Genomic DNA, 57671 nt, shown 5'->3' on the forward strand with positions numbered 1-57671 from the left:
GCCATGTGGGACCCGACCATGCGCTAACCCTTGACGGTCCAACACCGTTGCTACAAGCGCATGTGAGGGTCTCCTTGATTGGACAGCATCAGGCGTGATCCGTAGCTGGGGCGGCGGTCCGGCCCCCTCTCCCTTGATGGGAGAGGGTTGGGGTGAGGGTGCTCCGGAACCGCCACTCCCGCCGGTCGGAGGCCGATCCACTCGCGCAATGCGCTACTAATCCCACGAGGCCTCCATCCGCCGTGCGATACTGGGGTGTGGGATTGACGCCTCGCTGCCTGCGGCTGCTCATGCACGACCATGAGTCCCACCATCGGTCACCGCGGCGTTCCCGAGTTGGTATGTCCGCACCCGTTCTTTCGTGAAAGTCACGCTCGTCTACGGATTTCTCGGCGCCGGCAAGACCACGTTGCTGCGCCGGTTGATCCCGCGTCTTCAGCCCCTGGGCCGCATCGCCGTGCTCGTGAACGAGTTCGGCCGGGAGGGCATTGATCAGCACGTGCTGCGGTCGGCCGACGTGAGGGTCCGCGAGCTCACCGGCGGCTGCATCTGTTGCGAGGTCCGCGGCGACCTGCTCGCGGCGCTGGTCCAGATCGGCCGAGAGGTGGCACCGGAGCGGCTGGTCGTCGAGCCCACCGGCCTCGCTGCGCCCTACATGCTGGGCCAAGTGTTCACCCAGGCCGAGGTGCGCGAGATCGCGCAGGTCGACTCGGTGGTCACGGTCGTCGACGCCGCCCGACATGAAGTCGCGCACCAGGCCTTTGGCGATTTCTATGTGGACCAGATGCGCGTGGCCGACGTGCTCGCCATAAACAAGGCCGACATCGCGACGCCGGAGCAGATCGAGACCGCGCGCGATGCCGTCCGCCAGCTCAATCCCGACGCCGCCCTGGCCGTCACCAGCTATGCGGAAATCGACACCGATCTGGTCCTCGCCGCCATCGCCGCGCCCCGCCCCGCCCCTGCCGCGGCCAACGGCGCCCACGGCCACGGAGAGCAACCCGAGCTTTCCACGCTGGGGCTCGAGCGCGCCACGCTCCAACCCGGACCGCTCGCGCGCGACCACCTGGACCGCTGGCTTGCCGCTCTCGCCCGCGGCGATTTCGGCGACGTGGTTCGGGCCAAGGGCATCGTGCGCGTGGACAACGCCACGCTGCTCGTCGACGTTGTAATGGGGGGCGTGGAAGTCCGGGCGTTCAGGCCGACGCCGGCACGCTTTGAAATCATCGGCCGCAATCTCGATCCTCGATCCATGGAGAAGTTTCTCGCCAATGGCAACACGAACATCCCGAGCCCGTCGCTCGCGCAGTAGCAAGACCGCCAGTCCAACGCCCGCCGACGGCGAGGCCGTCGCGGCCGAGGCGAACGCCGCCGAATCCGCCGACAAGGCGAACGGCAAGCTGCCCTCGCATCTCACGCACCATCGCCGCATCGCCCGCAACCTCAACGGTCTGCTCGAAAACTACGGCGAGTTGCGGCGCCAGGTCGTCCAGATCGAGCGCACCTACAAGCGCGGCGACAAAGACCTCGACGCCCGCATCTTTCAGCTCACCACGCGGCTCGACGCGCTCGAGAAGAAGCTGAACGACTTCGATCAAGAGATGATCGGCGTCACCTTTGAATCGAACTTGAAGATCCGCGGCAACACCGACGCCATCGAAGCCCTCTGGGACGCGCTGGAGGCGGGCGGGGGACCCAAGGCAGTCGCCAAGCGTCGGCGCGAGGCCGCGGAGCGTGAAGAGGCGCGTCAGGAAGGCATCGAGAAGCAGCTCCAGGAAATGCTCGACAAGGATCGCCAAACCAAGACGACGCCGCGACGACGAAAGGTCACCAAAGCCTCATGAAACGACTCTCCCCCATCCCTGAAGACTTCGCGCCCGACCCCGATTCCGCAGGCAACCCGGAGGACGACCTGCGCTCGCTGATGGACGAGCTCAAGGACGCCGTGTCGGCGCCGCGCGCCGCCGAGCGCGATCTGGCCGCCGCGGCCAAGGCCCTGTCCCGGGCCGCCGGCGCCCTGCACACGTCGAATGGCGCATCGGACTATGGCCCCAAGCTGCGCCTGGGCGTCTTTTTGGACACGGCCAACCTGACCGATCGAGGTACGGACGATCCCATTCGCGTGGACTTCGCCAAACTCTTGGCCCACGTCACCGAAGGCCGTCGAACCGTTCACGCCCGCGCCTATTGCCCCATCTACGCCGACTTCAACGGCCGGCTGGAGCACCAGCGCTCGGTCGCGCCCGTCTGGGACATGGGCTACGACATCGTCACCAAGCCCATCAAAGTGTTTGCCGACGGCACGCGCAAGGCCGACCTCGACCTGGTCCTGGTCGTGGACGTGATCCGGCGTCTGCCGACCATGGACGTCGTGGCACTCATGTCCGGCGACGGCGACTACGTGCCGATGGTGGAATACCTGCGCGAGCACGGCGTGCGCGTCGAGGTCTATTCGTTCGCCGATGCCATTGCGGAAGAGTTGCGCCTGGCCGCCAATGCCTGGCACGACATCAGCGCCCTGACCTCGGTGCACGTGGGCGCCCCGGCCCCCAAACGAAGCCGCAGCCGCGCCGGCGCGGCGGCCTCCAGCGCCTGACCGGTCATGGCACGCCCACCGGCCCCGATATGAGCGGCCGCCGCCGGCGCCGACGCCGGTCGCGCCGCGCGTCGTCGGGGACGTCGCGCCGACCGTGGCGGCGGGTGCGCCGCTGGTTCACGGTGGCCCGCATCTGGGCCGTCATCTCGGTGATCGCCGTGATCCTGCTGGTGGCCTCGCTCATCATTACGCCGGGGCTCACCGCTGGGGGCTAGCGCACCGTCGCCCCCAGATGAGGCTTCGCCTCGGCGGGGACGCCGGGCGCGCGCCGCCCGCTCGCGCGGATGGACCATCCTCCGCATCGGCGGCACCGCCATCACGCTCGACCCAAGCTGGCTCATCATCTTCGTCATCATCGCCTGGATGACCTCGGAGTCCGTGATCCCCCTGCGGCTCTTCGAGTCCGCCGCTCAAGCGGGCCTGGCGCCGCCGCCGCCGGGTTCGCAGGCGAGCTACTGGGCCGGCGGGCTGCTGGCCAGCTTCGTCTTCTTCGGCTCGATCGTGGCCCACGAGGCGGCCCACGCCCTCATGGCCGTGCGCCGCGGCATCGCCGTGCCGCGGATCAGGCTCTTCGTGTTCGGCGGCGTGGCCGAGATCTCCCAGGAGCCGCGCGCCGCCGGCCAGGAGTTTGCCATCGCCATCGTCGGCCCGCTCACCAGCGCCGCCATCGGCGGCGTGTTTCTGGCCCTGGCCCAGGCGCTGCCGCCGGCCACCGTGCCGCGCGTGACGGCGCAGTGGCTCGGCGAGATCAACCTCTTTCTGGCCGCCTTCAACCTGCTGCCGGGCTTCCCGCTCGACGGCGGACGCGTGCTGCGCGCCATCGTCTGGGGCATCACGCAGAACGTGCACACGGCCACGCGCGTCGCCAGCCTTGCCGGCGCCGGCTTCGGCATCCTCCTCATCCTGTTCGGCGTCGTGCAGTTCATCGCATTCCGCGGCCTCGGCGTGCAGGCGCTGTGGGCCGTGTTCATCGGCTGGTTCCTGTGGTCGGCCGCGCGCTCGGCGCTGCGCGAGGGCGACGTCCGACGGCGACTGAGCTCGATGGTGGTGCGCGACGTGACGCGGGCCTTCACCCAAGCGCCGTTCCCCCGCGACGCCGTTGCCGCCGAGGTCGAGTCAAGCATCAGCGCCGAGAACGCTCCTCCGGTCTGGCCCGTGGCCGACGCCGCCGGCGACGTCTATGCCATGGTCGCCACGCGCGACATCGCCGCCGTGCCGCCGTTCCTGCGGGAGACCACGCGCGTGGGCGATATCGCGCGGGAGATCGACCCGGAAGACGTGCTGGAGCCGGACACGTCGCTCGACGGCGTGCTCCAGGACGCCCAACGTCGCCATCGCGGCTACTACGTGGTCAGCGCCGGCGGCCGGGTCGCCGGATGGGTGTACGTCGGGGATTTACTCCGCGCCGGACGGCAGCGGCGCTCCCGCTCCAGCGGTGCCCAGTAGTCGGAGCGGGCTCGCGCTTTCCCACGACCGATCACTCGGCTGATAATGATTGGTGCCTGAAGAGTCGCGTGAGTATGCACTGATTCCCGCATCGACAGAATCCGTCACTCGATCACACGGGCGTCGTGTCGCTTAGCCGCCCGCCGGCGGGCTGGAGCACGTCTCGCCGTGGGCAAAAGAAGGGAATCGCCGCGCTCCGCGGCTGGAAGCTCTTTCGCTTCGGCGGCACCGAAGTCTATATGGACGCGAGCTGGCCGATCTTCTTTGTGGTGAGCTTCGTGGTGACCGCGTTCTTCACCCTGCCATGGGGCTGGGGAGGGGCCTTTGAACGCTGGACCGGTGGCTACGCCGACCTGAGCCATTGGGGCGCCGGGTTGCTGGCCGCCGCCCTCATCCTTGCCTGCATCCTCGCGCACGAATTGGCCCATCTGTGGATGGCCAAGGGGCTGTCCATGGCGTCGCCAAAGACCCGGCTCTATGTGTTTGGCGACGTCGTCGAGCCCATGTGCGATCCACGGGAAGCCGGGGACGATGTCACCGTCGCCATTGCCGGACCCATCGCCAGCGCCGTGCTTGGCGGGGTGTGTCTATGGCTTGCCTCGGCGCTTCCGTATGACTCATTGCCGCAAGCGGTGCTGCAAGTGGCGGGGCAGTTCAATCTGTTTCTGGCCGTGTTCAGCCTCCTGCCCGGATACCCGCTCGACGGCGGACGGATACTCCGCGAAATCATCGAAGGGGCCACGGGCGATAGCTACCGGGCCACCCGCATCGCCAGCCGCGCCGGCATGGTCTTGAGCGTGCCCATCGGCATCTTGGGCTTCCTCAGTTTCTCGACACTTCCTGGGATTTGGGCGTTGGCCGTCGCCTGGTTCCTCTGGACGTCCGCAAGCGCGTCGAATCGGGACGCGTCGCACCGGCAGAGCCTCGGCACCGCCCAGGTGCGTGTGGTCGCGCGCCCCTTCACCCAAGCGCCCTTCGCCCACGACGCGTCCGTCGAAGAGGTGTGGCAGGCCATCCTCGGCGATCGGGCCCGGCCGCCGTGCTGGCCGGTCGCCGACGTCTCAGGCGAAATCACGGCCTGGGTCACGAGGCGCGACCTCTCCACGGTGCCGTCGAATCGGCGGAGCGATACGCGCGTCGCCGAGATCGCGCACAACATCGAGCCCGCGGACGTGCTGGAACCGCAAATGCTGCTCGACGCCGTGCTCACCAAGGTGCGGCGGGAGCGTCGCGGCTTCTATGTCGTCAAGCAGGACGGCCGCATCGCCGGCTGGGTATACGCCGACGATCTCGTTCAAGGCAAGCGCCCTGGCGGTACCGCCTAGTCCGTCGGCAGCCGGCGCCGCCCCGTCCACTATCATCTAGGCAGATTTGAATCCGCATTGGGAGTAGGGCGTGGCCGCAGCGAACAAATCCGCCGTCTTGATCGATCTGGCCTCGTTGCAGGCCCTCGCGGCGAACGGCGGCGGGACGATCGACTTCCAGCAGTTGCGCGACCGGCTCACCGGAGACGCCACCCTGGTGCGCGCCACGGCCTACGGCACCGAGCACGAGGGCCAACCCAGCCCGCACCTGGACCTCGCCAGCCTGTCCCGGTCCGGCTACAAGCTCGTGACCAAGCGGCTGCGACGCCGCGACGACGGCACGCTCTACGCCAGCGTGCACGTCGAGATGACCGTCGACGCGCTGGACCTCACGCCCTATATCGACCGCCTCACGCTGGTCACCACCGACCCGGACTTCGTGCCCCTCATCGAGGCGGTGCAGCGCCGGGGGGTGCGGGTGCAGGTCGTCGCCAGTGGAGCGGGGCGCAGCCAGCCACTGGCCGCCGCCGCCGACGAGACGCTGGAGTTGGACGACCTGCTGTCCGACGTCGTGCGCCGCGAACGCCCGCGCCGGGATCGCCGGCGTCCCACGCCACCGCGCGCCGCCCCCGGCGAGACGGCGCGGGCGCGGGTGCCCGATCGACCCGATGAGGAACCCCGGCCGCGTCGCGCCGCGCCGCGGCCGCCCGAGCCTCCGGCCGATGCGGAACCCAAGCCCGCGGCCTCTGCGGAGCCCGAGCCCGCCGCGTCGCAGCCGGCAGCGGCTCCTCCCAAACGACGAGAACGGCTGACCGCCCTGCCCGGGGAGCGGTTGAGCGGACGCGCCGGGCCTAAACCCGACGCCCCGGATTAGTCCCGCGGCGCCGTGCGCGTAGGCATCGCAGCCACCATGTGGGGCGATGCGCCGTTTCGCACCGTCGCAGAGGAAGCCCGCGACGCCGGGTATGCCGGGCTCGAAGGCGGCGCCAGCGACCTGGTTGGCGATGCACCGCTCGCTCGCCGCATCGTCTCGGACGACGGCCTGCCGCTCGTCGGCGGACGCTTTGCGGCCAATTGGTTCGCTCCCGAGTACCACGATGTCGAGCTGGACCAGCTCAGGCGCGTGGCCGAGTTCCTGGCCGACCTCGACGCGTCCTACGTCGTCGCGGCGGCCCACGCGGTGCCCGAGCGCTGGACGGCCGCGGGCCACGGCGATCCCGCCGAGGAACTGCAGCCGGACCAGTGGGGCCACTTCGCCGAGTGCCTCGCCCGCGCCGCCGACATCTGCGCCCAGGAATTCGAGCTCCAGGTCGTCTTTCGCAACCAGCTCGGCTCGCACGTGGAAACCACCGCGGAGCTCGATCGCCTGCTGTCCCTCACCGATCCCACATCGCTGATGCTCGCCATCGACGTCGGCTACCTGTTCTATCTGGGCTCCGACCCGCGCGCCTTCATCCGCGACCGCATCGAGCGGGTAGCCTACGTCATCCTCAAGGACGTGGACGCCGACCTCCGCGACCGCCATCTGGCGCAGGGCGGCACCCTGCCCGCCTTCGTGCGCCAGGGCGGCTTCCCGGAGCTCGGCGGCGGCCACGTCGACCTGGAAGGCATCCTGGAGATTCTCGGGACCAGCGACTATGACGGATGGCTCGTCGTGGATCAGGACCTCACGCTGCGCGATCCCGCCGCCAGCGCCCAAATCAGCCGGGAGTGTCTCGTGCATCTGGGGCTCGATCTCGAATCATGACGCGCGTCCTTGACCGCCGCTCGGTCGTGCGCGGCGCCGCCGGCCTGATGGGCGCCGCCCTGCTGTCGGCGTGCGGCACGGAGCCGGTCCGACGCACGGCCCCAAGCCCGCTGCCGCTGGCCAATGTCGAGCCCTGGGGCGCCAACGTCTTCTTGGATGAAGAGAACGAAGCCTGGAAACGCCGCCACAGCCTGGAGTTGCTGCGCCACGCCGGCGTCCGCTGGGTTTTTCAGCGCATCGGTTGGGACGCGGTCGAAACCGACCGGGGTCGGTTTGTCAATCCGCAACGGCGCGAGAGTAGTTGGGACCGGTTCGACGACATCGCCGACCGGGCCCTGGAGCAGGGCATCTCGGTCGTGGCCCGCATCGAGCGCTCACCGCAGTGGGCGCGCCCCGGTCGCGACAGCCCCACCGCACCGCCCGAGGACCTCGCCGACTTCGCCACGTTTCTGCGCGCCCTCGCCGAGCACTATCAAGACCGCATCCAGCACTACCAGATTTGGCACGAGCCCAACCTGGCCGTCAACTGGGGCGGCGCGGCGCCGGATCCCGCTGGCTACGCCGAGCTGCTGCGCGTGGCCCACGACGCCCTGAAGTCGGTCGACGACCGCCTCGTCGTCGTCGCCGGACAGCTGGCCCCCACGCTCGAAAACAACCCGCGCGCCACCAGCGATCTTGCCTATCTGCGGCAGACCTACGACCACGGCGCCGCGGAGACGCTGGACATCCAGGCGGCGGCGGCCTTCGGCATGGAGTACTCCCCAAGAACGCCGCCGGACCCGCGCGTGCTCAACTTCCGCCGCGTCGAGTTGCTCCGCAATCTCATGGTGGAGTACGGCCGCAGCGACGCCCCCGTCTGGCTCAGCGCCTACGGCTGGAACGCCGCGCCGCCCGACCTCGAGGCCTCGCAACCCGCCTGGCGACGCGTCGAGGAGGCGCAGCAGGCCGCTTGGACCGTCGACGGCGTGCGCTACGGCCTGCGTCAATGGCCCTGGATCGGCGTCTTCGGCATCTGGTTCTTCCGCCAGTCCTTCGCCGCCCTTGGGCCCGACGACGCCTCCTACTACTTCCGCATGGTCGACCCGGATTTCACGCCGCGCCCGGTCTACCGCGCCGTCCAAGAAGCGGCCACCGGCCGAACGGACCTCTAAGAAACCTCTGTATGAACGCCTTCCCCCTTTCAGGGGGAAGGTTGGGATGGGGGTCAGCATCTGAAACTTCAGTTGGGACCAACCGGCGTCTCCCTCGCACGCATGACGCGCCCGGCATCGTCGCCGGCCGGCTTCGACCGCGTCGTGCTGGCCGCCTCCCGCCAGGTTGGCGCCTCCTCGGCCGCGGCCTTTCGCATCGCCTTCGGGCTCCTCGTCCTCTTCGCCGTCGGCCGCTTCGCCGCCCACGGCTGGATCGCCGAGCTCTATATCGAGCCCGAGCGTCACTTCAAATACCTTGGCTTTGAGTGGGTGCAGCCCTGGCCGGCCTGGGGCATGTATCTCCACTTCGCGCTGCTTGGCGTGGCCAGCCTGGGCGTGGCGCTCGGCTACCGTTACCGCCTCTCCATCGCCGCCTTCTTCGTCCTCTTCACCTACGTCGAGCTCATCGACAAGACGACCTATCTCAACCACTACTACTGGGTCAGCCTGGTCAGCTTCCTGATGATCTTCATGCCCCTGCACCGAACGGCATCGCTCGACGCCTGTCGGAGGCCCGCTTGGCGCCGGGACACGATCCCCGTGTGGGTGCTCTGGACCCTCCGCGCGCAGTTGGGCGTTGTGTACCTGTTTTCCGGCATCGCCAAGCTGAATTCCGACTGGCTGCTGCATGCGCAGCCGCTGCGGATCTGGCTCTACAACAGCGGCGACCTGCTGATCGTCGGCCCGCTGCTCCAGGAAGCCTGGGTGGCCTATGCCATGAGCTGGGCCGGGGCCGCATTCGATCTCACGATCGTGGGCTGGCTGCTGTGGCGCCGCAGCCGCCCCTTTGCCTACCTCGTGGTCATCGCGTTTCACCTGGCAACCTGGGTGCTCTTTCCCATCGGCATCTTCCCCTGGGTCATGATCCTGGGGACCCTCATCTTCTTCTCACCCGACTGGCCCCGCCGGCTGCTCGCCAGGCTGCGCCGGCGCCCTGCGCCCAAAGGGGCCTTCACGCTGCGGTCCGCCGCGCCCCCCGGCCGGACGGCCCGCGCGGCTGCCGTCGCCCTTGGCCTGTTTGCCCTGGCGCAAGTCATCGTGCCCCTGCGCCACTGGGCCTATCCCGGCGAGGTCCGCTTCAACGAGGAGGGTTACCGCTTCGCCTGGCGCGTGATGCTGACGGAGAAGACCGGCCACGCCCAGTTCCGAGTCACCGATCCCGTCACCGGAGGGGAGTGGCTGGCGTATCCCGAGGACTACCTCACGCCCCTCCAGGCCGAGCGCATGTCCTACCAGCCGGACATGATCCTGGAGACCGCGCACTTCATCGCCGACGACTACAAGCGGCAGGGCCGCGATGTCGAGGTTCGCGCCGACGTGTTTGTGACGTTCAACGGCCGTCCCGCCGTGCGCTTCATCGACCCCGACATCGATCTGGCCCGGCTAATGCCGGGCCTGGCGCCCAAGCCGTGGATCCTGCCCGCGCCGGACAGCGCCTCGATGCCGCCCTTGACGTAGTGACAACCATCGCAAGTCCTGTAGGGGCGCCCCTGGTGGGCGCCCTCCGCGGTCTCGGGTGCTATCGCATGCTGTCGCCGTCGGTGTCGCTGAATCCGACCGCGACTCCCAGCAGGCTCACTACCTCGGTGTTGAGTGTGCGGCGAAGCTCCATCACCCGGTCATAGACCGCCCGCACCTGCGCCGGCCGGTCCACCACGGCGTCGCGCAGGGGTCCTTCCACGGCGTCCACCGCCATCAACGCGTCCTCAAACTGGCTGCGCATGCGCTCGTCTGCCGCGGTCGACAGCGGAGTGACCAGGTGTGACACCCCGAGCCCATCGTTGTCGGCGTCTCCCAGGTACACATCGCGCATGCCCAGCACCGTCGCGCGCAGATCGGCCAGGCCATTGCCGCCGGCCCCGCCGGGGATGGCCGCAAGGTCGGGACCGTCGCCCCGCAGCCCCAACGCAGCCGCCAACTGCAGGTCCGTCAGCGTGCGGATGAGGAAGACCTGCGTCCGCACCACTTCGGCGACCGCCGCGCTCTCGAGCATCGAGCTCGATGACCGTCCGGTGAGAAAGTCCCGGTAAGCGGGGCCGCCGTTCCGCGACACCGTCCACTCCTCGACGATGGCGCCGGTTTCAGACGCAATCACCCCGCCGAGCGCGCGCAAGTACTCACAGCGCGCGGACGCGGAATCGGACAGCCGGGACACCGCGTCCGGGTCGAACACGATGTATTCGATCGCCCCAAATCCCCGCTGTGTCGACGCAAGGGTGTTCCGCACCGCGTCCTCGGTCGTCGCGGGGTTCTCCGCCAACATCCGCTCGATTCGCGCGGGATCGATTGGCGACCAGTCGATCAGCCCGCCGGAGCGTCGGTCGGCAACCGGACCGAACGCCATTGCCGCCGACCGCAGCCACGCTCCGCGCGCGTCCCGCCACGCCTGGTACGCAGATCGCAGCGTGCTATCCGAGGGCGCCGCGCACAGCGCCTCAAGCGCCGTCTCGAGGTCGGTGGCCGCCGCGCCGGCCGCCTGGTACGTCGGCACAATTACCTGGTCCGTGAGACTGATGAGCACCTCGGAGTCGTCGGGAGCGCCCTCGCCGCATCCGACCAACAGGACCATCAAGCCCGCCGCAACCAGTCCCGCCAGCAGCCGCACCACTACAACGACCTCAAGAACTGCAGCAACGCCTCGCGCTCGGCCGCCGTCAGCGCCATGAACCGATCGCGGGCGGCTTGCCCTTCGCCGCCGTGCCAGAGAATCGCCTCCTCGAGGCTCCGCGCCCGTCCGTCATGCAGGAACATGGTGTGGCCGTTGACGACGTTCACCAGGCCAATGCCCCACAGCGGTGGCGTGCGCCATTCGCGGCCAGTGGCCACGCCGTCGGGCCGCCCGTCCGCCAGCCCCTCGCCCATGTCGTGGAGCAGCAAGTCCGTGAAGGGAAAGATGGTCTGGTTGCGCAGCGGCTCGACGGGGTGGTCGTTCCCGGTGACGTGCCTGGGCGTGTGGCACGCGGCGCAGCCGGTCTGGACGAAGAGCTCCGCGCCCTGTCGCACGCGGGGATCGTCAACGTTGCGCATCGCCGGCACGGCCAGCGTTTGCACGTAGAACGCAACCTGAGCGAGTCGCTCGTCCGGAATCTCGGGCGCGCCGCCGTTCGGCGCCGCCGCGCACGCGTCCTGCGCCGCCGGACAGTTTTCCTCCGGGAACAGGGTCGACGTGATCCCAACGTCACCCAGGAACGCGCCGGCGGCTTGCTGCTCTACCGTGGGCTGGTTGGCCTTCCACCCGAAGCGCCCCAGCACATCCTCCCCGCGCCGGATGTCCCGCACCATGTTCGGACGCCCGGAAATACCGTCGCCGTCAGCGTCGTCGGGATCCGCCACGTCCAGAATGCGCTGCGCCGGAATGGCCTCCAGCAAGCCCATGCCGATGACGGCCGAGGCGATGCGGGGCGAGATCATGATCGCCGGATCGTGCGGACCAAAGGCAAGGTCCAGGATGACGTAGGTCGGCTTGCGCAGCGTGAACGGCGTGCCGTCCGGGTAGACGCCGCCGATGATTTCATAGCGGATGCCGATCCGCCCCTCCGGCGCGACGCCGATGACGCCACGGTCCTGCAACTGCCCGCCGTAGACCGGGTCGTCAATCGGCCCGTTCGGCCCGGCAATACTGAGCCGCAGCAGCAACCCGCGCTCGGGATCTTCGTCATGATCCGGCGGCTTGGCCCGGCCATCGCGGGCGTGACACGACGAGCACGACAGCGCGTTGAACGTCGGGCCCAGGCCGTCTCGCGCTTCGGTCGACGCCGGGGCCGTGACCCAGTTTTGCGTGAAAAAGCTGTCGCCCACCTCGAAGATGCGCCGCTCCTCGTTGGCCAGGTTGCGCGCGGAGAGCTCGAACGCGTTGCTGCCGGCGCTGAACGCCGTCGTCGCCCCGCCCAACCGCTCGTCGAAAACCAAATCGAGGTCAATGCCCGGTCGGTCGGGTCCGCACGAGGCGAGCAACGCGCCCATGAACACGACGGCCGCCAGCCGCCCGAAGGCGCGGCGCGCTCCGACCAGTACCATTGGCCCGGGGTCACCGCACCCAGGCCGCACGCGGCGGCGCCGCCCGCGCCGTCCTACCCCGCATGCGACCTGCCGCGAGTGGCGGATGCGGTGACCTTGGCTGTGAAGTGCCGTTCCACCCGGCCGGTCGCCAGCATGGCGCCGACGAACAGAAGCCAGACGAAAAAGCCGGTTCCCACAATGGGGTGCATGATCGTCGCGGCATCGATCCAGATGAATTGCATGGCCAGGCCGATGACGGCCGAGACGGGCGCGATGCGCCGGAGCTGCCCGCCAACTCTCCACTGATACCGGGCGGCGATGAGCAGGGCCAATCCGGCCGCCACGAAGCCGATCTTTCCAGCGATCCAGTGGATGCCGTCAAGCGCCTCCGCAGCCGTGCCGCCCGTGTCCGGGGCCGCGGTCGCCCCGACCGCTAGGGCGATCGCGCTGGCGCCCGAAACGCCCAAGCCGACCCCGGCGGTGGCGAGGAGATACGGAACCAGCGGCGTGCCCAGACGCTGGCGAATGATCCACGTCCGCGGTAGAAACCACGCCCCGGCAACGAGCGCAATCCCCGCCACGACGCGTCCGGCGCCGCCCAAGCCATAGGCGCCGCGCTGATCGGCGATGGCCGCCAGCGTCTCGGCCAGGGTGTCGTGGTCCGCGGCCGCCGACACGCGTCCGATCACCGAGACGGCCAGGGCCAGCGCGGCCAGAACGAGCAGCCGGCCCGCATAGCGCGCAGCCGCGGCCGGCGCCGAACCGGCCGCGGCCGGCAAGGGCACGCGGCCCGCGACCTCAGGCACCGGGCCGCCCCGTTGCAGCCGCGGTGCCAGGCCACGGACCACGGCCCTCCACTAGCTCACGCTGATGGTGATGCCGAGCGCCTGCGCCGCGCCGACGATCGTGTCCGTCTGCTCTTCCAGAGCGACGATGGCGTCGAGCACGGCCTTCCGCCCGTCGTCCGCGTCGGACACGCCCTCGAGCAGGTGCTGATCAAACGGCGCCTCGATCGCCTTCGTCAGGTTCACGCTCCGCTCGATCTGCGCCGCCAGCTGCTCGGCAATCTCCGCGTCCTGGGCCTCGATCAGGTCCATGATCCCGGGGCCGGCCACCTGGCCGAAGTTGCCCAGAAACACCATCTGAATCCCCAGGGCGTTGCCCACGATGTCGGCGGTGGTGTTGTCGGAGAAGCAGGAGTGCTCGTCCTCCTGGGACCGCGCCTCGTAGGCCACGGTCATGCGCTCGCCGGCCAGTTCGCCGCGGCTCAGCTCACCGATGCCGGTGATGATTCGACGCAGAGCCTCGTCCGTGTCGACCGAGGTGAACTCGGCGCGGTAGTTGTCACCGCGACCGGGCGCCCACGCGTCCACCATGTCCTGCAGATGCTGCAGCAGCAGGTCCGACGCAACCGCCAGATACGTGGCGCGGCGGTCGGCGTTCGCGGCCGTGGTGAAGTCTTCGATGGACCGTTCGCCCGGTCCGGCCACGCTCAGGTCCTGGCCCCACAGCAAGAACTCGATGGCGTGCCAGCCCGTCGACACATTCGCCTCGCCGCCCTCTTCGTTCAGCGACACCAGCAGATCGGCGTTGATGACCGGAAAGGTCTCTGCGTCATTGATGATGCCGGCGCTCGGATTGTCGACGACGTAGTCGATGTACGCCTCATCCAGCGGCCAGGCGTTGATCAGCCCTTCGGGACCATCCTCCGGATGGTCGATGGGACCATCGTAGAAGCGGAACGCTTCGGTCGGCCCATAGTCGTCGCGGGCGATCAGCCACATGCGCTTGGCGGCTTCGAGATGCGCCGCCGTGGGCTCTGCCAGGAATCGGTCAATGGCCCGGTCCATGGCCTGCGCTGAGCTCAGGCTCTGCGCATACAGGTGGTGGACGCCGTTGGCGTAGTTCGTCACCACGTCCTGCTTCAGCTCGGTGGTGGGTCCGCTTTCGCCGCAGGCTGCCAGCAGCCCGGCCATGAGACTCGCCACCACGACCAGAACGATTCTTCGCACTGCCCCTCTCCCATTCGCGCCGCGCCCGCTAACTGGGTTAGCACCGACGCCTAAAGTTCTTAGTCTCCACTAAGAGACGGCCGTAGGATAGGCGAACGCCCGGAGTTGTCAAGGCGGTGCCCACGGTCGCGGGCCGCAATCTCCATCGCCTCGATCCACGTCGGCGCGTTGCCGCCCACGCCCCCGCCCGCGAGACAATTCGGACCCCGCTCGCGCAGGGACAGCCCTCATGGACGCCCAACTGCTGGACTCGCCTTCATCGAATGGGCGGTCGCGCGTTTCGTAGGGCGCGCACACCGGGCCGGCGCTGGCATGCTGGGGGCGCTACCCGCACGAGACGACGCTTGCCTCACCGCTGGTCTTCCCCGCGCCTGAACCTGCCCGGGCTCGGTCATCGACTCCGAGGCCGCCGAACGTCCAGGATCACGAGGGTCGTCGTTGCCATCGTCGGCCTCGCGCTGCTCGGCGGGGTCACAGCCGCTCTCCTGGGCTGGGCCTCCCTCACCGAGCGCGGCGTGACCTTCGGTCTCGCCGATCTGCCCGAGCTGCGTCATGCGGACGCGCCCGCCATCGGCGCCAACACCTTCCTGCATCGCGAAGCGGACCCCGCCAAGGTCGAGCGCGAGCTGGAGCTCCTGGCCAGCGCGGGCATCGGCCTCATCCGCCAGGAGATTCTGTGGGTCGAAATCGAGCCTCACGCCAAGGGTGTCTACATCGACAACCACGGCGAAGATTCCTGGGCCAAATACGACCGCATCGTCGATCTGGCGCAGGGCTTCGGCATCGAGGTGCTCGCCCGACTCGACCGCCCCCCGCCGTGGGCCACGCCCGGCTTCAACCCGCAGGAAAACACGTCGATCCAGATGCCGCCCGCGGATTTCACCGACTTCGCCGACTTTGCCGCGGCGGTTGCCGCGCGCTACCGAGGCAAAGTCAAGTACTTCCAGATCTGGAACGAGCCCAACCTCTTCGGCGAGTGGGGCGGCCGGCCGCCGGACCCCGCCGCCTACCTCGACATGCTGCGCGAGGTCGGCGCCGCCGTGCGGGCCGCCAACCCCGACGCCGTCATCGTGCTGGCCGGGCTGGCGCCCACAATCGAAACCGGCCCCGACAACCTCAGCGACCTGCTGTTCCTGGAGCGGCTCTATCAGCTGGGCGCTAGGGGCGCGTTCGACATCGCCTCCAGCATGTCCTATGGGCTGTTCACCGGCCCGCGCGATCCCCGCATCGACGCGTCCCGGACGAACCTTCCTCGCGCCGTGCTCTGGCGCGAGATCATGGAATCCCACGGCGACGCCGGCACGCCGATCTGGGCTTCGGAGTATGGCTGGATGTCGCTGCCCCCCGGCTGGCAGGGCGACCAGGGTATTTGGGGCAATCACCCGGCAGCAGACCAGGCGGCCTGGACCGTGGACGGCATCCGGCGAGCACGTGAGCAATGGCCCTGGCTGCCCACCATCATGATCTGGGCCGCGCGCTGGCCGCACGACACCCACCCGGACGACCCCACGCCGTTCTTCGGGCTGCTCACAAGGGACTTGCAGCCGCGCGACCACATGCTGGCTCTGGAACGGGCCTACGCCGACGCCCCAAGCGCCGGCATCGGCCTGCACCAGGAAACCCACGCCGCCTTCACCTTCGACGGACCATGGCCGCGGGTGCCCAGCGACTGGGCGTCGCTCGGATTCCATCGCCAGACCGGGCAGCCCGACGCACGGCTGGAGCTGCGATTCGAGGGCGACTCGGTCGGCCTGCTCACTCGGCGCGGCCCCGACATGGGACAGGTGCGCGTGCGCATCGACGGCCACAGCGCCCTGGCCGACGCCCTGCCGCGCAACGCGGCCGGCGAGGCGATCCTGAATCTCTATGCCCCCGAGGTGGAGCGTCTGGCGCGCATTCCCATCGCGCGCGGGCTGTCCCAAGGCCCGCACGTGCTCGAATTGACGGTGATGGCCGAGCGCGACCCGCGATCGTCGGGGGGACTGGTGATCGCCGACGGCGCGCTGGTAGGCAACTCGCGGCCGCTCTGGCCCTACGCCGCCGTCGCCGCCACCTGGGCGCTGGCGCTGGCCGTGCTCGTCTGGGCCGCTGGCGGCCGCGCCGTTCGGGCTGCGGCGCGGATTCCGCGAGTCGAACTCCTGGACCGGCGTCTGCCGCTCGGACTGCACGCCGGCGAGGTGGCCGCCGCCGCCCTGGCCGTGGTGTTCGCCCTGCTGCCCGACGGCACGCCGGCGTCCGCCTGGACCCTGGTTCGGCTGGTGCTGGCGGCGGCGCTGGGCGCGCTGGCGCTGGCGCGCCCGCGTCACATAGCCATCGCGGCCGTCGCCGCCATCCCCTTCGTCGGCGTGATCGCGCGCACCGGCATCTACGACCGTCCGGTCGGCGAGACGCTCATCGTCATTCTGGTCATCGCCTGGGTGGCGCGCGCGCTGGCGCAGCGCCGCTGGCCGCTGCAACGCAGCGAAGACGCGGACGGACCAGAGCAAGCCGCGTCATCGCCGAGTCCGACTCCCTTTCCCCTTGAGGGAGAGGGCCGGCGGGAGGGGTTCATGCTCCGGCTATTCCGGCGTCCGGCCCCCTCTCCCCTTGCGGGAGAGGGCGGGGGTGAGGGGTTCCCCCTTCCGTCACTCCCGCGCAGGCGGGAATCCACCGTCGTTTACCGCTGGCTAGCGAGCCAGAGTGGGTGGCTCTGGCTCGCGCTCGCCGTCATCGCCGCCGGCGTCGCGGCCACGTTGGCGGCGGACTTCCCGCGGGTCGCCTGGCGCGACCTGCGCACCGTCATCGTCGAACCCGCGCTGCTGTTCCTGGTCCTGCTCAGCGTGATGCGCGACCGCGCCGACGCGCAGCGGCTCGGCGTGGCGCTGGTGCTCGGGGCGGTGGTGTCGGCAGTCGTGGCGCTGGCGCTGATCCCCGCAGGCGCCGTCGTCACCGATGCTGGACCGCCGCGGCTGCGCGGCTTGTTCGGTTCGCCCAACAACCTGGCGCTCATCCTGGAGCGGGCACTGCCCCTGACCGTTGGACTGGCACTCGCCGTCGCCTACCGCCGGCGCCTGCGCGTCACCGCTTGGGCCGCCGCGGCGGTGCTGGTGGCGGTGCTGGTGCTCACCTTCAGCCGCGGCGCCTGGATCGGCGCGCTGGCCGGACTCGCCGTGGCGCTGATACCCATCTGGCGGCGCCAGGGCAGAGGCGAGGGCGAACCAGGACCCAGTCTTTCCGGCGGAAGCCGGAATCCAGTCCGCGTCCTCCGTCGCATGCGTACCGCAACGCCTCTGCTCGTGGCGGGTCTCATGGCTGCCGGCCTGCTGGCCGCAATTGTCACCACCGGCGGCGACAACCTCGCCCGACTCCTGCGTCCCTCGGACGCCGCCACCGCCGCGCGCCCGCTGCTCTGGGACTCCGCCTGGCGCATGATCGCCGACAACCCCGTCCTCGGCGTCGGCCCGGACAACTTCCTCTACCACTACCCGGACTACATCCGGCCCGAAGCCTGGGCCGAGCCCAACATCTCGCACGCGCACAACATCGCCCTCGACACCTGGCTCACGCTGGGTATTCCCGGTCTCGTGGTCCTGGTCGGCGTGCTAGCCGCCTACGCCCGCACCTGGCGCGCCGCGCTGCGGCGCGCCGGCGGCAGCCGGGCGCTCGTCTACGGCCTCGGCGGCGCCATGCTGGCGACCCTCGTCCACGGCATCGTGGACAGCAGCCTCTATCTCCCCGAGCTCGCCGCTACCTTTTGGGTCATCGTCGCGGCCACCGTCATCCTGGCCGCATCCCCGTTCGTCATTCCGGCGAAGGCCGGAATCCAGTCCGGTCGATTCTAGGAGCGCCGGTCGATACCGATGCCCCGTTCTTGATACGCGCAGGGGCGGGTTTGAAACCTGCCGCTACTGGCAGGAAGCTAAAGGACGCGCAGCCGCTCAAAGGCGCGACTGAGCGAACCTCCGTACGTAGACAACCAGGCAGGCGGGTCGTCAGCAACCACGCTTAGCCAAAATGTATCCGTGCCACCCGCGCCAGTGTGCTGCGGCGTGTGGCCGATCACATGGTTGTAGAGGACGGCTTTAGGAATCACCCAGCACTGCGCGTCAAACGGTGCGATTCCTAGGCACACGAGAATGTCGTAGTCCTGGTCGCGAATCTGCTGGAATTTAAACTGCCCGCTTGCCCAAAGCGTCGAAAACTTGATCTCTATCCTCCGGCCCTGGATCACTCGATCCGCTTCGCTGTCGCCGCTGGGGCCAACGCTCAAATCTTTTGCAGCGCACCAGCCAGCCACAAGTTGCTCACCGATCTTGCCGACTTGGCGGGAAGGGCGAGCCTTGATCCACCCAAACGGACTTCGAGACCACTCGAGGTTTTCCTTTTCGTAATCGCCCCGAAGCATCTCGGATATACCAGCCAGCATCCTCACTTCGGGGTCAGTTATTTCGTTCTTCATTTCGCGGTTTACTCCAAGAGAGATGCCTGCCGCGGCCCGGTGCGATAGGGCGCATCGTCGAACTCCACGAACTCGACATCGGCGTAGTCCGCGAAGCGTCGCGCCATCACGGCCAGCGCCTCCGGATTGTTGTCGATCAGCACGAACCGTCGCCCCAGCGCGTGGGCCGCCTCGCCCACCGTGCCGCTCCCGGCGAAGAAGTCCATCACCGTGCCACCGGGCGGGCATGAGGCCTGAATGATGCGCCGCGCGATGCCCACCGGCTTCTGCGTCGGGTAGCCGGTGCGCTCCTTGCCATTCGTGGGCACGATGGTGTGCCACCAGGTGTCCGTGGGCAGCTTGCCCCGCGCCGCCTTTTCCGGACCGACCAGACCCGGCGCCATGTAGGGAATCCGCTCCACCTCGTCCGTGTCGAAGTAGTAGCGCTCCGGCTCCTTGGCGTAGGCCAGGATGTTGTCGTGCTTCGGGGGCCATTTCTTCTTGGTGCGGCCGCCGTAGTCGTAGGCCCAGATGATCTCGTTGAGAAAACCCTCGCGCCCGAAGATCCCGTCCAGCAGCACCTTGGCGTAGTGCACCTCGCGGTAGTCGAGATGCAGATACAGCGACCCGGTTGCCGCCAGCACGCGATGCGCCTCGAGCATCCGCGGCTCCAGAAACCCGAGATAGTCGTCGTAGGCGTCGTCGAAAGCCCGCGTGGCGAGCTGCTCGGTGCGGTAGCGCTTGCCCTGGAAGCCCGTTCGGTCGCCGTCGGGGTCGCGCACCGTTCGCAGCTGCGTGCGCGACTGGGCGCGGCCCGTATTGAACGGCGGATCGACGTAGATCAGGTCGATGCCGCCCGACGGCATGTCCCGCAGGAGCGGCAGGTTGTCGCCGAAGTACACGCGGTTCATTGCCAGGCGCGCCGGACATCGGGGGCCGGCCCCCTCGCCCTTGATCGGCAAGCGCTTGCCGTCGCCCACGACTGCTCCGGTCCCCTCTCCCTTGATGGAAGAGGGCTAGGGTGAGGGTGACGCCCCCAATCGCTGCACGCCACAAGGCTCCCCTCGGCTCGCACCATCACTTGCCGATGCAAAACTTGGCGAAGATGGTATCCAACAAGTCTTCGGTGGCCGATTCGCCGGTGACCTCGCCCAGCGCCTGCACCGCGCCGCGCAGGCCGATGGCGATGAAGTCCGCGGGCAACCCGCCGGCGACCGCCTCGCGCGCGCCGGCCAGCTCGTCCCGCGCACGCTCCAGCGCCTGCTTGTGGCGCAGGCTGGCCACGGTTCCAAGGTCGGAATTGGGCGTGCCGTCGCCGATGAGCGTGCGCAACGCCGTGCGCACCCCGGCCACGTCGCCGTTGATCGCGCTCGTGCGGCACACCGGCGCGTCGATGAGGTCACCGGCATCCTCGATGGCGAAGGCGGGAGTCAGATCGCTCTTGTTGACGATCGCGATGGCCTGCTTCCCCGCCGCCGCCACCTGCCGCGCGGCGTCACGGTCGGCATCCACGAGCGCGCGGGACCCGTCCAGCACCAGCGCCGCCACGTCCGCCGCGGCCAGCGCCGCCCCGCTGCGGTCCACGCCGATGCGCTCCACCGGATCCTCCGTCGGTCGCAGCCCCGCCGTGTCGCTGAGCCGCACCGGGATTCCGTCCAGGTTGAAGGACTCCTCGACGACGTCGCGCGTGGTGCCAGGGATCTCGGTGACGATGGCGCGTTCGGTGGCGAGCAACGCATTCATGAGCGACGACTTGCCCACATTCGGGCTGCCGACCAGCACCACGCGGAATCCGTGCCGCTGCAGCATCCCGCGATCCGCTCCCGCCAGGATCGCCCCCAGCGTCCCATCGATCCGCTCCAGCGTGCGCCGCAGGTCGTCGCGCGGGACCGCCGGCACGTCCTCTTCCGCAAAGTCGATCTCGGCCTCCAGCCGCGCCATCAGGTCCAGGCAGGCCCGCCGCAACTCCTGCACGGAGCTGGAAAGGCGACCGCCGAGCTGATCCGCCGCGGCGGCCAGGGCCTCGGCCGTTGGCGCCGCCACCAGGTCGGCCACGGCCTCCGCCTGCGCCAGGTCGAGGCGACCGTTCAGAAACGCCCGCAGGGTGAACTCGCCCGGCTCGGCGGGACGCGCCCCGACCCGGAGCACGGCGTCGAGCACGCGGGTCGTGACCAGCACCCCACCGTGGCCCTGCAACTCGACCACATCCTCGCCGGTATAAGAGTTCGGCCCCGGCATGAAGAGCAGCAAGCCGTCGTCAATCACCGCGTGCGGCGGGGCCGGATCGACTACGTCCACGCGATGCGCATAGCGCGGGCGCGGACGCTCGATGCCTTCGCGACGCCGCACGACCCGCTCGGCCACCCCGCAAGCCTCGGATCCGCTGACGCGCACGATGCCGATTCCGCCCGGCCCCGGCGCCGTGGCAATGGCCGCAATCGTGTCCGTCAGCCCGCGCGTCATCGACGCCCCGTCGATGGGTTCCGTTCCCCTCTCCCTTGACGGGAGAGGGCTAGGGAGAGGGTCATGTCCGCCCCAACACCCGCTGCGGATTCCCCCTCATCCTCTCCTTCTCCCACCAGGGGAGAAGGGGCCGGACCCTCGCGCATGCGCCTTCCGTGAGCCGTGCCCAGCCCCGCCTCACGCCCGCGCGGCCGCCAGGCTGGGGGCCGCCGGCTCCGCCGCGGCCAGCGCACGGACGTACTCGCGCTGCAGCATCCGCTTGCTCACGTGGATGCCGATGTGGTCCCACGGCAGCGGCTCGGCGGGATCGCGGTGACGGTAGATCATCTCGTCCAGGTCCACCCCGGCGTCCGCCACGGCGGCGAACCACGCCTCCGCTTTGAAGTGCTCCATCCAGCCGTCGAAGCGGCAGCCGCGGTCCCAGGCGCGGCGAATCACGCGCCCCACGCGCCGGTCGCCCAGCGCCAGCAGCGCCTCGACCTGGCTCTCCTCGGTGTCGTGCCACATCAGGTGCACGTTGCGGTCGCGCACGATCTCGAAGCAGGCCTGCTGCTTGGCGCGGATCGCCTCCGGCCTGTCCTGCGGATGCCATTGGAACGGCGTAAACGGCTTGGGAATGAAGGTCGACACCGTGACGTTGACCTTCGCCTTGGCGCCGTGATGCCGCCGACCCACGGCCATCACGCGGTTGGCCAGGTGCGCGATCGCCCGCGCGTCGTCCAGCGTCTCGGTGGGCTGACCGATCATGAAATAGAGCTTGATCGTGCGGAATCCCTGCCCGAACGCCATGTCGCACGTATCCAGCAGGTCCTCGTCCGAGATCTCCTTGTTAATCACCTGCCGCATGCGCGGCGTCGCCGCCTCGGGCGCGAAGGTCAGACTCCCGCCCCGCTTGCCGCCGCGTTGCAGCGCCTGCGCCATGTCGACGTTGAAGCTCTCGACGCGGGTGGACGGAATGCTCACCTGCAGGTAGTCGGGCGTGGCGTCCTGCACCTCGCCGATCAGGGTGTCGAGGCCGTCGTAGTCCACCGCGTTGAGCGACAGCAGCGAAACGTCGCTCTGCCCCGTCGCCGCCAGGCATTGGTCGATGGCCGCCGCCACACCCTCCGCCGATCGCCGGCGCACCGGTCGGTAGATGTAGCCCGCCTGGCAGAAGCGGCAGGCCCGCGCACAGCCGCGGTCGAGCTCGACGGCCACGCGGTCGTGCACCACTTCCGTGAGCGGCACGACCGGTTGGGACGGCGCGGGCACGGCGTCCAGGTCCACGAACTGCCGCTCGATTTGCGCCGGCGCGTCGGGATGCAGCCGCTCGTACTCGATGAACCGTTGGCCCTCGAAGTGCGGCCGGTAGAGCGACGGGACGTAGATGCCCGGAATCTCCGTGGCGCAGTGGACCAGGAGCACGCGGCGCCAATCGGGGTGTTCGCGGTCGACACCCGCCAGGGCGTCGAGCAGGCGCGGCAGCAGCTCCTCGCCCTCGCCGATCGCGATAAGGTCGAAGAAGTCCGCCATCGGCTCGGGATTCATCAGCGCCGAGCCTCCGCCGAGAATCAGCGGGTCGCCGGGTCCACGCTCGCGGCTCTCCAGCGGAATGTCCGCCAGGTCCAGCATCTCGAGCACGTTGGTGTTCCCGCTCTCGTAGCTGAGCGAGAACCCCAGCATGTCGAAGTCGGCCAGCGGTCGCCGCGACTCCCAGCCGAACAGCGGCAGGCCCGCCTCGCGCATCAGGTCCGCCATGTCCGGAAACGGCGTGAAGGCGCGGTCGCAGAGGTGCGGCGTGCGGTCGTTCACCTGCTCGTACAGCACCCCCATGGCGAGGTTCGACATCCCGATCTCGTACGCGTCGGGGAAGCACAGCGCGAAGCGCGTCGCGGCCTCGTCCCACGGTTTGCGTCGGGCGTTTAGCTCGCCGCCCGTGTACTGCGCGGGCTTGGCGACGCGATCGAGAAGAGGCGCGATGTCGACGACGGGGTTCATATAACGATGGGTAACGGCTGCCGACACCTGGTCCGGCACCTTAGCATGCGCCCTCCGCCGCCGGTCCCTGGACATTCAATTGGAACCCATTCGTGTAGGGGCGCCCGCTCCGGTTCCCTCGCCCTGAAAGGGAGAGGGTCATCCGGGATCGCCGGGCGGCCCGAGGGCTGAGACTGGTGGTGGCTGGGAAAATAGACGCGGGCTCGCATCGGTCGATGCGAGCCCGCAGCGCAATACGTGTCCGCTATTGCGCCCGGTCGTCTGGCGGACCCGGGGGTTAGAGTCCCAAGCGAGCGAACTCGCGAATGCGGGATCTCACGTGTCGTAGACAGGCATCCGGGCCCGGCGTGACCTGCTGCCCCGCGACGACTCGCCCGTCACGCCGCGGGGCGCAACCTGTCAATTTGCCAGCGTCCCATCTCGACGCGAATGTTTCGCATCACGCCACCTTTGGCGGTGCTGGCCCGTCGATCAATCGCTGATCGGCTGACCAGGGACGACCCGAGCAGCGCTGTTAACGCTGCGTGTACATCGTATACGAACTATCGGCTTCGGGCAAGACTGGCGCGTCCGCACCAGCAGCCCTCTTGCGGTGGAGACGCGCCGCCGCGCTGCTCGTCGGCCGCTAAGCCGGCTGGCCGATGGCGTGGAGAAACTCGGCGCGCGTGGCCGGGTTGTCGCGGAAGGCGCCGCGGGTCACGGTGGTCACCATGCGGCTGCCCGGCTTGCGAACGCCGCGCATGGTCATGCACAAGTGCTCGGCCTCCACCATCACCGCCACGCCGCCCGTGTCGAGCACGCGCTCGATGGCGTCGGCGATCTGGGAGGCCAGCCGCTCCTGCACCTGAAGCCGCCGGGCCAGGTGCTCCACAACGCGCGCGAGCTTGCTGAGGCCGACGATACGGTCGTGGGGCAGATACCCCACCGCAACCGTGCCGAAGAACGGCAGCAGGTGGTGCTCGCAGAGCGAATGGAACTGGATGTCCCGCACCACCACCATCTCGTCGTGCCCGTGCTCGAATGTGACCTCGAGATGCTCGTCGGGGTCGCTCTGATGACCGTTGAGCAATTCGTCGTACATCCGCGCGACGCGGGCGGGCGTGTCGAGCAGACCGTCGCGATCCGGGTCCTCGCCGACGGCGGTGAGGATTTCGCGCACGGCGGCCTCGATGCGTGCATGACGTGCGGCGAGCTGCGCGCCGGTGAGCTGGGGCGCTTCGGCGCCGTTGGTGGATGCGGTCATGCGATTGGTCCTGTGGGTGTGGTGGCCGCGGCGCGTAGTCGCGCGATGGCGTCGGGCGGATCGTAGGGCCCGCCGAAGCGATCGGCGCCGCTGCCCGGCCCGACGCTGTGAGTATACGCAGGCGTCCTTTCGGATCACGAAGCTGCGTTTGGCGCGCAACCGGCGCGTGCGCGCCCGTCATAATCGGGCCGCTTGCCTTTGGCTCCTGGATCGCCGCGCCCATGCGCCCTGCGTCCGTCAAGGCCGTGACCTACAGCGCGATGTGGGCGTTCTTCTTGCCGTTGGCGGCGTCGCAGGTGCTGCAGCAGGTGCGGCACCCGCTGCTCGACGCGGGAATCGCGCGCGGTCTCGAGCCGGCGGCGTCGCTGGCCGCCTTTGGCGTCGTCAGCGGCGTGGTGCAGATTCTGGGCGCGGCGGGCATCGCGGTGCAGAGCGCCTACCTGGTGCTCGTGCGCGGGCGCCGGTCCTACTACTTCATGCGCCGCTACACCGCCGTCTACACCCTGGGCATCGTGGGGCTGACGCTGGTGACGGCGCTGCCGGGCAGTGGGCCGTGGTTCTTCGAGCAGTTGATGGGCACGCCCTCGGCGCTGACGCCGCGCGTGGTGCAGATGATGCAGATCGCCGCGTTGGTGCCCGTCTTCAACCTGGCGCGGCTGTTCTACGTGGCCCAACTGGCGCATCTGCGACAGACGCGCGTGGTGTGGGTGGCGCCGGCGATCAGCGTCGGCCTGCTGGCCGTCCTGGCGCTGGGCGTCATCCCGAACGTGCCGGTCGCGGCGAGCGTGGCGGGCGCGACGGTCTGGCTGGTGATCGCCGCCGTGGAGGCGGTCGTGCTCGGGTGGCTGGCGCATCGCGCGTCGAGTCGCGCGCCCTATGGCGACGACTCGGGTGACCAACTGCCCCTCGACGTGCGCCAGGTGACCTGGTTTGTGCTGCCCCTCATCGCCACCCAGTTCTCGCTCGCGGCGGGCCTGCCGCTCACCAACGCCGGGCTGCTGCGGCTTGACGATCCGGAGACATCGGTGGCGGCCCTGCGCGTCGCCATGAGCCTGATCATGGTCAGCATGGCCGCGCTGGCCACGCTGCGGCAGGTGGTCCTGGTAATGGCGCAAGACCCCGGCGATCACGCGCGGGTGCGCGCCTTCGTGATCGCCGTTTCGGCTGGTCTGACCGCGCTCATGGCGCTCATCGCCTTCACACCGGTGGGACGGTTTGCGCTGGAGGTGGTGATCGGCGCGCCGCCGCACGTAGCCGAAGCGGCGCTGCCGGCGTTGCAGATTTTCGTCGCGGTGCCCGCCGTGATGGGACTGCGGCAGTTCTACTCCGGCCTCACCATGCACCAGCGCCGCACGTCGCTGGTGGCGGCAGCCGCCATCGGGCGGCTGGTGCTCATGGCCGTCCTGCTGTTCATCCTCGCGCCCGCCGCCGCGCTTGCCGGCGCCTGGGTGGGGGCCATGGCGCGCACGGTGAGCATGGCCAGCGAGTCGGCGGCGGCCTACGCGATTGGCCGGCGCTACGTCGGGCGGGCGGTTCGGTAGCGTCCTGAGTCTAGGTCTCGAATGACCCCATCCCAGCCCTCCCCCCGTAAGAGACCCTTGCGGAATCCGGTAGGGGCGGGTCTGCGACCCGCCCGACGCCTTGCATCCAGATTCGACCGAATTGGATTCCGGCCGCCGCCGTAGTGACGAACGGATTACGCGAAGCTCTCACCAAGGGTGGGGGTCGAAGTCTCAGCCGCCACGGTCCTTCCGCAGCGCTTGGATCAGCGCCTCGTTGCGGGCCGCCACGTATTGGTCGAACTCGCCGGGTTCCCAGGTGAACAGCCCTCGGCCCTCCCGCGCGCCCGTGTGACCGGCGGCCACGGCTTGCTCCAGAAAGGCGGGCGGCTCCGCGCTGGCGTCGAGGTCCGGCCCGAGATAGGTGAAGATCTGGCGATAGACGTCCAGCCCGGCCATGTCCGCCTGGCGCATGATGCCGAGCACCGGAATGCGCCGCGCCAGCACGCCCTTGATGAGCTGGTCGATCTCCTCGGCGGTGGTGACGCCCTTGTCGATGAGGCTCAGGGCCTCGCGCGCGAGGGCGAACTGGAGGCGGTTCATCAGGTAGCCCGGCAGCTCCTTGCGGATGAGCACCGGCCACTTGTCCAGCGATTCGAGCACCTCGCGCAGGCCGTCGATCGTGGCCGCGTCGGTGAATTCGCCGGGAGCGATCTCGACAATGGGGATCAGGTGCGGCGGCAGCATCCAGTGGGCCAGCGCCACGCGCTCGGGATGCGCGCAGCCGCTGGCGATCTCGCTGATGCTGATACTCGACGTATTGCTGGTGAGGATGGCGGACGGTGGGCACAGCCGGTCGAGCTCCGCGAACACGTCTTGCTTGACCTCCAGATCCTCGGCCACGGCTTCCGCGCCGAAGTCGGCCCCGGCCGCCGCGTCGGCGAGGGACTGGGCGGCGCGCAGCCGTCCCACGACCACGTCCACCTCGTCAGCGGCGATCACGCCGGCACGCACCAGGTCCTGCGCGTCCTCCCGCGCCTCGGCGATGGCCGCTTCGGCGCGACCGGGCGCGGCGTCGTAGAGCGACACCTCGAAGCCGCCGCGCGCCAACTCGAGCGCGATTCCATGACCCATGCGTCCGGCGCCCGCCACCACGGCCCGGCGCCCATTGCCCGCCGTTGAATCAGTCGTCACGGTCCCGTCCCCCGCTGCGTTCCACCGGCACTATGAGCATAAGCCCCGCGGGCCGGGGAGATACACTGCCGGCGTTGGCCGCATGACATCCACAGACACCACCGGGACGCCTAGCGCGGCCGGAGCGACGGACGGCCTGCTGGCCCCCATTGCCGCGGCCTTTGCGGTTGCCGCTCGTCCCGGCGTGCTTGGTCTGGGATTGGGGGCGGGGGCGGCGATCGGTGCGCTCGGCGGCTGCGCCGTCGCGCTGGCCTACATCCGCTCGCCGGCGGCCATTCCGTTTTTCGTCATCGCCGCTGCACTCATCGTCGTCGCCTGGTCCATTGCCGCGGGCGCCGTGGCGGCGTCGAGCCGTCGGGACGCACCACTCGCGGCGGGGCTGCGACGAGCCTTCGGGCGAGCCGTCGCGCTCGTGGCGGCGGCCATTCCCGCCGCGCTGGTCGTGGGTGTGCTGCTCGCGGCGCAGTTGGGCGTGTTCGCCCTCACGCAGATGGGCGCGCGCGGGCCTCTGGGCGAGCTTCCGGACCGGCCGTTGGCGCTGATCGCGCTGGTCTACACGCTGATCTTTGCCATGAACGTGTTGATAATCGTCCCCGCTGGCGCCCTGCAATGGCTGGTGGTGCCCCACGTGATGGGCGGCGCCGGACCCGTCGCAGCGCACGCGCGGGTGCGCGCCGCGTGCTGGGCGCGTCCCGGCCTGGTGCTGCGCACCATGGTGGGCGTAATCATCATGGCCAGCGCCGCCGCCGCCGCGCTGCTCGGAATCGCGGCGCTGGGCCTGGTCGTGGCGTCGTTCGCCCAGATTCTGGGCGCGGGCGAGACCTTCCTGCTGCGGTTCTCCGAGCCGCTGGTGTCGGACATGTTCATGACGGTCACGGTCGACAACTTGGCAGCGGTGGTCGTGATGGCCACCGGCTTCGGGGCGGCCATCGGCGCGGCCACCGGCCCCAGCAGCATGCTAGGGGTAGCGGGCGGGGCCTATCTGGCGCGGCACGTGGCGCCAGTCGAGCCGAAGGCTGATCCCGAGGGATAAGCTCCCGGCGCCGAGTCAACCTTTAGTCATTCCGAACAACGTGAGGAATCTAGAGTCTCAGGCCTCGCGGCCAGGGTCGTGGATCTGAGATTCCTCGCTGCGCTCGGAATGACGGATAAGGAGGATGGCGCCTAGCCGCAGGCGCCGAAGCCGCAGGCCGGGCAGACGAGGCAGAGCCCCTGCGCGCGCAGCGGCGCGGCGCAGTCGGGGCAGGTCGGCGCGGGCCGCCGCATGACGGGCGGTGGCGCTGGAGGACGGGGGCGAACATCCCCAATGCGTGGTGGGGAAAGCGTCGCCGCCTGCTGGTCTTTGAGGGGAGCCATGCAGGCAGTATAGCAGCTTGTTCGGTGTTTGTCTGGTATGGCGCGAAATGATCGCCCCGATTCGAGGCGACGCTAGCCTGCATCAGATGGACGACAGCGGAATGTGAAACGGTGCGCACAGCTAGGCTGTCGGCATGACGATGCCTACACTGCGGTCCAGATGCGTTTCGGGTGGCGCCGAGTCTTCGCGCCAGCCGCCACCCCGCCGTTTGAAGGGCAAGCTGGCCGAGATGTATCGACGCCCGATGCCTAACCGGTGGCGTCGGCGCCGGATGGCGCTGGCGGCCGTCGTCGCGGCGTTCGCGGTGCTGCTGGCTCTCACACCCCATGCCCGCGCGCTGGATTGCGAGGGCGTCGACCTTGGCGACGGGTGCCTCTTCACCATCACCGGCGGCGACACGCCCGAGCCCGATGATGGATTCGCCGTTACCAATACCGACGGCGTGCCGCTGTGGGATTTCGTGCGCGGCAAGAATGCGCAAGCCATCGGCTATCCCATCAGCCAGCGCTGGGTCGACGGTCCCTTCACGCTGCAGGCCTTCCAGAAGGTGATCCTGCAGTGGGACCCCGGCAAGCAGCGCATGAACTACTACAACACGCTGGACGTGCTGGCGGATCGTTACCCGGACGTCGAGTTGCCCTTCGTGCCGGCGCACCAGGTGCTGGAGGCGGACCGAGGGGCCGACTTCGCCACCATCACGCGTAACCACCTAGCGCTGCTGGAGCAGAATGAGGCGATCAAGGAGCGGTTCCTGAGCGAGCCCGATTGGCTGAATCTCTACGGGCTGCCGATCCACTACGAGGAGCGGGAGGTCGACGGCCAGGCGGGGGCAGTGCAGATGCTGCGCGCCCAGCGCACGGTCTTCGTGGTCTGGAACATACCGGCCCCGGGAACCACGGTGGGCCGGGTGAACCTGCAGAACGTGCCGGACAAAGTGAAGAATCTCGGCAACGCGATCATTCCCAACGCCGCCAAGCTCCCGGTGACGCAGAACGCCGTGGCTTCCTTGGCGTCGTTCACGCTACCAGAACCGACACCCTCGATCACCGGTAACGCGGCGATTGACCAACTGGATTGGGTCCAAGACGGCGTCGCCGAATCCGAGGCAGCCGCCGTGGAAGCGCTGGTCGACCTGGCGATGGAATCCCAGCCGCTCTTCGAAACGGTGATGGGCAAGTCTTGGGTCCAGGATGGCATCAATGCGGATGAGCTGACTGTGGTCAAGGAACTGACGATCATGGCCGGCAAAGACGAAGCTCGGGCCTTGAGCGTCATACAGATGCCATTTCTTGAATCGGTTGAAGCGGCGGATGACTCGGCCGTCGACGTATTGGCGGACTTCCATCACAACTCGTCCCTCATGAGCTACTTGAACCTTGTCCTATCGCACCCGACGCTGAGCGGCGGTGTACGGGACGAGCACGTACCGTCATTGACGGCGCTGCTGGCCGTGGCATACCACGCCGATCAGGAGGTTCGCGGCTACCTGTACGACACGCTCCTGAATCCCGAAGCAGTCATCGTTGAGCAACGCGCCGTTTCGCTTCCCCTTTCGGGGCACGTGCTCTTGGCCGTAGTCCGCACAATTGCCGGCGCGGCCACCAGCATGGACTGGCTGGAGCGGTCAGTGCGCAGCCACGAAGGCTTCATGGGCGTGCCCATCCCAAGGAATTCCGTCTCCTTGTTGGTCGCGGATCTCCCCAGAGCAGCAGCCGGACCAGGTGGTGTCCTCTCAATCCGTGACAGGACTCTCAAACCAGGCTGGATCATTGCTCATGAGGCGGGGCACATTTATTGGACTGGTCAAACTGGAGCTAGATGGGCGACCGAGGGAGGCGCAGAATTCATGCGATGGATTGCGCTGGGCAAAGGTCCGCCCCTCGGCGAATTCACAATTGGCGTCGACTCCTGCGAGTCCGTCCGCAACCTAGCTGAACTCGAACAGGAATCAGGCTCGACAATTGCGTTCGGATCGATCTGCCACTACCGCATGGGGTACGCGTTCTTCTACGATCTCTACCAGTTTCTGGGCGAACTGGAGTTTCGGCGAGGCTTTAGGGAGTTGTATCTGGCGACTGCCCGAGAGTCCACCAAGCGGGAATGTACGGGATCGGGCGCGAGCCTTTGCTTTCTGCGAGCCGGATTCGTGACGAGCGCCCCCGATCCCGAGGTGGCGGCGAGGGTTTGGCACGTGATCCACCACTGGTATTACGGCCCGCAAGGACCCCCTCAATAGCTGCCGAAACCGAGTAGGCGCAGAGTCCTTGATGGCACCGCCAGCAATGCGCCATCCAGAAACCACGGGCAGCCGCGCCTATACTGCGGCGCCCCAACCGCCGAGGTTCCGCCCATGTCCGCCCTCGTTTCGCGCCTGGCCGATCTGGTGGCGATCAACAGCGTCAACGCCAGCCTGCCCGGAGGTCCCGGCGAGCAGGCCATGGCGGACTACGTGGCGGAGGCCGCGCGCGGCATGGGCGCCGACGTCGAGCAATACGAGGTCGAGCCGGGCCGTCCCAACCTGCTGGCCCGCATCGACCGCGGACGCCCCCGCACGCTGATGTTCGAGTGCCACCTGGACACGGTTGGGCTGGCGCCAATGCCCGACGCTCTCAACCCGCGCGTCGAGGGCGGGCGGCTCTACGGACGCGGCTCCGCCGATCCCAAAGGCTCGCTCGCCGCCATGCTCAGCGTCCTCGAAAGCGCCGCCGCGGATCCGGCGTTTCCCGTCAACGTCTGGCTGGCGGGGTCCATGGACGAAGAGATCACCATGCGCGGATCGCGGGCGCTGGCCGAGCGCCGACCCGCGGTTGACGCGGTGATCGTGGGCGAGCCGACCAACCTGCAGCCCATCGTGGCCCACAAGGGCGTGCTGCGCTGGCGCGTGCGCACCGCCGGCGTGGCGGCGCACAGCGCGACGCCGGAGCGCGGCCGCAACGCCATCTTCGACATGCAGACGGTGATCGGCGCGCTGCGCGCGGGCATCGAGCCGGGTCTGGCGCGGTCGTCGCATCCGCGACTGGGCCCCGCAACCTGGAGCGTGGGCGTGATCGCGGGCGGCGAGGCGGTGAACGTGGTGCCGGACGCCTGCCAGATCGACTGCGACAGGCGGCTGCTGCCCGGCGAAGATCCGGACGCGGTGCTTGCCGAGGTGGACCGGGCGGTGAACGAGTTGCGGCAAGTCGATGCCGGACTCCGCGTCGAGCGCGAGGCGCCTTACGTCCACGTGCCGCCCATGGAGACCGGCGCCGACGTGCCGGTGGTGCGCGCGACCGTGCAGGCCCTTACGGAGTCTGGTCGCGACCCGACCCTGGCCGCCGTGGCCTATGCCACCGACGCCTCCATGCTGGCGTCCGTCGGCGGGCTGCCCGCCGTGGTGCTGGGTCCCGGCGACATTGCCCAGGCGCACACGAACGACGAGTGGATCGACCTGACCGAGCTCGAGGCGGCCGTGGGCGTCTATCGCGGAATCTGCGAGGCCTTTGCCGATGCGGCCTGACGGCACCAACGCATTTGGCGTCAAGTGTGCGGCTCCAGGTTCGTTCGGACTGGATTCCGGCTTTCGCCGGAATGACGGTGGGGTGACGCCAAGGTCTTGCTTCCGCGGGAACGTCGGAGCCATGTGGATCCAGCCCCGGCCTGATCGAGCGCGCCCGCCATCTACAATGCCGTCCGCTCGGAAGACCCTGACGATGCCATGCCGGTAACGGCGGATGTGTGCGTGCTCGGCGGCGGTCCGGGCGGCTACGTGGCGGCCCTGCGGGCGGCCGCGCTTGGGGCCAGCGTCGCGCTGGTTGAGGCCGAAGAGGTCGGCGGCGTGTGCCTGCTGCGGGGCTGCATTCCATCAAAAGCCCTGCTCCGCAGCGCCGAGGTATATCAGTTGGCGCTCCACGCGGGCGCGTTCGGCGTCAACGTATCTGGGGTCGAAGCCGACTATCCGGCCATGCGAGCGCGCAAGGACCGCATCGTGCGGCAACTCGTGCGCGGGGTAGGCGGCCTGCTGGACGCGGCCGGGGTCACGGTCATGCGCGGCTACGGCACGCTGGCCGGCGAGGGCGTCGTCGAGGTGGACATGGGCGATCGCGGCGACCTGGTCATGGCGCCGAAGGTGATCATCGCCAGCGGCTCGTCGTCGGTCATGCCGCCGGTTCCCGGCACGGACCTGCCGGGCGTGATCGACAGCGACGGCGCATTCGAGCTGGAAGAGCCGCCCGCGCAGATCGTCGTGGCCGGAGCGGGCGCCGTCGGCGTCGAGTGGGCCACGCTCTTCGCGCTCCTGGGCAGCGAGGTCACGCTCGTTGAAATGCTGCCCACGGTGGTCCCCAACGAGGATGCCGACGTGAGCGCGGCCCTGCGCAAGATCCTGGTGCAGCAGGGCGTGACCGTGCGCGACGGCACCCGCATCGAGTCCATCGCCCAGCGCGACGGCGGGCTGCGCGTGAGCCTGGCAAAAGATGACGAGACATCAGAGGTCGACGCGACGCACGTATTGATGGCCACTGGGCGACGGGCAAATGCGCTGAACCTCGGGCTCGATCGCATGGGCGTGACGCACAGCGTCCAGGGCATTCCCGTGGACGGCGCCATGCGCACCAACCGGCCCGACATCTACGCCATCGGCGACGTGACCGGGCAGCGGTTGCTGGCGCACGTGGCCTCGCACCAGGGGGTGGTGGCGGCGGAGAACGTGATGGGCGGCTCGGCGGTCTACCACGACGACGTCGTGCCAGCCTGCACCTTCACCCATCCCGAGATCGCCAGCGTAGGGCTCACCGAAGCCGACGCGCGCGAACAGCACGGCGAGGTGATCGTGGGGCGTTTCCCGTTCCAGGCGCTGGGCCGCGCCAGGGCATTTGGCGACACCGACGGCTTCGTGAAGCTGGTGGCGAACGCTGCGAGTGCACGGCTGCTGGGGATGCACGTGATAGGTCCCGGGGCCAGCGACATCATCGCCGAAGGCGCGCTGGCGTTGCAGCTCGAAGCCACGCTGGACGACCTGCGCGAGACGATCCACGCGCACCCGACCTTCCCCGAGGCCACGGCCGAGGCCGCGTGGCAGGCCATCAACCAACCGCTGCACCTACCGCAGCGCCGCGCCCGTGCGCGCTCCTCCTGAGGTGGATTCCCGCTATCGCGGGAATGACGGCGGCGCAATTCCTAGATCAGTAGGGGCGTCCCTTGTGGGCGCCCGCTCGGTCGGTGACCAGGGCAGCCACAAGGGCTGCCCCTACATCGATTGACTCGGATGAGCCAGGCGAAAGCACCGGCCGTGATCGCGGCCGGCGAGGTCATGGTCGAGCTGGCCGGTCCCAAGCCGCTGTCGCGCGTCGAAGTGATCAAGCGATCGAACTCCGGCGACGTGCTCAACGTGGCCGTGGCGTTGGGGCGGCTAGGCCTGCCGTGCGCGATCCTCACCAAGGTCGGCGACGATCCGTTTGGCGACTACCTGCTCGAGGACTGGGCTGGCCTCGGCGTTGACCAGCGCTACGTGGGGCGCGGCGGCGGGCCGACCGGCCTCTATGTCGCCGAGCACGCTGCCGACGCCAGCTACCAAATCTGGTACTGGCGAAAGGGCAGCGCGGCGTCGACCATCGCGCCCGCCGACGTGGACCGGGTGGACCTGGACGGCGTGCGGCTGGTGCACTTGAGCGGCATCTCGCAGGCCATCTCGGCGTCGTCTCGGGCGGCGACGCGGCGACTGGCGGAGCGCGCCCGCGAGCGCGGCATCCCGGTCTCGCTGGACGTCAACTTCCGCCCGCAGCTCTGGTCGGGAAAGGACGCGGCGGCGGCGATGCACGAGGTGCTGCCGGACGCGGATCTCGTGTTCTGCGGCGCGCCGGACGAGTCGCTGGCCGTGGCGGGCCTCCCCGACCCCGAGGACGCGGCGCGGTATTTCCTGGACCAGGGGGCCGAGGTTGTGGCGGTCACGATGGCAGGCGACGGAGCGTTTGCGGCGACAGCCGACGAGACCGTGCGGTTGCCGCACGTGGCGCGGCGCATTCAGGGACCCCAGGGCGCCGGCGACGCGTTCGTCGGCGGATTCCTGGCGGGGCGCCTGGTGGGCGCGGGCCTTGCGACTTGCGCGCGCTTCGGGACCCTGGTCGCGGGCCTGAAGGTCGAAAACCCAGGACCGCTGCACGGCCTGCCCCAGCGCGCCGAGATCGTGGCGCGGGCGGCCGAGCTGGGCTGGGACGATGTGCTGCGGACGTTGGATGTGTTGGAAGCAGGCGCCGGGGGAACAGACGCCGACCGGAACGCATCGGAGGTGACGGGATGATCGTGGTGACCACGTTGGAGATTTCGGGCCGGGAGATCACCGAGACCCTCGGGATCGTGCAGGGCAACAGCGTGCGGGCGCGCGGCATCGGCCGCGACTTCATGGCCGGGCTCCGCTCCATCAAGGGCGGCGAGGTGCGCGAGTATGCCGAGCTGCTGGCGCAGGCCCGACACGAGGCGGTGGAGCGCATGGTCGCCCACGCCGAGTCGCTGGGCGCCGACGCCGTCGTGGGCACGCGCTACAACGCCGCCGACGTGATGCAGGGCGTGGCCGAACTGCTGGCCTACGGCACCGCCGTCCGCACCGCCGCCAAGGACTAGTTCGCCGGCAGGTCAGGCTCGGGCGGCCACCCGAGTGCCGGCGCGTCGCCGCCGCGCTCGTAGGCCAGCGCGATGCGCACGGCCGTCCGCTCGCGGTACTTCGGGGCGACGATCTGCAAGCCCACGGGCATGCCGTCGGAGCCGCGGCCGCAGGGGAGGCACACCACCGGCTCGTGCGTGCAGTTGAAGCACCGCGTGAAGCGGCCCATCCAGGTGAAGTCGGTGAGCGCTTGGGCGATCGGCACGGGTGAGCGCGGGAGGGCGGGCACCACGAGAGCGTTCACCTGGCTGGTGGCGCGCCGGTAGTCCGCCAGCGCGTCGTCGCGCATGGCTCGCAGGCGTCCCAGCGTCGCCGCGGTGTCCCTGGGATCCAGGTTCAGGACTTCCAGCCCCGCCGCCAAGCGCTCACGCAGAGCTTCGCCGACCCGGGAAAGGTCACCGCCGGTCGCCGCCGAAATCGAGGCGTGGGCTTCGAGAATCATGATGCCCCAATGGGACTCGATCACCTGCGGCAGCGACGAAAGCTCGACCGCCACCAGCTCGGCGCCCAGCCGGGCCAGCGCGTCGATGGCACCGCGCGCGATGCGCTCGATCTCGGGGTCGATTTCCTCGAAGAAATAGCTCGACGGCACGCCGAGGCGCAGGCCGTCGAGTCCGGCGTCCGCGTCGGGCACGAGGTGCGTCAGGCTGTTGGACACGCCGATGCGCGCCTCGTCGTCCGGGTCCACCATGGCGCGCAGCATCAGCGCCGCGTCCAGGGTGGTGCGGGCCATGGGCCCCGGCGTGTCGAACGTCGGCGCCAGTTGCCGCACGCCGTCCAGGCTGACGCGGCCGTAGGTGGGCTTGATGCCGACCACGCCGCAGGCGGCGGCCGGCATGCGAATGGAGCCGCCCGTGTCCGATCCGAGCGCGGCGAACATCATGCCCGCCGCAACCGCGATGCCGGACCCGCTGCTCGATCCGCCGCTGACCCGCGACGTGTTCCACGGGTTGAGGCCCGGTCCAAACTGGGAAATTGCGCCGGTCGGGTGCAGGGCCATCTCGTCGCAGTTCAGCTTGGCGATGATGACCGCGCCCGCGCGCTTGAGCTGGCGCACGAGCGTGCTGTCCCGCTCGGCGATATGGCCGTCGAAGACGTGGGAGCCAGCAGTGGTCGGCGCGCCCGCCACGTCTGCCAGGTCCTTGATGCCGATCGGGACGCCGTGCAACGGCCCGCGATGGGTTCCGCCGACGATCTCGCGTTCCGCCTGTCGCGCGGCCTCCAACGCCTGGTCCGCCAGGATCGTGGTCGTGGCGTTGAGGGCGGGTCCCAGGCGCCCGGTGCGCGCCAGGCAGGCGCGGGTCACCTCGACCGGGCTGACCTCGCCACTGGCAATGCGCTCGCCGATCTCCACCAGGGTGAACTGCCACAGCTCGGTGGCGTCAGTCACTCGCGTCGTCCCAGCCGAGCCAGTCGACCTCGGGCGTCGTCCGCTCGCGCGTATCCGGGGGCGCGTTGGCCGATGGGTAGCCCAGATAGATGAAGCCGACGAGGCGATCCGAATCGCCGATGCCCAGCGCCCTGCGGCTGGCGACGTAGTCGCACATCGCGCCGGTGCGCCACTTGGCCGCCAGGCCCTCGGCGTGGGCCGCCAGCAGCATGTTCTGCACCGCGCAGCAGCAGGCGGCGTAGTCCTCCAGGTCCATCACCGGATCGTCGGCGCGCGGGTGGCTGACCACGATGACGACGGGCGCGCGCGTGAGCTTGGCGCGGGCGCCCTTGATCTCGCCGGCGGCAATGGGATCGCTGGCGTCGAGCTCGTCGCGCAGGCCGTCGCTGATGGCCTCGCCAACCGTCCGGCGCGCGTCCCCGGCGAGCACGTGGAACCGCCAGGGTTCGGTCATGCGATGGTTGGGCGCCCACACGGCCACGTCGATCAGCCGTTGAATGGCGGCCTGCGACGGCACGTCCGCCGTCAGGGCGTTGATGCTGCGGCGATCACGCAGCGCCGTAAGGGTATCCACGAAACCTCGAATGCTTTGGGGCTGGCCGTCACCCAGTCATGGTAGCGATTCACACCGCGCCGGGGCGCGCCGGCGGTACTCTGGGGCGGCGATCTCGAGTCTGGGCCTGGGTCGAGGCGACGTGCAATGCAAATCGGCGTCCTCACCGGCGGCGGTGACTGTCCGGGGCTTAACGCCGCCATTCGCGGCGTGGTGCGTCAAGCGGCGCGCCAGGGCTGGACCGTGCTCGGCTTTCGCGACGGCTGGGCCGGCGTGCTCGCGGGCGAGCCCGAGCCGCTGACGATCGAGGCCACGGACCCGATGCTGGCCGAGGGCGGCACGATGCTCGGCTCGACGCGCACGAACCCGCTGCGCGATCCGGAGTCGTTCGCCAAGGCCCGCGCGGTATTCGACCGCTGCCGGCTGCAAGGGCTGGTGGTCATCGGCGGGGATGACACGCTATCCGTCGCGGGCGCCATGGCCGCCAAGGGCGACGCCGTCGTGGGCATTCCCAAGACGATCGACAACGACGTCCCCGAAACCGACGTGTGCATCGGCTTCGACACCGCCGTCACCACGGTGTCCAATGCCGTGGGACGGGTGCGGACCACGGCTGTCTCCCACCGGCGAGTGGTGGTGGTGGAGACGATGGGCCGGGACGCAGGCTGGCTGGCGGCGGCAGGCGGCCTCGCCGGCCGGGCCGACTACATCGCGGTGCCGGAGCGTCCCATCGAACTCGCGATCCTGGTGTCGCACGTGGAAGGCCGCGCCGCCCGCGGCTTGCCCTTCAGCGTGATCGTAGTGGCCGAAGGCGCCGAGATCGTGGACTTGGAGGTCGACCCGGCCGAAGTCCACGCCTCGGACGAGTTCGGACACGTGCAGCTCTCGGCGCGCGGCTTGGGATACGCGGCCGCCGGCGCGCTGGAAAATGCCTTGGGGCGGAGCGTTCCGGCGATGGTGCTGGGGTACACGCAGCGCGGTGGACCGCCGACGCCATTCGACCGCGTCCTGGGCACGCGGTGCGGCGTTGCGGCGGTGGACTACCTGGCATCCGGCGACCACGGCATGCTCACCGCCCTGCAGCGCAACCGCATCGTGCCGGTGCCCCTGGCCGACGTGGCCGGGCGCACACGGCGGCTGGACGCGAGCTACCTGGCGTTGCTGGATCTGTTCGACTAGCGGGGCGGGGCATCTGGGCGGCCGGTAGGCGTTGACCCCCATCCCAACCTTCCCCCTTTCAGGGCGGAGGAGTTTTTCGCGCGATTTCGTATCTCGGCGCGGCGCGTGCGAGAATCTCTAACCATTTCGGCTCGGCAGAGCCCATCGTCCGAACGCCCGTGCGTCGCCGGCGAGCAGTCCCTGCCGGCGGATCCGCCGCAGCGGGCGCGGCGCCGAATGCCATGACTGTCGAAACTCCCTCCATCGAGGACACCTACCGCGACCTTCGGTCCAAGCTGGCCGACGTGGTGCCCGAGCCGGAGCTGGCGCTCAAGGCCGAGCTGGCCTACCGCATCAATCGGCTCAAACGCGAGCGCGGCGCCGTGATTCTGGGCCACAACTACATGGAGCCGGCGTTGTTTCACTCGGTGTGCGACTACACCGGGGACTCGCTAGAGCTCAGCCGCATCGCCGCCACCACCGAAGCGGACCCGATCGTGTTCTGCGGCGTCCGCTTCATGGCCGAGACGGCCAAGATCCTCAACCCCGATCGCACCGTGCTGCTTCCGGCCCGGCGCGCCGGTTGCTCGCTGGCGGCCTCCATCACGGCGGCCGACGTGCGCGAGTTGCGCCGCCGCTATCCGGGCACGCCGGTGGTGACCTACGTGAACACCTACGCCGACGTGAAGGCGGAGTCGGACGTGTGCTGCACCTCCAGCAACGCGGCCCAGGTGGTGGAGTCGCTGGACGCGGAGCAGGTGATCTTCCTGCCCGACGAATACCTGGCCCGCAACGTGGCGGCGTCCACCTCGAAGCAGATCGTGTTTCCCAGCTCGCAGCCGGTGCCACAGGAGCGCCGCGCAGCGGACGCGTCAAACGGCCTGCAATACGAGATTGTGGGCTGGCATGGACGGTGCGAGGTCCACGAGCAGTTCACGGTGCAGGACATCCGCGACGTGCGCGCGCAATTCCCGGACGTGGTGGTGCTGGCGCACCCGGAGTGCAGCCCGGAGGTCGTCGCGGCGTCGGACTTCTCGGGATCGACCGGCGCCATGTCTCGCTACGTGACCGAGACCGACGCACCCCGCTATCTACTGCTGACCGAGTGCAGCATGGGCGACAACATCGCCGCCGAGGCGCACGACAAGGAAATGGTCCGCCTCTGCTCGGTGCGCTGCCCGCACATGAACGAGATCACGCTGGAAGAAGTGCTGGCGTCCCTCCGCGAGAACCGCTACCAGATCGAGGTGGAGCCAAGCGTGCGCGCACGCGCCCGGCGGGCGATCGAGCGCATGCTGGAGATCACCTAAAGCGGCGCACAGCCCGACGTGTCATGTCGAGCCCCACAGGTCATTTCGAGCGAAGCGAGAAATCCAAAGGGCACGGGAGACGTCGCAGCGTCGGTAAATCCCTCGCATGCGCTTGGAACGTCCGGGGGCGGATTGGCGGCGCTTGCCTTGGTACCGACCAGCCTCAGCTGCGGCCACAACCGTTGACGCGCATCCCAACCTTCCCCTTACGGGGGGAAAGGGGCTCTTGCGAGGCCCCTTAGCTCGCCAGGTACTCGCGCAGCGGGCGTGCGGCCTGCGAGCGCTGGAGCTTGCGCAGGGCCTCGACTTGCAGCTGGCGGATGCGCTCGCGCGTGAGCCCGAAGTGGGCGCCGATTTCGTCGAGCGTCCAGGGCTCGTTGCCGTCCAGGCCGAAGCGCAGCGTCAGGATGGTGCGCTCGCGGTCGGGCAGGATGGCGAGGGCGCGGTCGACGTCGTCGCTGAGCGATTCCACGAGCAGGCGCCCGTCCGGCGCCTCGGGCTCGGGATCCTCCACGAAGTCCGACAGCGGCTCCTCGCCGTCTTCGCCCACGGGCTGCTCCAGCGACATGGGTGAGCGTCCGGCGCGCACGATTTCGACGATGCGATTGGGGTCGAGCTTCAGCACGTCGCCCAACTCCTCGGCCGTGGGGTTGCGCTCCAACTGCGTGGCCAGATCCGGCGCAATGCGGCGGATCTTGCGCAGCGTCTCAACGACGTGGACGGGCAGCCGCACGGTGCGCGAGTCGTTGGATAGCGAGCGCGTGATCGCCTGCCGAATCCACCACGTGGCGTAGGTGCTGAACTTGAAGCCGCGGCGCCAGTCGAAGCGCTCGACGGCCTGCATCAGGCCCAGGTTGCCCTCTTGAATCAAATCGAGCAGCGGCAAGCCGCCCGTCGCGTAGCGCTTGGCCACGTTGACGACCAGGCGCAGGTTGGCGCGGGTCAAGTGCGCGCGGGCTGCGTCGTCGCCGGCCTCGACGCGCTTGGCCAGCGCTACTTCCTCGGCGGCCGTGAGCAGCGGGACGCGGTTGATCTCGTTGAGATAGAGGCGCAGCGTGTCTTCGATTGACGCGCCGACGCCGGGTTGGGGAACCGGGCTCGGCTCGGACGCCCAACCCCCACTACCGCCCGACGACGCCTCATCGCCAGCCGTGCTATCACGCGGCTCGAGCTGAGAGAGCGCATCTTCCCAAGCATTCGGAGCGGGAGAGGCCGACACGTCAGTCGCGGGTGCCACCGGGGGTTCCTCGGTTCTCAGCGGGTGTCCGCAATTGCGCGGGCACCGGTCACTCGATGAAAGCATTCTACATGTTTTTACAGATAAGTCTGCACAAACTGTGCAAATTCCTACCTTCGGGGCGCGAATTGCGGTTGTTTGCCCCCTAGCCGCGGTGGTAGCTTCGACTGACGGCATCACACCCCCGGGGCCTGCCATTTGCGCACGTTAAGTCCCCGCGATGAGATCCTGCGGACGCTCAAGGTCGGCGGGGCCATGTTTGCGCCCGATATCGCCGACCGCGTGGGGACTGGCACGTCCGCCGTCCGACCGCATCTGGAGAGCCTGGCGGCCGACGGCCTGGTCACGGCCAACCCCGTGCGCGGACGGCCGGGGCGGCCCCGCTATCGCTACCACCTGACGGCCAAGGGCCACGAGACCTTCGAGCGCACATACGACGACCTCGCGTCCTGCATGGTGGACGCGGTGCTGGAGCTGGGCGGCGAGTCCCTGTTGCACGCCGTGCTGGAACGGCACGAACGACGGCAACTCGACAAGTACATCCCCCGCGTCCGCGGCCTGCCGTTCGACCTCCGCGTGCACGAGGTGGCCCGCATCCTGGACGAGTGCGGCTATATGGTCGAGCTCGAGACTACGGACGACGGCTACCGCCTGCGCGAGCACAACTGCCCGGTCTCACGCGTGGCCGAGGGATGCACCGCCGCCTGCGAATCCGAATTGCGCTTTATCCGCAAGCTGGTGCAGGCCGACGTCGAGCAGTTGGTGGTTTCGCCGAAGGGCGACCAAGCATGCTGCTATGCCATCCGCCGATGAGGACGGCCGCCGCGGCGTAGACGGCGCCGGGCGAATCTATCTCGACCACGCGGCGACCACGCCGGTCGATCCCGACGTGATGGCCGCCATGCTGCCTTTCCTGACGACCCACGCAGGCAATGCCAGCAGCCTGTATCTGGAGGGCCGCGAGGCGCGCGCCGCGCTCGATGACGCCCGCGACGCTGTGGCCGACGTGCTGGCGTGCGACGCGGCGGAGGTCGTCTTCACCGGCAGTGGCAGCGAGGCCGCCAACCTCGCGATCCGCGGCGTGGCCTGGCGCGCGCACGAGGCAGGACGACGCCACTTGGTGACGAGCGCCGTCGAGCACCACGCGGTGCTGCACACGGTGCAACAGCTCGAGCGGCGACATGGGTTCACTGCCACCTTCGTGCCGGTCGACAGCGATGGGCGCGTCGATCCCGTCGACGTGCTTGCCGCCGTCCGGGACGACACCGCGCTGGTGTCGGTGATGTACGCGAACAACGAGGTGGGCACGGTGCAGCCCGTGGCCGAGATCGCCGCGTCGCTGGCGGACCACCCGGCCCTGATTCACACCGACGCCGTGCAGGCCGCCGGAAGCCTGAGCCTGGTGACGCCCGAGTTGGGCGTGGACCTGCTCTCGCTGACGGCGCACAAGGTATACGGACCGAAAGGCGTGGGCGCGCTGTACGTGCGCCGCGGGGTGCGGCTGGCGCCGCAGATTGTCGGGGGCTCCCAGGAGCGCAATCGCCGCGCGGGCACCGAGAACGTGGCCGGCGCGGTCGGTCTCGCGGCGGCGCTCGCGCGGGCCGATGCCGAGCGCGCGGCGAGCAGCGCCGCCAACGCCCGGCTGACCGGCATCCTCATCGAGGGGCTGACGGAGATTCCTCAGGCACGCCTGACCGGGCCGGCGGAGCGCCGTTTGCCGAATTCCGCCAGCTTCGTGATCGAGGGCGTGGACAGCGAGGCGCTGCTGCTGCGGCTGGACGCAGCGGGGATCGCGGCTTCGAGCGGCTCGGCTTGCACCTCGGCGTCACTGGAGCCGTCCCACGTGCTGCTGGCCATGGGCATCCCGGCGGACATCGCCCGCAGCAGCCTGCGGCTCACGACGGGACGCTCGAACACCGACGCCCAGATGCGCCTCGCCGCGGACATCATTGCCGACGCTGTCGCGCAGTTGCGGCGCAAAGCCGATACCGCCGCCGCGGTGTCGATGGCGTAGACTTCCGATGAGCCAAGGTTCTGGGAGACGCGCGGGATGATGGATTCGCTGCCCATGGCCGCCCACGCGCCCGTGCTGGCGATCACCGAGTCGGCGGCGGCGCAGTTCGAGCGCATGCGCGCCAAGCGCAACAAGCCCGAGGCCGTGCTGCGGGTCCGCGTGGTGCCCGATTCAGGCTGCGGCGACTTCCGCTACGCCATGGGGATCGAGCCCGGTCCGCGCGACGGCGACATGTCCATCGACGCGCACGGCATCACGGTCATCGTCGACGCCACCAGCGTCGGACTGCTGCGCGGCTCGACGCTCGACTACAGCGACGCGCTGATCGACGGCGGGTTCAAGCTGCTCAATCCCAACGCGCAGAGCGCCTGCGGCTGCGGCCAGTCGTTCACCACCAGCGGCCGCGCCGTCACCAGCGAGCACAAGCGCGGCGCGCTCTCGCTCTAGGGGTCAATTCGGCGGTCAACTGGCCTGACCGGCGTCCGGCCCTCGCGGAAGATCTAGGCAATCCCCCCAGTCATTTCGATGGCTGGGATAGAGGCTGCCTACGGGCAGCCTCTCTTCGTCTTGCCGAACGTCGCCGATTCGCGGCCGGCAGGGCCGTTTGGGTGATCCACCACCGTTCGCTTTGACCCAGAGATATTGCGCGGTACTATCAGACAGCGCACGACATACGTGCGCAGTCAGGTCAACGTTGACCTGAGGCATTCCCGCGAGGAAGGGGGAACGCATGACCCACTACGTTGGTCCACGAGCGACCATCTCTGCCCGCTCGGGCGAACACATCTGCCCGCGTTGCGTCGGCCGTGGATTTCGCCGCTACGACGGAGGCGGGCGTCCGCTTGCGCGCGCGAGCTACGCCGGTGCAGCGTTCTGGCGCTCATGTTCCCAGTGTCACGGCACGGGTCACGTGCCGGAGGGTGTGGCGTCGCTCGCGGCGTAGCGCTCGAATCGCGGTGATCCGCGAGCGCTCCGGCTCCCCGGCCGGAGCGCTCGTTTCATATGCCGGGCTTGGCGCTAGAGCGAGATTCCGCCGTCGATCACCAGCACCTCGCCGGTGGTGAAGGTGGATTGCAGCAGGTGGATCACCGACTCGGCGACGTCCTCGGCGACAGCGGCCCGCTGCAGGGGCGTCTTCTCAACCGCCGCGTCCAGGAACTCGCGCCGGTCGTCCACCCAGCGCGTGTCGATGATCCCTGGCGCTACGGCGTTGACGCGCACTTCCGGCGCCAGCGCGCGAGCCAGCGACCGGGTCATGGTGTTGAGCGCGCCCTTGGACGCGGCGTAGGGAATCGAGCTGCCGGCGCCCGTATTGCCCGCCACCGATGACACGTTGACCACCGCGCCCGCGCCGGCAGCACGCATATGCGGCACGCAGGCGCGCGTGGCATAGAACGCGCCGAAGAGATTCACGCCCATCACGCGCTGCCAGGCGGCCTCGGTGAGCCCGTCGAGATCCGGGTGGTCCACGAACACGGTGGTCCCGGCGCTGTTCACCAGGTAGTCGACGCGGCCCAGCGCGGCCGCCGCCTGCTCAACCATGGCGACCACGGAGGCGTTCGACGCCACGTCGGCCTGCAGCGCCACGGCCTCCACGCCCTCGGCCTCGCAGTCGCGGGCGGTGGCGGCGGCCTCGTCCGCCGAGCGGGAGTAGTTGACGGCGACGCTCACGCCCAGCCGTGCCAGCCCCAGCGCGGTGGCGCGACCCACTCCCGTTCCGCCGCCCGTGATGATTGCCGCCCGACCTTCGATCGACATGCGCCCCTCCAACTGGTGGCCTGTAAAGGCGCTATTGTGGCACCGCTCTCCGTGGCATCGGGATGGCGCCGCCGACATGGAATCGACCCACACCCTCAAGACGGGCGAGCGGCTCGACGTGACGACCCTGGGTCCCGGCGAGGGACGCGGCGACTCCGCCGTGAACCGCGAGTTGTGGTGGTTCATCGTGCAGCCGTTCGACCCGTGGACGTCGCCGGGCGAGAACGAGCTCGTCGCGCGCGCCCTCCGCGGCGCAACCGACGACTCCCTGCACGACGTCCTGATCGTCGGGCGCATCGATGGCGAGATCGTGGGCACGGTGTGGCACGGCACCAGCCGCAACACGCGCGAGGTCGGCGGCTACGGTTTCGTGCGCACCGACCCGGCCCATCGCGGCAAGGGCGTGGCGCAGACCCTCACCAGGCTGTCGCTGGAGCGCTTTTGGGCCGACGGCGGCTTGGTCATCTACCTGGGCACGGTGGCGCCAGACGCGGCCCACGTCTACGAGAAATACGGCTACGTCCGCTACAACGGCATCGCCATGCGGGCGCTGCGCCCCGGTTCCGACCCGGAGACGTTCGACGACGACTACTTCGCGCACGACGGCTCGGCGCCGCTGGCGCGCGACGCGGGATGGGGCGATATGGGCGGCTACCCGGCGCTGATGCTGTCGCCGGAGCCGCGGGACTGGCGCATCCGCGACTTCACCGAGGCCATCTTCTACGACCCGCCCGAGGTCCAGTCGGGATCGTGCCTGCGGCCGTTTGTCAGCTCCATGCTGCGGCGGGAGACGCACCCGGCCAACCGGTTCAAGGTGCTGGTGACCCGCCGCGACCGCCCGGTGGCCGCCGCCGGTCTTTTCGCCCCGACGGCCGCGCCGCTGGACGGCAGCGCGACCCTCGAAGTGCTCTGCCATCCAGCCTACGGCGGCGAGCTGTCGTCGTTCCTGGGCGCGGTGCTGGCGGAGGGCCGAGAGGCTGGCGTGCGCACCGTGCGCGCCTATGCCTCGGGCGAAAGCCGCAGCGCCGCGCTGGCCGCGGTGGGCTTCTCTGCCGAGTCCACGCTGTCGCGCCACCTGCGGTGCGGCGACCGCGCCGTCGACGTGACGGTGCTGCGGCGCGATCTGGCATAGGCCTGGCCGAGATGAAGTTTCACAAGGTCGGCGACGAGAAGATCCTGCCGCCCCCCGGCGGGATGGTCACCGTGATGGTGGACTGGTCGGAGGTGGTGATCGCCAACGTCGACGGGGAGTACCACGGCATCCAGGGCGTGTGCGAGCACGCCGGTGGGCCGCTGGGCGCGGGCTATTTGGTCGGCTGCCAACTCACCTGCCCCCTCCACGCCTGGACCTACGACGTGACGGACGGCTGGCTGATCAGGCCCCCGTGGGGCCAGCGCGCGCAGACCTACGAGGTGCGCGTGCGCGACGGCCAGGTCGAGGTAGCGGCGCGGGAAGAGAGCTAGTCGGGCAGAGTGGCGTAGCCCGGATTCCCCCCTCATCCCAACCTTCTCTCACCAGGGGAGAAAGGGCCGGACTCCCGCGGGTGGGTGCCGGTGGCCCGGGCTGCGCGCAGCCTGGGAGTTGCCATTGCGATCGGTCCGGTCCCCTCTCCCCATTGTGGGAGAGGGATAGGGTGAGGGGAACGGCCGGACCCACGCTGCACGCAGCGCGGGCCACCGAAACTTTTTCTTCCGAGCCGCCCCAATTCGTCATTCCGAACCGGAGGCGAGGAATCTAAGGAGCGGGGAGAAGGCGCAACGTCCTTAGATTCCCCACGGCATTCGGAATGACAGGGTGGTGGGCGGGGGACAATGGATTCCGGGCCGAGCGACGACCCGATGACCGGCCTAGGCTCGCGTCAACCGGATTCTGACTGGCAGGCCGTTGAGCGTGGGCTGGGCGTGGGCTGAATCGGACGGGGCCTCGCCGTCGTTGACGGCCAACGCGAGAACCTCACCGGCAATCCACGCCTGGTGCTCGGCGAGCGTCTGCGCCACCTCACCGTCGCCACCGATCCAGAGCCGAATCCGGTCTGAGACTTCGAGGCCCGCGTCGCGGCGGAGGCCCTGGGTGGCGTGCACCAGCTCGCGCGCCAGGCCCTCGCGGGCCAACTCGTCATCGACATCGGTCGCGACCGCCACGATCACGCCGTCCTGCTCGGCGACGCCAAACCCCTCGCGCGGCGTGCGGCGTACGTTGAGGTCCTCGGGGATCAGCGTCTCGACGGCGCCTTCCAGGTCCACCGCCAGCTCGCCGCGTTCATCCAGCTCGCGCACCGCGGCGGCGGCATCCAGGGCTGTCAGCGCGGCGGCGACCTGCTTGACGCGCGGGCCGAAGCGCGGACCCAGCCGCCGGTAGTTGGGCTGGATCTGGAACTCCACCAGCTCGTGCTCGGAGGCCATGCGCTCCAGCGTCTTGACGTTCAACTCGTCGAGGACGTGGGGCTCGAGCGCCTCCACCGCGTCCCAGGCCGCGTCGTCGGGCACCTGGATCAGCGCCGATCGCAGCGGCTGGCGCAGCTTCACGTTGGCGGCGTTGCGCGCGGCCCGCCCGGCGCGCACCACCCGCTGCACCTCGGCCATCGCGGCGTCCAGCCCCGGATCGCGGCGGTCGTCGCGGGCCTGCGGCCAGTCGGTCAGGTGCACGCTCTCCGGGGCGCTCGGGTCCACGCCGCGCACCAGGTTCTGATAGATGTCCTCGGTCCAGAACGGCATCACCGGGGCCAGCAGGCGCACCAGCGTGGTCAGCACCTCGTAGAGCGTCTGGTAGGCGGCGCGCTTGTCGACATCGTCCTCGGACTTCCAGTACCGCCGCCGCCCGCGCCGCACGTACCAGTTCGAGACGTCCTCGATGAAGCGCTGCGCGGCGCGTTGGCCGCGATGCACGTGGAAGGTCTGCAGGGCGTCGGTCATGGTGTCGATGAGCGTTTGCAACCGTGACAGCACCCAGCGGTCGAGATCCGGGCGGTCGGCCAGCGGCACCTCGGGCTGCGTCGGATCGAATTCGTCCAGCCGGGCGTAGGTGACGAAGAACGCGTAGACGTTCCACAGGGTCAGCATGCGCCGCTTGATCTCGCCCGCCGGGCCGTAGCCGAAGTTGATGTTGTAGAGCGGATTCTGGCCGGCGTAGAGCCAGCGCATGACGTCGGCGCCCATGCGCTCGGCGGCTTCGCCGAACTCGATGGCGTTGCCCCAGCTCTTGTGCATGGCGCGGCCGGTCTCGTCGTTGAGCTTCTCGTAGACGAAGACGGACTGATAGGGCGAGCGGTTCTCCAGCGTGACGCTCATGAAGAGCATGGAGTAGAACCACAGCCGAATCTGCTCGCGCATCTCGGTGATGAAGTCGGCGGGGTACCAGCGCTGAAACTCCTCGCTGCCCTCCAGGTAGCCCAGCGTCGAGAACGGCACGATGCCGGCATCCAGCCAGGCATCGCCGACGGCGTCGATGCGGCGCACGGGCGCCTCGCAGCCCTCGCAGCGGATGACCACGTCGTCGATCCAGGGGCGGTGCAGCTCGCGCAGCCCTTCCAGGCCGGAAACCGCCCGCTCCTCCAACTGGGCCTTGGAGCCGATGACGGTCAGGTGACCGCAGGCGCGGCAGGGATAGAACGGCAGCGGCAGGCCCCAATAGCGCCGCCGCGAAATGTTCCAGTCGCCCATGTTGCGCAGCCAGTCGGCCATGCGCGCGCCGGCGTAGTCGGGCACCCAGTGCACCGTGGCGGCAGCGTCCAGCATCGGCTGGCGCACCTCGTCGGCACGGATGAACCACTCGTCGTCCACGCGGAAGACCAGCTCCTCCTGGCAGCGCCAGCAGTGGGGATAGCGGTGCTCGAAGCGGTGCGCCCGATAGAGCAGTCCGCGCCCGCGCAGGTCGTCGATGACGTCGTCCGCCACCTGGCGCGCGTCGCGTCCGGTGAGCCGGTCGTAGCCCTCCACGTAGACGCCGTTTTCGTCGATGGGCACGAGCACCGGCAGGTCGAGCTCCTGGCTCAGGCGGAAGTCGTCCTCACCCGCGCCCGGGGCGATGTGGACGATGCCGGTGCCCTCCTCGGCGCCCACGTCCTTCCAGGGAATGACCCGATGCTCGGTGCCGGCGACGGCGGGCAGATGGTCGAACGGCCCGTCGTAAGTCCAGCCGAGCATGTCGGCGCCCGTGATGCGGCCGACGACCTCGTGCGCGTCGTCGCCGAGGGCTTCCTTCACGGTGGCTTCGGCCAGGAAGTAGCGCGCGCCGTCCGCCATCTCGACCTCGACGTAGGTCAGGTCGGGATCGACCGCGGCGGCGACGTTGGCGGCCAGCGTCCAGGGCGTGGTGGTCCAGACCAGCAGCCAGGCGTTGTCGCGTCCGTGGAGCGGCAGGCGCACGTAGAGCGCGTCGTGCGTGATCTCCTGGTAGGTGTCGATCAGCTCGTGCTGCGAGAGCGCCGTGCCGCAGCGCGCGCACCAGGGCATGGCGCGCTGGGCCACCTCAATCCAGCCGCGCTCGTGACAGCGCCGCAGGAAGCCCCAGATGTGCTCGATGTTGCTGTCGGAGTGGGTGTAGTAGGAGTCGTCCCAGTCCATCCACTGGCCCAGCCGCACCGACTGCGAAGTCTGGATGGCCGAATAGGTGTCGACTCGCTCGCGGCAGGCGTCGGCGAAGGCCTCCAGCCCGAAGGCCTCGATGTCGCGCTTGGTCTCGAAGCCCAGCTCCTTCTCGACCTCGACCTCGAGCCACAGACCCTGGCAGTCGAAGCCGTTCTGATAGCGCTGGTGATAGCCGCGCATGGCGCGGTAGCGCTGGTAGACGTCCTTGTAGGTGCGGCCCCAGGCGTGATGCACGCCCATGGGGTTGTTGGCCGTGATGGGCCCGTCGATGAAGGACCAGCGCGGGCCGTCGGCGTTCTTGGCGCGCAGCTTGTCGAACGCCCCCTGCTCCGCCCAAAAGTCCAGGATGCGGCGCTCCATGGACGGAAAATCCAGCTCATCCGGCAGCGGCTGGAAGGGGGACGTTGCGTCGGGTGGTTTGGCGGCCGAAGTTTTCGAGCTCATGCCGTCATTCCCTTGTCCGACTCCCTCTCCCTTGGGGAGAGGGTTGGGGCGAGGGGGAATGCGTGGAACGATTTCAGCCGCTCCGCCAAAAAGTCCGCCGCCAGTCTTCCCCTCATCCTGTCCTTCTCCCACAAGGGGAGAAGGGACTCGATGGCACGCCCAGTGGGCATGGGCGGCTCGTGTGCAGGCCGATGCCCTAGCCGCTGATGGAGGTCGCCCGCGTCGATCGGTCCGAGTCCGACTCCCTCTCCCTTGGGGAGAGGGCCGGGGTGAGGGGATTGGCCCCATCCGTCACGCCCGCGGAGAGCCTGCCCCCTACTCGATGCGGGGCGGGAATCCGTCCGGGTCCGGCCCCCTCTCCCCTTGCGGGAGAGGGTTGGAGTGAGGGGTCCCAAAAGGCCTCTGTCCGTAATCCCCGCGTCTGAGTGGCTCTCCCCGTGAGAGCGTCCGGGTCCCTTTCCCTTGGGTCCGACCCACCCTCTTTCGGGCCCGGCTCCCTCTCCCTTGGGGAGAGGGCCGGGGTGAGGGGATTGACCCCATCCGTCATTCCCGCCCCATCCGTCATTCCCGCGAAGAGCCCGCCCCGTACTCGATGCGGGGTGGGAATGTGTCCGGGTCCGGCCCCCTCTCCCCTTGCGGGAGAGGGTTGGGGTGAGGGGTTTCCAATCCCCCCGTCCGTCATTCCGGCGAATGCCGGAATCCAGCGATTTCGAAGCCGAATCGTTGTGAAACACGCCGTCAGTCCGCCAGGGCGATTTCGAGACGCCGGTTGATGCGTCCCTTGTTGACCGCGTTGACGATGCGCACCGGCCCAACTTCGGCGGTGTTGGCCACGTGGGTGCCGCCGTCGGCCTGGCGGTCCAGGTCCACGATCTCCACGATACGAATCTGGCGGATGTGCTCCGGGACCAGGTTCACGTGGGTGCGGATCAGGTCCGGAAGCTGGAAGGCCTCCTCGCGAGGCAACTCGTAGACCTTCACCTCGCGCCCGTCGGCCAGCGACTCGTTGAGTTGGTCCTCGATCTCCTGCTTGATCTCGTTGATGCGGATGCCTTCGAGCGAGAAGTCCATGCGGGCCCGTTCGCCGTTATCGGAAATGTTGCTGCCGGTCACGTCGGCGTTCCAGCCGGTCCACACGATGCCCGAGAGCGCGTGCAGCGCCGTGTGCAGGCGCATGAAACGGAAGCGCCGCTCCCAATCGAGGCACGCCGTCACCTGCGTTCCGGGCTCCGGCGGCTCGCCTTCGACCGCGTGGGCGATATCGCCGGCGCGTCGCTGCACGCGGGTCACCGGCCATACCTCGGCACCGGCACGAAGCTCCCCGGTGTCGCCGGGCTGCCCGCCGCCGCGCGGATAGAATGCGGTGCGGTCGAGCACCACGCCGTCGGGGCCGGCCCGCTGGACCACGGCTTCGAAGTTCCGCACGTAGCTGTCGCTGCTGTAGAGATCCTCGGTCGCCATCGTCACCCGCCGTCCCGTCGTGCTCCCTGGCGTGCGGCGCCGCAACAAAAAACCCGTCCCCTCCGGGACGGGCTCATGACCCGCGGTGCCACCCGCGATTGTCCGGCAAACGCCGGACCACTCAACCGCCGCCCACCGTGGTGGACGACCGCGCCGCTAACGGGGCGCTACCCGACCGGGTCTACTAGCTCGCCCGAGCGAGCGTTCGGCCGGCAGCTCGGGAGGGATGTCAGCAGCGGCGGTCCCGCGCCCGGCTCACACCCACCCGGGCTCGCTCGGCGGTCCGATCGCCGCGACGTGTCTCCGTCAACGCCGATGTTTCTTCAGGGGTGAGTGTCCATGGCGATCTGGGGTGGGTCAAGGAAGTGTCATTCGAACGAACGTGAGGAATCTAGAGTCCCGACCTCAGGGTGTTCGGAACGACCGTGGCCCACGCTGCGTGCAGCGTGGGACCGGCGCAGGTCAAGACTCCGAGGCTGCGCGCAGCCTGGGCCACCGGGCAAATGCAACAGCACTCCCTCGTCACCCCGGCGAAAGCCGGGGTCCAGATCCGCCCGGCACGCGCGAGACTCCGCCTGGATTCCGGCCTCCGCCGGAATGACGGACCGGGCCGGAGTGACGGACGGGGTGGGCTGTTGATCGGAGTGTGCCGTGGCCGCCTATAGTTCCAGCACGCGGATAGGCCAGCCGGAAAGACGACACCCCATGCAGCCATTCGAGCTCTCGGCGGAGCATTTGGCCGCGGTGGAGCGGCGGCGGCGGATCGTGGTGCGCTATGACATCACCGGCGATCCCAAGGACTTCGTGGGCGAGCCGCCGCCGCCCGAGCAGCTGGCCAAATGGTGGGACGCGCAGCTGAGCCTGCAGGACATGCCGGGCACGCAGATCGACACGATCATCTGGTGGTCGGAGGGCGGCCTGGAGGCCTCGTTCGAGAGCGATGTGCGACCCGTCGGGGAATGGATCGAGAACTGGGTCGCGGCGGGCGTGGAGATTCCGTCGCTGGCGCTGGAGCAGGCGCGGCGCCGCGGCATCGAGTCCTTCTACCAGCTCGCCATGAACGGCTACGACGTGGGCTGGGACGGGACCAAGATCGTGCCCATGAAGATCCCGGTGAAGGCGGCGCATCCCGAGTGGCTGATGTGGCCCTACGGCCCCGTCGAGGGCGGCTACATGAACTACGCCGAGCCGGGCGTGCGGGACCATATCACCGAGATCGTGCGCGAGGTGGCCTGGCGCTTCGACCACGACGGCATCAACCTCGATTTCGCGCGCTTGGACATCCTCTTTCCGGCGGGGCCGCAGTGGGAGCTGCGCGAGCACCTGAACGACCTGATGCGCACGGTGCGCGCGGTGCTGCTGGAGCGGGAGCGGGTGCGCGGGCGGCCCTATCTGCTGAGCGTGCAGATCCCGCCCGACGTGGTGAGCTGCCACGCCACCGGCATCGACATCGAGACCTGGGTGCGCGAGGGTCTGGTGGACCTGCTGATCCTCGGCTGCCGCACGTTCGACGTGGATGTGCGCGACTTCCGCCGCGTGACGGCGGGATATCCGGTGAAGCTGTTCCCGTGCATCGACGCGCACCATTCCAGCGACGGCTATTTCCACCCGTCGCTGGAGGTGCAGCGCGGCGCGGCGGCCAACTGGCTCCACCAGGGCGCCGACGGCGTGTGCACCTTCAACTATCCCGACCGCACGCCCGAATCAGCCCGGCGCGCCGGGACCTACATCGAATTGATGGACACCGACTACTGGCGCGGGTGCATGCAGGCGCAGCGCGAGCTGGGCGCACCGGAAACGCTGCGCCGCACCGACAAGGTGTTCTTCGCCGAGCGTCGCGGCGGCGGCCACTTCATGATCCCGCCGCCGGAGGACTGGAGCACGCCACGGGAGATGTTCCTCAACACCAACTTGCTGGCGCCGCTGCCGGCCCTGCTGCCGAACATCCCCACCGGCACGCCGCAGCCCAAGGAGGAGTGGCCCGGACCGCCGAACCAGTCGAGCGACTACCGCGACGGCAAGGTGGACACCTTCGTGCGCGTGTGGGTGGGCGACGACGTGAACGCGGAGGCCGAGGCCGTGCGCTCAATCACCGTGCGCGCGGTGCTGTCCGACGAGGACGGGTCGGACGGGGACCGGCTCGACCCGGTGCTCCTGGCGACCAAGTACCGCGATCTCTACAATCGCCCGCCGCTGACCGACGTGGTGGAGCGCATCGAGCTGCGGATCAACAATATCGTGCTGCCGCCGCCGACCGTCGAGGACGGCTGGCTGGTCTTCGAGGCCAGCCCCACGTTCCTGGCGCACGGCGAGAACCTGTTCGGCGTCTGGGTCAACCCGCCGGACGAGGGCTCCGAGCGGCTCACGTTGGAGAAGCTGGAGATTCACGTCGGGTATCGGTAGCCGCGGAACCGGATCGGGCGGGTCTCAATCCGGCCGCTCCCACCCGTCATTCCGAACGAACGTGAGGAATCTAAGGACGCTGTGCGCTCTCCCCGCCCCCTAGATTCCTCGCCTGCGGCGCGGAATGACAGTGAGGGGACGCCTGCGAACCAATGGCGGGGACTCAGCGCGTCGTGCGGTGTCCCTTCTCCCCTAGTGGGAGAAGGACAGGATGAGGGGGACCGCGCGGCGGGTAGCGAGGGAGCGTGTAGGTTCGTTCCAGGCCCTCACCCTCACCCTAGCCCTCTCCCATCAAGGGAGAGGGGACCGGACGGGACGCGAGCAGGCCTCCGTCAGGCCGCCAAGAGCCGCCGGTCGCGGGCGACTTCGCGTCCGCCGAGGTAGACGGCGATCGGGTCCGCCACGCAGCAGATGTTCTCGCCCACGTCGTCCTCGACCACCAGAACGTCGGCGGCCAGTCCCGGCTTCAGCGCGCCGGTGACGTCGCCCAGTCCGATGGTGCTCGCGGGGGCGTAGGTGGTGATGTTGATCGCCTCGACCGGCGAGAGGTCGAGCGTGACCGCCGCCGCAATGACAGTGAGCGCGAACTCGTCGTGCTTGGTGGTCATCACGCCGGCGTCGCTGGAGACGACCAGCGGCGTGCCGCTGGCGCGCATGGCGCGGTGGTAGACGCCGCGCGCGTGCAGCTCCTCGCGGTCCGCCTCGGACATCTCGTCCAGGTGGTCGACCCCGCGCACGTGGTCGCGGCTGCCCGCGCCGACGGTCATGTGCACCGACTGCGTGGCCGGCTGGATGCGGGCGGCGGCCTCGGCGTCGAAACGGAAGGCCCCGTGCTCGCCGGTTTCATCGAGCCACGAGCAGTGCTCCAGGGTGTCCACGCCGGCGTCGATGGCCAGGATGCAGCCGGTGGTGCCCAGCACGTGGGCCGCCACCTGCTTGCGCAGCCGATGGGAGTCGTCCACTAGGGCCTGCAGCTCCGACTCCGAGTACTGCGTCATGCCGGGCGAGGTGCCGGGCGTCATCATGCCGCCGGTGGCCATGACCTTGATGAAGTCCGCCCCGGCCTCGGCCATCGTGCGCACGGCCTCGACGACCTCGTCGCGGTTGTCGGCTCGCAGGCCGCACCAGTGCAGGTGGCCGGCGGTGGTGGTGATCGGCGCGCCGCACACCAGCAGGCGCGGGCCGATGACGTGGCCGTCGTTGATGGCGTCGCGCACGTCCATGTTGAGCGTCAGGTAGCCGCCGGTGTCGCGCATGGTGGTCACGCCGGTGGCTAGCCCTCGCTGGGCGTTGCCGATGGCGGTAGCGATGCGCTCGGCGTCGCTGGCCCCCATGTGGATGCCGCGGGTGGTGGGATGGTCCGGACCGGCGGTGAACTGGAGGTGCACGTGGGCGTCGATGAGGCCCGGGAGCAATGTGGCGTCGCCGTAGTCCACGATCTCGGCGTCAACCGGGTCTCTTCGGCCGGGTGAGCCCACGGCGGCGATGGTTCCGTCGCGAATGGTCACCTCGCCGGGCCGGATGGGCTCGGCGCCGGTGCCGTCAATCAGCGTGGCGGCGCGCAGCACGAGGTCGGGCATGGCGTCAGTCCCTCCTGGCGGCGCAGTGTAGCGGGCGCGGTCGCAGAGGTTGGGGCCGATCACCCTCACCCCAGCCCTCTCCCATCCAGGGAGAGGGGGTCGAGCCCGCCAGCACGAACGCGAGGCCCGTGTGACGGGCGAGGGGAATTGGACCGCGTGGAAGCGGGCTACTGGGTGCGACATTGAGTCCCTTCGCCCCTGGCGGGAGAAGGACAGAGCCTGCCCCGTACTCGATACGGGGATGAGGGGGGCTTCGCGGCGGATCACGGCGAGGCGTCGGTACGCGGTCGAGACTTGACCCTCACCCTCGAATCTCGGTACCGCGATGGCGATCAAACCAGACGCCCCGGGCCTCGATTGTTCGGTCAGCCCACCCGGATGCTGTGGGTGCCTTCCTATCCCGACAGCCGGTCGTAGACCTCCGGATTCACCGTCCGCTCGCACCGGCCGGTGGCCATGAACTCCCGCAGGTTACGCACCGCGCGATCGCCCATGCGGAACATCGACTCGTGGCTGTGCGAGCCGAAGTGCGGCGTCAGAATCGTGCGCGGGGTGTGGAAGAACGGGTGGTCCTCCGGCGGCGGCTCGACGGCGAACACGTCCGAGCCAAGTCCGCCCAGGCGCCCGTCGTGCAGCGCCTCCACCACCGCCGCCTCATCCACCAGCCGCCCGCGGGAGCTGTTAATCAGGAAGGCGCCGGGCTTCATCAGCGCAATCTCCTCGCGCCCAATGATCTCCATCGTCTCGTCGGTCACGGGCGTATGCAGCGTCACGAAGTCGGACTGGCGCAGCAGCTCGGCCAGCGACACGAACGCCCCGTCGATCCCTGCGGCTTCGAGCCGCGCCGGATCCGGATTGGCCGTGTGCGCCAGCACGCGCATACCGAAGCCGTGCTGGCAGATCGTCGCCACGCGGCGTCCGATGTCCCCGAATCCCACGATGCCCACCGTCTTTTCCGCCAGGTCGTTGCCCAGCAGCACGATGCGCTTGGCGAAGCCCTCGGTGCGCACCGAGGCGTCCGCGTCGAAGATGCGGCGGGCGAGGGTCCACATCATGCCCACGGAGTATTCGGCCACCGTCAGCGACATTTCGCCGGGGCCGTTGAGCACCGCCACCCCGGCGTCGGTGGCGGCCGCCAGGTCAATGCTGTCCACCCCGGTACCCACGCGCGAGATGCAGCGCAGCGTGCCGGCGTTGGCCTCCAGCAGCTCGCGCGTCCACGACTCGGTGCCGGCGATCACGGCCACGGCGCCCACCGCCGCCGCCGCCAGCTCCGCGTCGTCGGGGAACGGCGCCTGCCGCACCTCGTAGTCGCGTTCGAGCTCGGCCTGTGGCCCCGGGGGCATGGGAAACGTTTGCAGAACTAGTGTCATCTCAGCCTCGCTGGGCCGGTGCTACGGGTGCGAGATTACGATCTTTTGCAGCACGTCGAAGTGCTCCAGGGCGACGCCGGTGCCGCGGACGGTGCACAGCAGGGGCGTCTCCGCCACGTGCACGGCCACGCCGGTCTCGCGCGCCACCAGCTTGTCCAGGTTGCGCAGCAGCGCCGTGCCGCCGGTCATCACCAGCCCTTTATCGATGATGTCGGCCGCCAGCTCAGGCGGCGTCGCCTCGAGCACGCTGCGAACGCCGCGGATGATCTGCTCCACGGGCTCCGCGATGGCCTCCGTGATCTCGTCCGACGTGATCGTCACGGTGCGCGGCAGGCCCTGCATCTGGTCGCGCCCGCGCACCTCCATGGTTTCCGCGGGTTCCAGCACGATAGCGCTGCCGATGCGCATCTTGATCGATTCCGCCGTGCGGTCGCCGGTCATCAGGTTGTATTTGCGCTTGATGTAGGTGCGAATGGCCTCATCCAGGCGATTGCCGCCGACGCGCAGCGACCCCGAGCAGTCGGCCACGATGTCGTTGAGCGAGATCACCGCGATCTCCGTCGTGCCCCCGCCAAGATTCACCACCATGCTTCCCGAGGCATGGGAGATGGGCACGTTGGCGCCGATCGCCGCCGCCAGGGGCTCCGGGATCAGGTGCACGCGCTTGGCCCCCGCCGCGATGCCCGCGTCCATCACCGCGCGTTGCTCCACCGTGGTCACGCCCGTGGGCACCGCCACCATCACCTCGGGCCGGAAGAGGCGGTGGCGGCCGGCGGCTCGCTCGATGAAGTAGCGCAGCATGGCCGCGGTGACCAGGTAGTCGGCGATCACGCCGTCCTGCAGCGGGCGCATGACGCGCAGGCTGCCGGGCGTGCGCCCCACCATCTCGCGCGCCGCGTGCCCGATGGCTTCGATGCGGCGGTCTTGCACCGACACGGCGACCACCGACGGCTCGTCGATGATCACGCCCTCGCCGACGAGGTAGACCAGCACGTTGGCGGTGCCGAGGTCGACCCCCAGCTGCTGCGAGCTTAGGGATCGGAACATCTAAGCAATCTCCGATGAATCCCCTTCCCCCTTCCAGGGGGAAGGTTGGGATGGGGGTCCGACTCCTTCCCCCTGCAAGGGGGAAGGCTGGGATGGGGGTCAACACCTGGCAGCCCAGGTGCGGCGAGTCGGCCACCCCGCCGGATTGCGGCCCGTGCTGCCATCACCAGGGGTTGTTCAGGCTTTCCCTACGCAACCGTCGCCGTGGCCGCCGGGCGCGGGCGGCGCTCGACCGTGATATCGGCGCCAAGCTCTCGCAAGTCGCCCGGAAGGTCTTG

46 protein-coding genes (1 of these 46 running past the window's edge) are annotated in these 57671 nt (G+C 69.3%); 26 read left to right on the top strand and 20 right to left on the bottom strand.

What is annotated here, in order from left to right; all coding sequences use genetic code 11:
- Window positions 1-361 precede the first annotated feature (361 nt).
- The 10 genes from OXG33_07585 to OXG33_07630 all read left to right on the top strand — a co-directional run bounded on the left by OXG33_07585 (window position 362) and on the right by OXG33_07630 (window position 9741).
- Complete coding sequence (locus OXG33_07585) at window positions 362-1312, top strand: GTP-binding protein (GenBank protein MCY4113781.1); 951 nt, start codon at window positions 362-364, stop codon at window positions 1310-1312.
- Window positions 1272-1844 carry a hypothetical protein gene (locus OXG33_07590; GenBank protein MCY4113782.1) on the top strand — a complete coding sequence of 191 codons (573 nt, stop codon included), beginning with the start codon at window positions 1272-1274 and terminating at the stop codon, window positions 1842-1844. Before OXG33_07585 ends, OXG33_07590 begins: the two co-directional genes overlap by 41 nt.
- Window positions 1841-2596 (top strand): NYN domain-containing protein, encoded by a 756-nt coding sequence (locus OXG33_07595; protein MCY4113783.1) that lies wholly within the window; start codon window positions 1841-1843, stop codon window positions 2594-2596. The genes OXG33_07590 and OXG33_07595 overlap by 4 nt, the downstream gene beginning before the upstream one ends.
- Window positions 2597-2625: 29 nt before the next feature.
- Window positions 2626-2811 carry a hypothetical protein gene (locus OXG33_07600; GenBank protein ID MCY4113784.1) on the top strand — a complete coding sequence of 62 codons (186 nt, stop codon included), beginning with the start codon at window positions 2626-2628 and terminating at the stop codon, window positions 2809-2811.
- A gap of 148 nt (window positions 2812-2959) precedes the next feature.
- Window positions 2960-4042, top strand: coding sequence for a site-2 protease family protein (locus tag OXG33_07605; protein MCY4113785.1), 1083 nt, complete (start codon window positions 2960-2962; stop codon window positions 4040-4042).
- A gap of 125 nt (window positions 4043-4167) precedes the next feature.
- On the top strand, window positions 4168-5367 hold the full coding sequence (locus OXG33_07610; protein MCY4113786.1) for a site-2 protease family protein: 1200 nt from the start codon (window positions 4168-4170) through the stop codon (window positions 5365-5367).
- A 70-nt stretch (window positions 5368-5437) separates the two neighbouring features.
- Window positions 5438-6220, top strand: a complete 783-nt coding sequence (locus OXG33_07615) for an NYN domain-containing protein (protein ID MCY4113787.1) — start codon at window positions 5438-5440, stop codon at window positions 6218-6220.
- 12 nt (window positions 6221-6232) lie between these two features.
- Entirely contained in the window at window positions 6233-7093 is an 861-nt protein-coding gene (locus OXG33_07620) for a sugar phosphate isomerase/epimerase (protein MCY4113788.1), read from the top strand.
- Complete coding sequence (locus tag OXG33_07625) at window positions 7090-8244, top strand: hypothetical protein (GenBank protein ID MCY4113789.1); 1155 nt, start codon at window positions 7090-7092, stop codon at window positions 8242-8244. The genes OXG33_07620 and OXG33_07625 overlap by 4 nt, the downstream gene beginning before the upstream one ends.
- A gap of 102 nt (window positions 8245-8346) precedes the next feature.
- The gene (locus tag OXG33_07630; protein MCY4113790.1) at window positions 8347-9741 is read left to right on the top strand and encodes an HTTM domain-containing protein; all 1395 of its coding nucleotides are present in this window, start codon (window positions 8347-8349) and stop codon (window positions 9739-9741) included.
- 61 nt (window positions 9742-9802) lie between these two features.
- Here the strand turns inward: OXG33_07630 and OXG33_07635 are convergent, their stop codons facing one another.
- Genes OXG33_07635 through OXG33_07650 form a run of 4 tightly spaced genes read right to left on the bottom strand, consistent with a single transcriptional unit; the run spans window position 9803 to window position 14294 of the window.
- The gene (locus tag OXG33_07635; protein MCY4113791.1) at window positions 9803-10888 is read right to left on the bottom strand and encodes an imelysin family protein; all 1086 of its coding nucleotides are present in this window, start codon (window positions 10886-10888) and stop codon (window positions 9803-9805) included.
- Between the two features lie 2 nt (window positions 10889-10890).
- Entirely contained in the window at window positions 10891-12300 is a 1410-nt protein-coding gene (locus OXG33_07640) for a c-type cytochrome (GenBank protein ID MCY4113792.1), read from the bottom strand.
- A gap of 53 nt (window positions 12301-12353) precedes the next feature.
- A complete protein-coding gene (locus tag OXG33_07645; protein ID MCY4113793.1) occupies window positions 12354-13088 on the bottom strand; it encodes a hypothetical protein in 735 nt (244 codons plus the stop codon).
- A 51-nt stretch (window positions 13089-13139) separates the two neighbouring features.
- On the bottom strand, window positions 13140-14294 hold the full coding sequence (locus OXG33_07650) for an iron-regulated protein (protein ID MCY4113794.1): 1155 nt from the start codon (window positions 14292-14294) through the stop codon (window positions 13140-13142).
- Window positions 14295-14809: 515 nt separating this feature from the next.
- On the opposite strand from OXG33_07650, the gene OXG33_07655 reads away from it, so the two are divergent.
- Window positions 14810-18115 carry an O-antigen ligase family protein gene (locus tag OXG33_07655; protein MCY4113795.1) on the top strand — a complete coding sequence of 1102 codons (3306 nt, stop codon included), beginning with the start codon at window positions 14810-14812 and terminating at the stop codon, window positions 18113-18115.
- A gap of 77 nt (window positions 18116-18192) precedes the next feature.
- On the opposite strand, the gene OXG33_07660 is transcribed toward OXG33_07655, so the two are convergent.
- The 5 genes from OXG33_07660 to folE form a co-directional block, all read right to left on the bottom strand.
- Window positions 18193-18732: a hypothetical protein gene (locus OXG33_07660; protein MCY4113796.1), complete on the bottom strand. Its 540-nt coding sequence runs from the start codon at window positions 18730-18732 to the stop codon at window positions 18193-18195.
- 8 nt (window positions 18733-18740) lie between these two features.
- Window positions 18741-19622 carry a site-specific DNA-methyltransferase gene (locus OXG33_07665; protein ID MCY4113797.1) on the bottom strand — a complete coding sequence of 294 codons (882 nt, stop codon included), beginning with the start codon at window positions 19620-19622 and terminating at the stop codon, window positions 18741-18743.
- Window positions 19623-19788: 166 nt separating this feature from the next.
- Window positions 19789-21174, bottom strand: coding sequence for a tRNA uridine-5-carboxymethylaminomethyl(34) synthesis GTPase MnmE (gene mnmE, locus OXG33_07670; GenBank protein MCY4113798.1), 1386 nt, complete (start codon window positions 21172-21174; stop codon window positions 19789-19791).
- A gap of 177 nt (window positions 21175-21351) precedes the next feature.
- On the bottom strand, window positions 21352-23151 hold the full coding sequence (locus tag OXG33_07675) for a TIGR03960 family B12-binding radical SAM protein (GenBank protein MCY4113799.1): 1800 nt from the start codon (window positions 23149-23151) through the stop codon (window positions 21352-21354).
- Window positions 23152-23776: 625 nt separating this feature from the next.
- On the bottom strand, window positions 23777-24394 hold the full coding sequence (folE, locus tag OXG33_07680; GenBank protein ID MCY4113800.1) for a GTP cyclohydrolase I FolE: 618 nt from the start codon (window positions 24392-24394) through the stop codon (window positions 23777-23779).
- 221 nt (window positions 24395-24615) lie between these two features.
- On the opposite strand from folE, the gene OXG33_07685 reads away from it, so the two are divergent.
- The gene (locus tag OXG33_07685) at window positions 24616-25935 is read left to right on the top strand and encodes a hypothetical protein (protein ID MCY4113801.1); all 1320 of its coding nucleotides are present in this window, start codon (window positions 24616-24618) and stop codon (window positions 25933-25935) included.
- Between the two features lie 192 nt (window positions 25936-26127).
- Here OXG33_07685 and OXG33_07690 read toward each other — a convergent pair whose 3' ends face one another.
- Window positions 26128-27087 carry a 3-hydroxyacyl-CoA dehydrogenase NAD-binding domain-containing protein gene (locus tag OXG33_07690; protein MCY4113802.1) on the bottom strand — a complete coding sequence of 320 codons (960 nt, stop codon included), beginning with the start codon at window positions 27085-27087 and terminating at the stop codon, window positions 26128-26130.
- A gap of 82 nt (window positions 27088-27169) precedes the next feature.
- On the opposite strand from OXG33_07690, the gene OXG33_07695 reads away from it, so the two are divergent.
- The 6 genes from OXG33_07695 (at window position 27170) to OXG33_07720 (ending at window position 35038) form a co-directional block, all read left to right on the top strand.
- The gene (locus OXG33_07695; protein ID MCY4113803.1) at window positions 27170-28120 is read left to right on the top strand and encodes a hypothetical protein; all 951 of its coding nucleotides are present in this window, start codon (window positions 27170-27172) and stop codon (window positions 28118-28120) included.
- 766 nt (window positions 28121-28886) lie between these two features.
- A complete protein-coding gene (locus tag OXG33_07700) occupies window positions 28887-30680 on the top strand; it encodes a hypothetical protein (GenBank protein ID MCY4113804.1) in 1794 nt (597 codons plus the stop codon).
- 114 nt (window positions 30681-30794) lie between these two features.
- Window positions 30795-31940: a M20 family metallopeptidase gene (locus tag OXG33_07705; protein MCY4113805.1), complete on the top strand. Its 1146-nt coding sequence runs from the start codon at window positions 30795-30797 to the stop codon at window positions 31938-31940.
- Between the two features lie 198 nt (window positions 31941-32138).
- On the top strand, window positions 32139-33557 hold the full coding sequence (gene lpdA / locus OXG33_07710; protein ID MCY4113806.1) for a dihydrolipoyl dehydrogenase: 1419 nt from the start codon (window positions 32139-32141) through the stop codon (window positions 33555-33557).
- Window positions 33558-33686: 129 nt separating this feature from the next.
- On the top strand, window positions 33687-34718 hold the full coding sequence (locus tag OXG33_07715) for a sugar kinase (protein MCY4113807.1): 1032 nt from the start codon (window positions 33687-33689) through the stop codon (window positions 34716-34718).
- Complete coding sequence (locus tag OXG33_07720) at window positions 34715-35038, top strand: YbjQ family protein (protein MCY4113808.1); 324 nt, start codon at window positions 34715-34717, stop codon at window positions 35036-35038. Before OXG33_07715 ends, OXG33_07720 begins: the two co-directional genes overlap by 4 nt.
- Here the strand turns inward: OXG33_07720 and OXG33_07725 are convergent.
- Both OXG33_07725 and OXG33_07730 read right to left on the bottom strand, forming a co-directional pair.
- Window positions 35035-36468: an amidase gene (locus OXG33_07725; GenBank protein MCY4113809.1), complete on the bottom strand. Its 1434-nt coding sequence runs from the start codon at window positions 36466-36468 to the stop codon at window positions 35035-35037. The genes OXG33_07720 and OXG33_07725 overlap by 4 nt on opposite strands.
- Window positions 36461-37042, bottom strand: a complete 582-nt coding sequence (locus OXG33_07730; protein MCY4113810.1) for a nitroreductase — start codon at window positions 37040-37042, stop codon at window positions 36461-36463. The genes OXG33_07725 and OXG33_07730 overlap by 8 nt, the downstream gene beginning before the upstream one ends.
- Before the next feature lie 126 nt (window positions 37043-37168).
- Here OXG33_07730 and OXG33_07735 point away from each other — a divergent pair, with 126 nt between their 5' ends.
- Window positions 37169-38200, top strand: coding sequence for an ATP-dependent 6-phosphofructokinase (locus OXG33_07735; protein MCY4113811.1), 1032 nt, complete (start codon window positions 37169-37171; stop codon window positions 38198-38200).
- A 221-nt stretch (window positions 38201-38421) separates the two neighbouring features.
- Window positions 38422-39489, top strand: a complete 1068-nt coding sequence (gene nadA / locus OXG33_07740) for a quinolinate synthase NadA (GenBank protein ID MCY4113812.1) — start codon at window positions 38422-38424, stop codon at window positions 39487-39489.
- A gap of 238 nt (window positions 39490-39727) precedes the next feature.
- Here nadA and OXG33_07745 read toward each other — a convergent pair whose 3' ends face one another.
- Window positions 39728-40726, bottom strand: coding sequence for a sigma-70 family RNA polymerase sigma factor (locus tag OXG33_07745; GenBank protein ID MCY4113813.1), 999 nt, complete (start codon window positions 40724-40726; stop codon window positions 39728-39730).
- A 198-nt stretch (window positions 40727-40924) separates the two neighbouring features.
- Here OXG33_07745 and OXG33_07750 point away from each other — a divergent pair, with 198 nt between their 5' ends.
- From OXG33_07750 to OXG33_07760, 3 genes are read left to right on the top strand one after another with little or no spacing between them, the layout of a single operon-like run.
- Window positions 40925-41539 carry a hypothetical protein gene (locus OXG33_07750; protein MCY4113814.1) on the top strand — a complete coding sequence of 205 codons (615 nt, stop codon included), beginning with the start codon at window positions 40925-40927 and terminating at the stop codon, window positions 41537-41539.
- A complete protein-coding gene (locus tag OXG33_07755; GenBank protein MCY4113815.1) occupies window positions 41523-42740 on the top strand; it encodes a cysteine desulfurase family protein in 1218 nt (405 codons plus the stop codon). The genes OXG33_07750 and OXG33_07755 overlap by 17 nt, the downstream gene beginning before the upstream one ends.
- A 36-nt stretch (window positions 42741-42776) precedes the next feature.
- Window positions 42777-43187, top strand: coding sequence for an iron-sulfur cluster assembly accessory protein (locus tag OXG33_07760; GenBank protein ID MCY4113816.1), 411 nt, complete (start codon window positions 42777-42779; stop codon window positions 43185-43187).
- 570 nt (window positions 43188-43757) lie between these two features.
- On the opposite strand, the gene OXG33_07765 is transcribed toward OXG33_07760, so the two are convergent.
- A complete protein-coding gene (locus OXG33_07765; protein MCY4113817.1) occupies window positions 43758-44498 on the bottom strand; it encodes an SDR family NAD(P)-dependent oxidoreductase in 741 nt (246 codons plus the stop codon).
- A 76-nt stretch (window positions 44499-44574) separates the two neighbouring features.
- On the opposite strand from OXG33_07765, the gene OXG33_07770 reads away from it, so the two are divergent.
- Together OXG33_07770 and OXG33_07775 are read left to right on the top strand one after the other, a co-directional pair.
- Window positions 44575-45630 (top strand): GNAT family N-acetyltransferase, encoded by a 1056-nt coding sequence (locus OXG33_07770; protein ID MCY4113818.1) that lies wholly within the window; start codon window positions 44575-44577, stop codon window positions 45628-45630.
- Window positions 45631-45641: 11 nt separating this feature from the next.
- Entirely contained in the window at window positions 45642-45962 is a 321-nt protein-coding gene (locus OXG33_07775) for a Rieske (2Fe-2S) protein (protein ID MCY4113819.1), read from the top strand.
- Between the two features lie 384 nt (window positions 45963-46346).
- Here the strand turns inward: OXG33_07775 and ileS are convergent, their stop codons facing one another.
- A complete protein-coding gene (gene ileS, locus OXG33_07780) occupies window positions 46347-49529 on the bottom strand; it encodes an isoleucine--tRNA ligase (protein MCY4113820.1) in 3183 nt (1060 codons plus the stop codon).
- Window positions 49530-50267: 738 nt separating this feature from the next.
- Entirely contained in the window at window positions 50268-50990 is a 723-nt protein-coding gene (locus OXG33_07785) for an alanyl-tRNA editing protein (GenBank protein ID MCY4113821.1), read from the bottom strand.
- A gap of 705 nt (window positions 50991-51695) precedes the next feature.
- On the opposite strand from OXG33_07785, the gene OXG33_07790 reads away from it, so the two are divergent.
- Window positions 51696-53393 carry a hypothetical protein gene (locus OXG33_07790; protein ID MCY4113822.1) on the top strand — a complete coding sequence of 566 codons (1698 nt, stop codon included), beginning with the start codon at window positions 51696-51698 and terminating at the stop codon, window positions 53391-53393.
- A gap of 332 nt (window positions 53394-53725) precedes the next feature.
- Here the strand turns inward: OXG33_07790 and OXG33_07795 are convergent, their stop codons facing one another.
- The 4 genes from OXG33_07795 to murA all read right to left on the bottom strand — a co-directional run.
- Window positions 53726-54973, bottom strand: a complete 1248-nt coding sequence (locus tag OXG33_07795) for an amidohydrolase family protein (GenBank protein ID MCY4113823.1) — start codon at window positions 54971-54973, stop codon at window positions 53726-53728.
- Between the two features lie 395 nt (window positions 54974-55368).
- Window positions 55369-56346, bottom strand: a complete 978-nt coding sequence (locus OXG33_07800) for a hypothetical protein (protein ID MCY4113824.1) — start codon at window positions 56344-56346, stop codon at window positions 55369-55371.
- A gap of 21 nt (window positions 56347-56367) precedes the next feature.
- A complete protein-coding gene (locus tag OXG33_07805) occupies window positions 56368-57393 on the bottom strand; it encodes a rod shape-determining protein (GenBank protein MCY4113825.1) in 1026 nt (341 codons plus the stop codon).
- A 188-nt stretch (window positions 57394-57581) separates the two neighbouring features.
- Window positions 57582-57671, bottom strand: the end of a protein-coding gene (gene murA / locus OXG33_07810) for a UDP-N-acetylglucosamine 1-carboxyvinyltransferase (protein ID MCY4113826.1). Its footprint extends 1242 nt past the window's final position; only the last 90 of its 1332 coding nucleotides appear in the window; its start codon lies beyond the right edge, outside the window; the stop codon is at window positions 57582-57584.

The sequence above is a fragment of the Chloroflexota bacterium genome, from assembly GCA_026708035.1.
Classification (GTDB): Bacteria; Chloroflexota; UBA11872; order UBA11872; family UBA11872; genus JAJECS01.

Coding starts and splice junctions, on each gene's coding strand:
- OXG33_07590 (MCY4113782.1), top strand. CDS start 1,272: ATGGCAACACGAACATCCCGAGCCCGTCGCTCGCGCAGTAGCAAGACC.
- OXG33_07595 (MCY4113783.1), top strand. CDS start 1,841: ATGAAACGACTCTCCCCCATCCCTGAAGACTTCGCGCCCGACCCCGAT.
- OXG33_07600 (MCY4113784.1), top strand. CDS start 2,626: ATGAGCGGCCGCCGCCGGCGCCGACGCCGGTCGCGCCGCGCGTCGTCG.
- OXG33_07605 (MCY4113785.1), top strand. CDS start 2,960: ATGACCTCGGAGTCCGTGATCCCCCTGCGGCTCTTCGAGTCCGCCGCT.
- OXG33_07625 (MCY4113789.1), top strand. CDS start 7,090: ATGACGCGCGTCCTTGACCGCCGCTCGGTCGTGCGCGGCGCCGCCGGC.
- OXG33_07630 (MCY4113790.1), top strand. CDS start 8,347: ATGACGCGCCCGGCATCGTCGCCGGCCGGCTTCGACCGCGTCGTGCTG.
- OXG33_07640 (MCY4113792.1), bottom strand. CDS start 12,300: ATGGTACTGGTCGGAGCGCGCCGCGCCTTCGGGCGGCTGGCGGCCGTC.
- OXG33_07660 (MCY4113796.1), bottom strand. CDS start 18,732: ATGAAGAACGAAATAACTGACCCCGAAGTGAGGATGCTGGCTGGTATA.
- OXG33_07665 (MCY4113797.1), bottom strand. CDS start 19,622: ATGAACCGCGTGTACTTCGGCGACAACCTGCCGCTCCTGCGGGACATG.
- mnmE (MCY4113798.1), bottom strand. CDS start 21,174: ATGACGCGCGGGCTGACGGACACGATTGCGGCCATTGCCACGGCGCCG.
- OXG33_07675 (MCY4113799.1), bottom strand. CDS start 23,151: ATGAACCCCGTCGTCGACATCGCGCCTCTTCTCGATCGCGTCGCCAAG.
- folE (MCY4113800.1), bottom strand. CDS start 24,394: ATGACCGCATCCACCAACGGCGCCGAAGCGCCCCAGCTCACCGGCGCG.
- OXG33_07685 (MCY4113801.1), top strand. CDS start 24,616: ATGCGCCCTGCGTCCGTCAAGGCCGTGACCTACAGCGCGATGTGGGCG.
- OXG33_07695 (MCY4113803.1), top strand. CDS start 27,170: ATGACATCCACAGACACCACCGGGACGCCTAGCGCGGCCGGAGCGACG.
- OXG33_07705 (MCY4113805.1), top strand. CDS start 30,795: ATGTCCGCCCTCGTTTCGCGCCTGGCCGATCTGGTGGCGATCAACAGC.
- lpdA (MCY4113806.1), top strand. CDS start 32,139: ATGCCGGTAACGGCGGATGTGTGCGTGCTCGGCGGCGGTCCGGGCGGC.
- OXG33_07715 (MCY4113807.1), top strand. CDS start 33,687: ATGAGCCAGGCGAAAGCACCGGCCGTGATCGCGGCCGGCGAGGTCATG.
- OXG33_07720 (MCY4113808.1), top strand. CDS start 34,715: ATGATCGTGGTGACCACGTTGGAGATTTCGGGCCGGGAGATCACCGAG.
- OXG33_07735 (MCY4113811.1), top strand. CDS start 37,169: ATGCAAATCGGCGTCCTCACCGGCGGCGGTGACTGTCCGGGGCTTAAC.
- nadA (MCY4113812.1), top strand. CDS start 38,422: ATGACTGTCGAAACTCCCTCCATCGAGGACACCTACCGCGACCTTCGG.
- OXG33_07755 (MCY4113815.1), top strand. CDS start 41,523: ATGCCATCCGCCGATGAGGACGGCCGCCGCGGCGTAGACGGCGCCGGG.
- OXG33_07760 (MCY4113816.1), top strand. CDS start 42,777: ATGATGGATTCGCTGCCCATGGCCGCCCACGCGCCCGTGCTGGCGATC.
- OXG33_07765 (MCY4113817.1), bottom strand. CDS start 44,498: ATGTCGATCGAAGGTCGGGCGGCAATCATCACGGGCGGCGGAACGGGA.
- OXG33_07770 (MCY4113818.1), top strand. CDS start 44,575: ATGGAATCGACCCACACCCTCAAGACGGGCGAGCGGCTCGACGTGACG.
- OXG33_07775 (MCY4113819.1), top strand. CDS start 45,642: ATGAAGTTTCACAAGGTCGGCGACGAGAAGATCCTGCCGCCCCCCGGC.
- ileS (MCY4113820.1), bottom strand. CDS start 49,529: ATGAGCTCGAAAACTTCGGCCGCCAAACCACCCGACGCAACGTCCCCC.
- OXG33_07785 (MCY4113821.1), bottom strand. CDS start 50,990: ATGGCGACCGAGGATCTCTACAGCAGCGACAGCTACGTGCGGAACTTC.
- OXG33_07790 (MCY4113822.1), top strand. CDS start 51,696: ATGCAGCCATTCGAGCTCTCGGCGGAGCATTTGGCCGCGGTGGAGCGG.
- OXG33_07795 (MCY4113823.1), bottom strand. CDS start 54,973: ATGCCCGACCTCGTGCTGCGCGCCGCCACGCTGATTGACGGCACCGGC.
- OXG33_07800 (MCY4113824.1), bottom strand. CDS start 56,346: ATGACACTAGTTCTGCAAACGTTTCCCATGCCCCCGGGGCCACAGGCC.
- OXG33_07805 (MCY4113825.1), bottom strand. CDS start 57,393: ATGTTCCGATCCCTAAGCTCGCAGCAGCTGGGGGTCGACCTCGGCACC.